This window comes from Dysgonomonas mossii, assembly GCF_004569505.1.
Lineage (GTDB): Bacteria > Bacteroidota > Bacteroidia > Bacteroidales > Dysgonomonadaceae > Dysgonomonas.
The window spans coordinates 1-46,351 of the sequence record NZ_SPPK01000008.1; the positions used below are offsets into that span (position 1 = coordinate 1).

The 46,351-nt window shown below is 36.3% G+C and carries 36 protein-coding genes and 2 pseudogenes; 35 read left to right on the plus strand and 3 right to left on the minus strand.

What is annotated here, in order from left to right:
- Positions 1-40: 40 nt before the first annotated feature.
- Positions 41-328: a putative quinol monooxygenase gene (locus tag E4T88_RS16480; protein WP_135107372.1), complete on the minus strand. Its 288-nt coding sequence runs from the start codon at positions 326-328 to the stop codon at positions 41-43.
- A gap of 296 nt (positions 329-624) precedes the next feature.
- Here E4T88_RS16480 and E4T88_RS16485 point away from each other — a divergent pair, with 296 nt between their 5' ends.
- The 7 genes from E4T88_RS16485 (at position 625) to E4T88_RS16520 (ending at position 9,357) form a co-directional block, all read left to right on the plus strand.
- Entirely contained in the window at positions 625-1,212 is a 588-nt protein-coding gene (locus E4T88_RS16485; protein WP_135107374.1) for a TetR/AcrR family transcriptional regulator, read from the plus strand.
- A 146-nt stretch (positions 1,213-1,358) separates the two neighbouring features.
- Positions 1,359-2,720, plus strand: coding sequence for an MATE family efflux transporter (locus E4T88_RS16490; RefSeq protein ID WP_135107376.1), 1,362 nt, complete (start codon positions 1,359-1,361; stop codon positions 2,718-2,720).
- Positions 2,721-2,737: 17 nt separating this feature from the next.
- Complete coding sequence (locus tag E4T88_RS16495) at positions 2,738-5,074, plus strand: TonB-dependent receptor (RefSeq protein ID WP_135107378.1); 2,337 nt, start codon at positions 2,738-2,740, stop codon at positions 5,072-5,074.
- A 284-nt stretch (positions 5,075-5,358) separates the two neighbouring features.
- Positions 5,359-6,354 carry an SDR family NAD(P)-dependent oxidoreductase gene (locus E4T88_RS16500; protein ID WP_135107380.1) on the plus strand — a complete coding sequence of 332 codons (996 nt, stop codon included), beginning with the start codon at positions 5,359-5,361 and terminating at the stop codon, positions 6,352-6,354.
- 446 nt (positions 6,355-6,800) lie between these two features.
- Complete coding sequence (locus E4T88_RS16505) at positions 6,801-7,622, plus strand: helix-turn-helix domain-containing protein (protein WP_135107382.1); 822 nt, start codon at positions 6,801-6,803, stop codon at positions 7,620-7,622.
- A 1,150-nt stretch (positions 7,623-8,772) separates the two neighbouring features.
- A complete protein-coding gene (locus E4T88_RS16515; RefSeq protein WP_135107384.1) occupies positions 8,773-9,018 on the plus strand; it encodes a hypothetical protein in 246 nt (81 codons plus the stop codon).
- Positions 9,019-9,024: 6 nt separating this feature from the next.
- Positions 9,025-9,357: an LURP-one-related/scramblase family protein gene (locus tag E4T88_RS16520; RefSeq protein WP_135107386.1), complete on the plus strand. Its 333-nt coding sequence runs from the start codon at positions 9,025-9,027 to the stop codon at positions 9,355-9,357.
- A 21-nt stretch (positions 9,358-9,378) separates the two neighbouring features.
- On the opposite strand, the gene E4T88_RS16525 is transcribed toward E4T88_RS16520, so the two are convergent.
- On the minus strand, positions 9,379-9,585 hold the full coding sequence (locus E4T88_RS16525; RefSeq protein ID WP_135107388.1) for a TOBE domain-containing protein: 207 nt from the start codon (positions 9,583-9,585) through the stop codon (positions 9,379-9,381).
- 298 nt (positions 9,586-9,883) lie between these two features.
- Between E4T88_RS16525 and E4T88_RS16530 the strand changes: the two genes are divergently transcribed.
- The 28 genes and pseudogenes from E4T88_RS16530 (at position 9,884) to E4T88_RS16665 (ending at position 45,720) form a co-directional block, all read left to right on the plus strand.
- On the plus strand, positions 9,884-10,234 hold the full coding sequence (locus E4T88_RS16530) for a winged helix-turn-helix domain-containing protein (protein ID WP_135107390.1): 351 nt from the start codon (positions 9,884-9,886) through the stop codon (positions 10,232-10,234).
- Between the two features lie 66 nt (positions 10,235-10,300).
- On the plus strand, positions 10,301-11,569 hold the full coding sequence (locus E4T88_RS16535; RefSeq protein WP_135107392.1) for an alginate export family protein: 1,269 nt from the start codon (positions 10,301-10,303) through the stop codon (positions 11,567-11,569).
- 27 nt (positions 11,570-11,596) lie between these two features.
- On the plus strand, positions 11,597-12,349 hold the full coding sequence (modA, locus tag E4T88_RS16540; protein ID WP_135107394.1) for a molybdate ABC transporter substrate-binding protein: 753 nt from the start codon (positions 11,597-11,599) through the stop codon (positions 12,347-12,349).
- A gap of 59 nt (positions 12,350-12,408) precedes the next feature.
- A complete protein-coding gene (gene modB / locus E4T88_RS16545; RefSeq protein ID WP_135107396.1) occupies positions 12,409-13,092 on the plus strand; it encodes a molybdate ABC transporter permease subunit in 684 nt (227 codons plus the stop codon).
- Between the two features lie 23 nt (positions 13,093-13,115).
- A complete protein-coding gene (locus E4T88_RS16550) occupies positions 13,116-13,781 on the plus strand; it encodes a sulfate/molybdate ABC transporter ATP-binding protein (protein WP_228093990.1) in 666 nt (221 codons plus the stop codon).
- A 210-nt stretch (positions 13,782-13,991) separates the two neighbouring features.
- On the plus strand, positions 13,992-14,816 hold the full coding sequence (gene nifH / locus E4T88_RS16555) for a nitrogenase iron protein (protein ID WP_026626156.1): 825 nt from the start codon (positions 13,992-13,994) through the stop codon (positions 14,814-14,816).
- A gap of 72 nt (positions 14,817-14,888) precedes the next feature.
- Complete coding sequence (locus tag E4T88_RS16560) at positions 14,889-15,212, plus strand: P-II family nitrogen regulator (RefSeq protein ID WP_006798145.1); 324 nt, start codon at positions 14,889-14,891, stop codon at positions 15,210-15,212.
- A gap of 18 nt (positions 15,213-15,230) precedes the next feature.
- Positions 15,231-15,626 (plus strand): P-II family nitrogen regulator, encoded by a 396-nt coding sequence (locus E4T88_RS16565; RefSeq protein WP_006798144.1) that lies wholly within the window; start codon positions 15,231-15,233, stop codon positions 15,624-15,626.
- A 44-nt stretch (positions 15,627-15,670) separates the two neighbouring features.
- On the plus strand, positions 15,671-17,314 hold the full coding sequence (nifD, locus tag E4T88_RS16570) for a nitrogenase molybdenum-iron protein alpha chain (protein WP_135107398.1): 1,644 nt from the start codon (positions 15,671-15,673) through the stop codon (positions 17,312-17,314).
- A gap of 28 nt (positions 17,315-17,342) precedes the next feature.
- Positions 17,343-18,722 carry a nitrogenase component 1 gene (locus E4T88_RS16575; RefSeq protein WP_135107400.1) on the plus strand — a complete coding sequence of 460 codons (1,380 nt, stop codon included), beginning with the start codon at positions 17,343-17,345 and terminating at the stop codon, positions 18,720-18,722.
- Between the two features lie 14 nt (positions 18,723-18,736).
- The gene (nifE, locus tag E4T88_RS16580; protein WP_135107402.1) at positions 18,737-20,074 is read left to right on the plus strand and encodes a nitrogenase iron-molybdenum cofactor biosynthesis protein NifE; all 1,338 of its coding nucleotides are present in this window, start codon (positions 18,737-18,739) and stop codon (positions 20,072-20,074) included.
- A 43-nt stretch (positions 20,075-20,117) separates the two neighbouring features.
- Positions 20,118-21,548, plus strand: coding sequence for a nitrogenase component 1 (locus E4T88_RS16585; RefSeq protein WP_135107404.1), 1,431 nt, complete (start codon positions 20,118-20,120; stop codon positions 21,546-21,548).
- A 21-nt stretch (positions 21,549-21,569) separates the two neighbouring features.
- Entirely contained in the window at positions 21,570-22,832 is a 1,263-nt protein-coding gene (nifB, locus tag E4T88_RS16590) for a nitrogenase cofactor biosynthesis protein NifB (RefSeq protein ID WP_135107406.1), read from the plus strand.
- A gap of 52 nt (positions 22,833-22,884) precedes the next feature.
- The gene (locus E4T88_RS16595; protein ID WP_135107408.1) at positions 22,885-23,190 is read left to right on the plus strand and encodes a (2Fe-2S) ferredoxin domain-containing protein; all 306 of its coding nucleotides are present in this window, start codon (positions 22,885-22,887) and stop codon (positions 23,188-23,190) included.
- Positions 23,191-23,217: 27 nt separating this feature from the next.
- Positions 23,218-24,342 (plus strand): hydroxymethylglutaryl-CoA lyase-like TIM-barrel protein, encoded by a 1,125-nt coding sequence (locus E4T88_RS16600; RefSeq protein ID WP_135107410.1) that lies wholly within the window; start codon positions 23,218-23,220, stop codon positions 24,340-24,342.
- Between the two features lie 146 nt (positions 24,343-24,488).
- Positions 24,489-26,051, plus strand: a complete 1,563-nt coding sequence (locus tag E4T88_RS16605) for a sigma-54 interaction domain-containing protein (RefSeq protein ID WP_134436243.1) — start codon at positions 24,489-24,491, stop codon at positions 26,049-26,051.
- Entirely contained in the window at positions 26,038-26,517 is a 480-nt protein-coding gene (locus E4T88_RS16610) for a GNAT family N-acetyltransferase (protein ID WP_135107412.1), read from the plus strand. Before E4T88_RS16605 ends, E4T88_RS16610 begins: the two co-directional genes overlap by 14 nt.
- A gap of 38 nt (positions 26,518-26,555) precedes the next feature.
- Positions 26,556-27,002 carry a hypothetical protein gene (locus E4T88_RS16615; RefSeq protein ID WP_135107414.1) on the plus strand — a complete coding sequence of 149 codons (447 nt, stop codon included), beginning with the start codon at positions 26,556-26,558 and terminating at the stop codon, positions 27,000-27,002.
- A gap of 789 nt (positions 27,003-27,791) precedes the next feature.
- Positions 27,792-28,740 (plus strand): annotated as a pseudogene (locus E4T88_RS16620) (ABC transporter ATP-binding protein); the annotation flags it as partial.
- Between the two features lie 366 nt (positions 28,741-29,106).
- Positions 29,107-31,710: a hypothetical protein gene (locus E4T88_RS16625; protein ID WP_135107416.1), complete on the plus strand. Its 2,604-nt coding sequence runs from the start codon at positions 29,107-29,109 to the stop codon at positions 31,708-31,710.
- A 286-nt stretch (positions 31,711-31,996) separates the two neighbouring features.
- Positions 31,997-35,128: a SusC/RagA family TonB-linked outer membrane protein gene (locus E4T88_RS16630; RefSeq protein WP_135107418.1), complete on the plus strand. Its 3,132-nt coding sequence runs from the start codon at positions 31,997-31,999 to the stop codon at positions 35,126-35,128.
- Positions 35,129-35,139: 11 nt separating this feature from the next.
- On the plus strand, positions 35,140-37,110 hold the full coding sequence (locus E4T88_RS16635) for a RagB/SusD family nutrient uptake outer membrane protein (protein ID WP_135107420.1): 1,971 nt from the start codon (positions 35,140-35,142) through the stop codon (positions 37,108-37,110).
- A 25-nt stretch (positions 37,111-37,135) separates the two neighbouring features.
- A complete protein-coding gene (locus E4T88_RS16640; RefSeq protein WP_135107422.1) occupies positions 37,136-37,825 on the plus strand; it encodes a DUF3823 domain-containing protein in 690 nt (229 codons plus the stop codon).
- Between the two features lie 31 nt (positions 37,826-37,856).
- Complete coding sequence (locus tag E4T88_RS16645) at positions 37,857-40,109, plus strand: GH92 family glycosyl hydrolase (RefSeq protein WP_135107424.1); 2,253 nt, start codon at positions 37,857-37,859, stop codon at positions 40,107-40,109.
- Positions 40,110-40,220: 111 nt separating this feature from the next.
- Positions 40,221-41,384, plus strand: a complete 1,164-nt coding sequence (locus E4T88_RS16650; RefSeq protein WP_135107426.1) for a glycoside hydrolase family 99 protein — start codon at positions 40,221-40,223, stop codon at positions 41,382-41,384.
- A gap of 41 nt (positions 41,385-41,425) precedes the next feature.
- Complete coding sequence (locus tag E4T88_RS18340; protein ID WP_228093997.1) at positions 41,426-43,342, plus strand: LamG-like jellyroll fold domain-containing protein; 1,917 nt, start codon at positions 41,426-41,428, stop codon at positions 43,340-43,342.
- 44 nt (positions 43,343-43,386) lie between these two features.
- Positions 43,387-44,481, plus strand: a complete 1,095-nt coding sequence (locus E4T88_RS16660; protein ID WP_135107428.1) for a DUF4972 domain-containing protein — start codon at positions 43,387-43,389, stop codon at positions 44,479-44,481.
- A 249-nt stretch (positions 44,482-44,730) separates the two neighbouring features.
- The gene (locus tag E4T88_RS16665; protein ID WP_135107430.1) at positions 44,731-45,720 is read left to right on the plus strand and encodes a metallophosphoesterase family protein; all 990 of its coding nucleotides are present in this window, start codon (positions 44,731-44,733) and stop codon (positions 45,718-45,720) included.
- Positions 45,721-45,783: 63 nt separating this feature from the next.
- On the opposite strand, the pseudogene E4T88_RS16670 reads toward E4T88_RS16665, so the two are convergent.
- Positions 45,784-46,143: pseudogene (locus E4T88_RS16670) on the minus strand (L-serine ammonia-lyase, iron-sulfur-dependent, subunit alpha); the annotation flags it as partial.
- Positions 46,144-46,351 lie beyond the last annotated feature (208 nt).

Here is a 46,351-nt window from a genome sequence, read left to right on the forward strand (position 1 = left end):
TAAGATGTATTTCATCTGTTTATGTTAAAACTTATTGTACTTATTGAAAAATTTCCATAATTGTAAATTCACACTCTTTGGATTGATGTTTATTAATTAGGGGTACAAGCCTTCTGAAATGTTCTGTTTGGCAATGCCTGTCCAATGCCTCATGATCCGGCCATTCTTCTATGAAGATAAAGTGAGTTTTATCATCCTGATCTATATAAAGATTATATTCAATACAATCCTTTTCCAATTTAGTCTTAGCAACTAATTCTTTATAAAGAGGTTTTACAATATCTAAATATTCTTCATTTATAAAATCCTCGGCTATAACTTTTATCATTGTCTGAACTACTATTTACAAATTCTAATTTTTTTCTACAAATATACAGAATGAGGCAGACAAAAGAGTAAATATATTCTTTGCTTTTATGTATAATAAAGTTGTTAGCTTTTTAGCAACAAAAACTGTCATTTTTTGTTGCTCCTAAACAAAAAATCTTCAAGGGGGCAATTTAGACTGGCGAACGGAGGTTCCTTTCGTTGTTATTTCAAATTATCCATTAAAAAGAAAAAAATGTAGAATATATTTATCCATTAAAATTTATTATTACATTTGCATACCAATTGGTATGTAATATGGGTGATACTAAAAATGAAATACTTATAAAATCTCTACGATTATTTCTTCGTAAAAGCTATAAAGAGGTGACAATGAGCGAAATCGTTAAAGAAATTGGGCTGACTAAAGGAGCGATCTATCATCATTTTACAAATAAAGAAGAAATTTTTGAGGAGGCAGTAAAATATTTTTATAATCATGAAATGATTACAAACTACAATAGTTTCCCTCAGACTTCACTATTTGATTTTTATAACTTTTATCTGAAACTTTTAGGGAACTCATCAGATAATGCCAATGCAATGGATGATGATAATGTATTTCTATTTATATCAGAGGCTATTCGCAGAATTCCTACTTTCTTAGAAATTAATGAGATCCAAAGAAATAAGGAGATTAATGCATGGTCTAAAATAATTGACATAGCAAAAGAAAAGAAGGAGATTAATACAGATTTATTAAGCCAAGACATTGCCCACATGTTTTTGAATCTGAGTGATGGAGTGGCATTAAATAAAATGATAGCATTAAAAACTGGAACTGTGAGTCTTAATGAAATGACGAGAGATTGGAATAATTTATATGCCCTATTAAGAATAAAATAGCATTGATATTTTTTTGAACATACACATACCGATTGGTATGTGTAGCAAATTATTCAATCTTAAGAATTGAAAGTATAATCCTTTATTACATATTTTTTTTAACAACAAACATACCAAACGTTTAGTATGTTTATATTTTAATTACAATGCATACAGAAGAAAAAAAATCTACTTACTATTTAGAATCAGCACCTATTCCTAAAGCAATCAAGCACATGGCAATCCCCATGATACTTGCTATGGTGATTAATACCATATATAATATTATTGATACCTACTTTATTGGATTGTTGAACAATACATCTATGCTGGCAGCAGTAACTCTGGCATTACCATTTACTACTATTTTGATGGCAATAGGTGATATTTTTGGGACAGGTGGTGGAACTTACATCTCAAGGCTATTGGGAGAGAAGAATATATCAGAATTAAAGAGAGTATCAGTAGTCAATTTATATTCTTCGTTTATGGCAGGCATATTATTCATTATTATATGTATCCCTTTTGTGCCTTCTATTTTATGTCTATTAGGTGCTAGTGGCGAAACTTTAGAACACACAAAAGACTTCATTTTAGTTTTCTTGATCGGAAGTCCTTTTGTTATTGCAAACTTTACATTAGGGCAGATAGTCAGAGCAGAAGGAGCAGTGAAAGAATCAATGATAGGCATGATTATCAGTGTAATAGTGAATATTATACTAGATCCGATATTCATTTTTCTTCTAAATATGGATGTAATGGGTGCGGCCATCGCAACAGTTATTTCAAATATTGTTTCGGTTGCTTACTATATGTACTTTTTGAATGAGAAGAGCGATATACAAAGTATTAATATCAAATATTTTAAACCAAGTAAAGAAATATATACTAACATTTTTAAAATAGGTATTTCGGCATTTCTATTGGCCTTCTTTCTCATTATTTCAAGTCTCTTATTTAATAATTATGCGATGAGATACGGAGATTATGTAGTTGCGGCATTCGGCATTGCCCAACGAATAATTCAACTATCTGAATTTATTGGGATGGGGTTATTCATTGGTGTAGTACCTCTCATTGCATTTGCCTATGCAGCCAAAGATTATGATCGATTAAGAGATGTAATAAAAACAACCTCTGTTTATTTAATTCGAATAACAGTGGGTATAGGTTTAATTCTTTTCTTTTTTAGAGAATACGTTATTTCTTTATTCAATATCGATCCGAATGTCATAGAAACGGGAGAAAATGTATTAATCGCTATGTTAATATCAAGCCTTTTTGCTGCTTGCTCAGGATTAATAACAAGTATCTTTCAAGCTTTAGGAGAAGGGGGCCAATCTACAATTATGTCTGTTGCAAGGGGAATTTTGTTAATTCCTATTCTTCTGATTGCAAATAATTTATTTCAACTCTCAGGTGTAATCTTGTCATTGCCCCTTTCTGAGATCATTACGTTTATTATTGGAATCATATTAGTAACAACTTTCTTTTTTAAAACAAAGAATAACAAAAAATTAAAAATTTAACGAAACAATTAAATATTATGAAATTTAAAAATAAACTACAATTTCTATTAGTACTGTTAATAACACAACAATCAGTGTTTGCTCAACAATCAGATATACTAGGTAGAATTTCGGATGCAGCAGAAAATATTCCATTGGAATTTGTAAATGTATCATTATTGAAACAAGATTCTACATTTATCACAGGAGTTGTTTCTGATGAAAAAGGATTGTTCAAGATACCCAATATTCCGATAGGAGACTATTTGATATCGGCTAGCTATATCGGTTACAAAACCGGCTATAATTCGATTAGTCATACAGCAATTGACAGTTATATTGAAATACAGCTACAGCCTTCTTCAATAATGTTACATGAGGTAGGGATTGTAGCCCAAGCTGTGATAAATAAGTCTGATCGTAAATTAATTATCCCTTCGAAACAGCAAATATCCACTTCTACAGATGGACTTGATCTAATGAGAAAACTACAATTACCTCTTATCACGGTTAACCCGATGAATAATAAAGTTTCGACATCGGGCTATGGAGAAGTACAGTTGCGTATCAATGGCATACAAGTTACCTCTACGGAGATTAGAACTTTGAAACCTGACGACATTATCCGTATAGAATACCATGACGATCCAAGTGTGCGCTATGGGAATGCCTCGGTTGTAATAAACTATATTACTCATCGCAATGAGTCAGGAGGGAGTATTGAAGCTAGTTCAGGGAATAATCTGGGAAAGAATAAAACATCATCAGACAATTTATTAGCTATGAGGTTTAACCATAAGAAATCCGAGTTCTCGGCTAATGCCTCTTATGAACACCGCAAACAGTATTGGACACGAGAATATAATGAGATATTCGTGTATCCAACAAGAGAACTACATCGTATTGAGAATGGAGAATCTACTCCTTTTGATGACAGATCGTTATCTGCAGATCTTAATTATAGTTTGGTTGAGAAAGATAAATATTTCTTTAATGTACAATTAAGATACAATGATGAGAACACGCCATTTGCATATGAAGATAGAAAAAGCACAATTATGACATCTGACCTAACATCTCCCATATCCATATATGATCACTCTACGGAGAGACGTAAATCGCCAGCCTTAGATTTATATTTTCAACATAATATGAAGGGAGAACAATCAGTAATATTCAATGTGGTTGGTACATATATTGATTCAAAAAATACGCGTATATACCAAGAACAAAAGGACAATATCCTTGAGACAGATATAGTCTCAAATATATCTGGAAACAAGTATTCTTTGATTGCAGAAGGTATTTATGAACGAAAGATCGGAGATGGAAAACTTACCGGAGGTTTGAAGTATATGCAAGTATATGCAAACAACAAATACTCAGGCTCCAATATTGCTAATGTATCAATGAAGCAATCAGAAGGTAATATTTATGCGGAATATGAGATAACAAAAGGAAAATGGGGCTATATGGTAAATCTTACGACTTCTCGATTATATTATAGCCAAGAAAGAAATAATATCGAAAAATATGCTTTACAACCGTCAGCTCGTATCACATATAATCCAACAAGTCAATTATTCTTCCGATATCGTCTGAATTTACGAAACAACATGCCATCACTCTCATACCTAAATAATGTAGAACAGATTATAGATCCTTTGCAAATAAGAAAAGGAAATCCGAATCTTAATTCGTACGAGAATTTAATGCAGAATTTTTCGGCCGGTTATAAAAAAGGGATACTGAATATCGATTTACTATTGGGCTATAATTACCAGTTCAAACCAATAATGGAATCAGTTCTCTATGACAAGAATAAAAATATTTTTATTCGAACCTATGAGAATCAAAAGTCATTCCAAAATTTAAGTGCTGAAATTACCTTTAAAGTACAACCATGGAAAGATCATATGATCCTTTCGGTAACCCCTCGCTTAAATAGATACATCAGTAAAGGGAACAGCTACACACATACTTATACGATGAAAGATCTTCAGGTAAATTTAGATCTTATGTATAAAAATTATATGCTTAGTTTCATGACATTAACACCTCCTAATAGGGATGTATATGGAGAACAATTGATGCAAGGCGATCTAATGCATATCATAATGGCTGGATATCGCCAGGCAAATTGGTCTGTTATGGCAGGAGTATTCAATCCTTTTGTAAAAACATACAAAGCTAAAAATGAAAATTGGGCAGTACTAAATCCTGTTCAATCAGAGATACATACCAAGAATATGAGTAATACCATTTTCGTAAAATTTAGTTTTAATATTGATTTCGGAAAACAGTTTAATCGTGGTAATAAACAAGTAGACAACAATGATACTGATTCAGGTATTATGTCTGGTTCCAAAAACTAAGATAAATAATATTAACAGTGCAATTAGTCTTGAAAGTTTCGATGTTTCACTGTCTGGCATAAATTTTATGCTGAAGTTTTAAATTAAAATAATAGTTTAACGATTTTGCCAAAGAACTAAGGAACCAAGGCAAATTGAAGTGTTGCGATTCGCTTATATGCTTTTTCCTGTGTTTTTCACCTTAATTGGTCTTTTAAACAAAGTAACTTCAGACGTTTGAACAAAGTCTGATTCTGATGTCCTATCTACCTTTGTTTGATCAATAACAAATACTCTTAAAAAAGATGGAACAGCACAATTATAAAGGAGCACTGCAACACCCGATAGGTTCGGGCTTCAACGCAAAATCAACAGCAGCAGACGTAATCAAAGGTATTGACCTGAGAGGAAGAATCGTCATCGTAACCGGTGGCAACACAGGTATCGGCCTTGAGACCACCAAAACATTGGCTCAGGCAGGAGCAACCGTTATTGTACCTGCAAGAGATGTAGAAAAAGCAAAACGTAACCTGGAAGGAATTGCTCTTGTAGAAATAGAACCGATGGATTTGATGGCTCCTGCTTCTATTGATGTATTTGCTCAAAAGTTTCTGGATTCCGGCAGGCCTCTTCATCTACTGATCAACAATGCGGGTATTATGTGGGTCCCGCTTCGCCATGATAGCCGAGGCATCGAGTCACAACTTGCGACTAACTATTTGGCACAATTTCAATTAACAGCGAGGCTGTGGCCCGCACTTAAACAAGCGAATGGAGCAAGGGTCATCAATGTATCTTCTCTCGGTCACCAGTTCGGAACCTTCGATTTTGATGATCCTAACTTTCAACACCGTGAATATGAAACACTACAGGCATATGGTCAATCCAAAACAGCCAGTAATTTATTTGCTCTTGAATTGGACAATCGAGCCAAAGCCTTCAATGTACGGGCATACAGCCTGCATCCTGGTTCCATTGCCGGAACGGAACTGGGAAGGGAAGCTTCATTGGAATTATTTATAAAAATGGGATTTGTGGATGAAGAGGGCAACATGCGTCCCGAAGTATTGGCATCACTCAAAACTATACCGCAGGGAGCAGCCACAACCGTATGGTGCGCTACAACTCCTTTGCTGAATAATATTGGCGGCGTATACTGTGAGGATGTAGAGGTAGCATTATTAGCATCCGATAGCCGGATGTCTGCGGGGGTTAAATGTTATTCGTTGGATGAGGCTGAAGCCAAACGTTTGTGGAAATGGACCGAAGAAACCTGCGGCATATCTTTTTCAATTATTTAATCCCAAACTAAAAAATGAAAACGTTCCAAGATAAAATCACTGTCGCTACTGGTGACAACAGGGGTGTTTACTATGCTTCAGAGAGAGAATTACATACAATTGAGCTAATGTGGTCATAATCGGCAGGAGAAAGGATGCTATTGAAAAGGTGGCATTAGAATTCAATATCACCGAAATGATGGCTGACCAATCCCGGCTACAATTTCGCCACCAATGGCTTCCGTCTATGCCTCAAGTAAAGCAGCCTTTATTACAGAGGTTATTTTTTCATCTATGGCAGACACTATGAGTATTTAGAGGAGATCCATTTCAAAAGAACGGTAGTGGATATCATTTATATTACCGTTCTTTAAAAGTTAAATTGGACTTTTAAACAAAGCAGATTAAATAATTTTTTATTTTTACAATAATATTTCCCTTAAAAGAAAGAAACAAAAATATATACCATGCAATACGAAGTAAGATACATAACAGATGATATCAAGCTTTCCTGTTACGAGGATAAGTTTTTCAAGTCGGACATCATCTTTGAGCACCATATGCTGATCTGGTTCATTTCGGGTGAAACAAAAATCGTTCAGGCAGATGCCACTTATATTTTTAAGGAGAATGATATTTTCCTGATCCCAAGAAACCAATTAGCCACCATCATCAATTATCCCAAAGATGGGCAACCGCATAAGACAGTTGTGATGCACCTTTCCACAACGAGATTAAGAGATTTTTATGCTGGTCTGGATGTTACAGCCCAAACCTTAAAATCGCCGAAAATCTATCTTTTCAACAATCATCCCTTACTGAGAAGTTGTCTGTCTTCGCTGATCCCGTATTTTGACGTGAAAGAATTGCCCGAGAATATTGCGTCGCTAAAAATTACAGAAGCTATTAGCATTCTGAGGACAATCGACAAAAGTATAGACAATATACTGGCTAATTTTGAAAAACCAGGAAAAGTGGATCTGGCCGGCTACATGGAAAAGAACTTTATGTTTAATCTTCCTCTTGAAAAATTTGGAAACCTGACTGGGAGAAGCTTAACTACTTTCAAAAGAGATTTCAGTAAAGTGTTCAACACAACCCCACAACGCTGGCTCACCAAAAAACGCCTTGAACTGGCACATTATCAGTTCACAGAAAAACAGAAACGTCCTATTGATGTCTGTTACGAAACAGGCTTTGAAAACCTATCGCACTTTTCATACGCATTTAAGAAATACTTTGGGTATTCACCAACTGAATTGCTGAACCAACTGAATCCTATGCCTTAAATTAAGATTACTAACTCTCTTATTATAAATCGTTAAGGTGGTAAAATCAATACACTAATCCTATGAAACAAAGAAAAAAGTATATGACCGAGAGTACTAAGCGAATACAGTGAAGCTAAGCTATGATTGCAGTAATAGTCAGATAATTGTTTTGTATATGGTCCTTATAACGGATTTAAAGAACTTCATCTTGAGTTTTTCCACTTTATAATATAATGGAAAGCAAGAGGTTGTAAATCGGAGCGACGTTTACTTTCAAAATCAATAAAATTCACAGATAAAAAAACAAAATAACACTATCAATACTACTTAAATATAATTGTTTTAGATATCTTACTAATACAAATTATATGAAACACATATTTAAGCTTTCATTTTTTTTCTGAAGTGAAATAAAGTAATTATAAAAAGAATCATTTTAGCGAGTCAAATACGAGAAATTTTCGGCGACTTCATTATTGACATCTGTCTCACGATCAAATATACCAAAGAGGAGCAAAACGCCGAATTATTAATCTGTTTTTCTGGAGTTGTAAGTTTGTGGATTTGCTGTGATTTACATTATAGTAGTTTGAACTTCATTTGTTAACTGGTCTTCTTAGATTTGTATCGTCATCGTTTTGTATTATACATTCTTGAGCAAATCATATCATTTTAACCTTGTTCATGAATTAACTTCTGCATTCTGCTTACTTTTAATATAAGTGGACGTTTCACGTAGCAAGACACAATGAAACACCTTATCGACTACTATCCAGCACATTACATGATGTTCGTTTTTCAATAGGTAACGATTTAGAAACCAGCTTGGTTCTTAGATCTGCTTAATTTTCTAACTACACTAAAGAGCGACTTAATATTTGCAAATATATAAAATAAGATTAAACATCAATTATATTTATAAAAATGATTTGTAATATCTCTATACGGTTTTAATCAAATAATTTTCTAGCGGTACCTAAAAATGGGTGATTTTACAAACTAAGAATTGTTTCTTTCATAATTCCATAAGTTTCTTTTTATATCCACTTTACAGAAGAATTTCCCACATTCTTGTATGTTTTAATCTGCAATAAATAGCATCAGGACTCATTATCATATATATATAAATGTTGGCTCAATATTTGTTATTACTAAAATAAAAAAACAAATGGCTCTTAGTAATGCTTTTGCTTTTATAAAGTATATTCAATCAAGTAATGATTTTAGAAAATCTTGTTACAGTTGCAAATCAAAGACTGATTTGATAACTATACTAGCATGTTATGGGATTGCATTTACAGATGAAGAGTTTCGTGAAGCAATTAGTGCATCATTATTTAAATGCCAAACGGAGAATGAAGCCTTAGAAATTAAGCAAATAGAATGGCTATATAATTTATATCCCGAAAAATGACTTATTATGGATACAAAAGAAAACAAAAACATTATCATACCCACTATAGAAAAAATTCGTTTTATAATTAAAGATGCAACCGGCTTAGACGTTATGTATGCCTATGAAGATTTGTTCTTTGCTGAACACGGTGTTTTTCTAATCAAAGTTTGTGACAATAATCAAAACCTCTTAGAATGCTTCTTTAAGCTAGATTGTGATGTACATAATAGTTTGATAATACTCGAGAAGTTAATGACTTCATCTCAACTAAATGGAATGACTCTCCTTAATAAGGGGAAATTCGATATGAAGCAAGATAAGGGAGAACAAACCTTCTCCCTCACATTTTATAAATAGACGTTTTATTTACAAAAATGTTTATTTTCCGATAAGCACTTCTGTTGACTTTATTATGGCGTGAGCAACATCTCCTACCTTTAGCTCCAATTCATCGACGCTATCCACCGTTACAACTGATACTATAGTTTGTCCATTCCCCAAATCAATAGTTACCTTAGCCATTACAGCTCCTCTCTTGATGTCTGTAATAGTTCCCTTTAAATCATTGCGAGCACTTAGTTTCATATTTTACAGTTTTAATTGATTATAATAGCATAACAGTAAACCCGTTGTCTTTGTTATTTTATATCGAATGCTTTTTCATTGAACTCACCAAAGTAGCTTCTCTAAGTTTATCAAATGTCTGAATATCCTTATTCGTAAGATTTAATCCTTCTACATTTTGGTAAAAACGATCTCGTTAGACTACATAAATGTAGGTTTACGAGAGCGATTCATTATACATACAATCATATATCGCTGTATATCTAAAACTTACATCCAATGGCATGATTTCTGATATAATACTGAAAAGAAATAGGACATGCATCAACCCTTTCGAATTATATCTAAGCTAGAAATAGAAAAAAATGGAAGTTGTTTTCTCAATGCGAAACGTATTGAACTATTGAAGCGAATTAATAGTCGGGGATCTATTTTGGGGGCCTCCAAAGATATGAAAATGTCTTATCAGCAAGCATGGGTTATAATCAAAGAGCTTAATAGTATTTCGCCATTACCTGTTGTTACACGTCAACGCGGTGGAACAAACGGAGGTGGTGCAGTAATTACAAATTTCGGATTCAAATTAATAGAAAGTTTCGAGAGAATGGTCTCAGAACAAAACAAGTATATCTCTGAAATGGAAGATGATATACTCGCATGCTTTATTTGATTTTTTTTACGAATCGTTATTCTTTTTAATTTATATCGATCTATTTCATCTTAATTTATTTAGGTTATGGACAAAAAAAAGTTTTATTCAGGAATTTGTTTTGGCTTATTATTAATTTTTCTTCAAGGACCCGTTTATTCGCAATCAGTAAAGATTGACGGAGAAATACGGACGCGGGCAGAGTATCGAAATGGTTTTCAGAGCCCATTAGCAGATACATTGCATAATGCAACTATAGGTTCTCTTCGGACGAGGCTAAATGTTACTTACAGCGATGATAAAATCAAAGCTAAGATTACATTGCAAGATTCAAGAACCTATGGTCAGACAGGTATTAATAGTACAAATAATTCTCTTGGACTCTACGAAGCATGGGGGGCATATATGTTTACTCCTGAACTTTCGGCGACCTTGGGACGCCAGTCTCTCGAATATGACGACAAACGTCTTTTCTCTGCTGCAAATTGGAGTAATACAGGTAATTCCCACGATCTGTTATTACTGAAGTATGAAACTAAAACAGGAGCTAAGGCACATCTTGGAAGCGCATGGAACAATGGAGGTGACGTCCTTTATGAATCTGCTTACAACGTAAGTAAATCATATAAAATGATGACTTATATATGGCTAGCTAAATCTTTGGGAAAATTCGATGCTACAGCCCTTTGGGTTAATGATGGTTTTCAACGAGGAGCAACAAATGATTTGATAAACAAGTTGAGTTATCGAAATACAGTAGGCGGTAACTTGGGCTTTAAGGACAAAACAATCCCATATTCATTCTACGCAACAGCTTATTATCAATTTGGACACAACCCTAAAGATAAAAGTTTAAGAGGCTATCTATTGGCTTTAAAAAATCAATATTCAGTAACAAATAAGTGGAGCATAACACTAGGAGGAGACTATTTTTCGGGATCAAAATATGATCTGGAACAAGGGAAAGACCGTACTTTTAATAAGCTGTATGGTGTGAATCACTCATTTAACGGCTCAATGGAATATTGGGCTACTTTACCAACTCAAGGGTTATCTGATTTGTATGCAGGCATTACATTTAAATCCAATTCAAAATTTAATGTTGATGCAACATTTCACACATTTTCTCTGACTAAAGAATTAAGCTCAACAGATAAAAAGAATATTGGTTCTGAATTAGATATCACGGCGAACTATACTATTTCACCTGAAATAACTTTGCAAGGTGGTTGGAGTGCTTATTTCAAAACCGATCAGACCAATACTGTAAAAAAGCAAGTGAATATTGATACTAAATTTCCGACTTGGGCATATGTTATGATTTCATTTAAGCCTACCTTTTTCTCTAAAAAATAAAATACTAATAATTAAATAATGAGAACTATGAAACGACTATTATTTACAGTAATATTACTACTATCCGTCTTTATATATACAAATGCACAGAATGTTAAAGTTGCAGCTGCTGCAAATCTCAGATATGTACTCGAAGATATAAAAAAACTATATGAAAAAGAAAATCCAAAAGCTAAAATAGATATCACATTTGGCTCGTCCGGTACGTTAACGCAACAGATAGTTAATGGAGCTGCATTTGATCTTTTTATGGCTGCAGATGTTGATTTCCCTAAAAAAGTGAAAGAGAGCGGCTTTGCAAATGGTGAAGTGAAAACATACATATATGGAAAATTAGCTCTTTGGAGTCTTACTCTCGACGTATCTAAAGGGATTAATACTGTACTTCAGTCATCAGTAAAGAAAATAGCAATAGCCAATCCCAAGGGTGCGCCATATGGAGAAGCCGCTGTTAACTTGCTCAAATCAAAGAAACTATACGATAAGATAAGCAGTCAGATTGTGTGGGGCGACAATATTGGTCAGGCAGCACAATTTGCTTTCTCCGGAAATGCCGAACTGGGTTTTGTTGCGCTGTCATTGGCTATGGCTCCGGAAATGAGAAGTAAAGGTAAATACTATGTATTCAATGAAAAGGATTGTCCTCCTATTGAACAAGCTTATGTATTAATAAAGGGATCGGAGAAAAATCCAGAAGCATCGAAGTTTATAAACTATGCGATGAGTCGAAAGTGCGATAGGCTTTGGAGTAGCTATGGATACGGCTTATTAAAGAAATAGTAACAGACCAATTCTCTATTGTTACACTAAGAACAATAGGGAACTTATTATATTGAGATATGGAAACTGATTTTATAGATACTCTCTTACTGACTGCTAAATTAGCAATAGCTACAACAGGTATACTTTTCCTTCTAGGATTACCTGTTGCATATATATTGGCCTATACCCGATATCGGATAAAAGTGATCTTTGAAGCTTTGATTTGTATGCCAATGGTATTACCTCCTACAGTATTAGGATATTATCTGCTAGTAGCGTTTAGCCCACAAAATGGATTCGGGCGATTCATTGAGCAATACTTCGATGTCCGATTAGCCTTTTCTTTTGAGGGAATATTGATCGCAAGCGTAATAGCCGGACTACCTTTTATGATACAGCCTCTTCAAAGCGGACTTGCCAGTTTGCCTGCAAGTTTAAGAGAAGCATCGTATATCTTAGGTAAATCAAGAATAACAACATTCTTCCGTGTTTTATTACCCAATATAAAACCTTCTATAATAACAGGTATTTCTCTCACATTTGCTCATTGCATAGGTGAATTTGGCATTGTACTCATGGTTGGGGGTAATATTCCGGAACAAACAAGAATAGCATCAATCGCAATTTATGATGAGGTGCAAACTTTGAATTATAGTGTAGCTAATAAATATTCTCTTATCTTGTTTGTTACTTCTTTTGTGTTGTTGACAATCATTTATAGTATTAATAAAGGATTCAGGATGAAAACCGGAGGGGAATAAACCTCCATATATATGCGAAAGGTATGATTTATATAAATGTAGAACGGAAAATGTTGACATCCGAAGGAGAACGCTCATTAAATATAGATATTAATATAGAAGATAAAGACCTTGTTGCTATTTTTGGTCATTCAGGTGCAGGAAAGACAACCTTGTTACGGATGATTGCAGGACTACAAAAGCCTGATAAAGGCGTTATCGCTATAGGAGATAACGTAGTATTCGACTCGGCAAAGAAGATCAATCTCTCTCCACAAAAAAGGAATATTGGCTTTATGTTTCAAGATTATGCCCTTTTTCCCAATATGACGGTGGAAGAAAATATACGTTTTGGACAAGATAAAGGACAAAATAAACAGTATACAGACCAATTAATAGAAACTTTTGGACTGGATATGCTGCGTAAGCGCAAGCCATCAAAATTATCAGGAGGACAAAAACAACGAGTAGCTTTGGCTCGCTCCATCGCTAGGAAACCCGATGTACTCTTGCTAGATGAACCGTTATCTTCTCTAGACGAATCGATGAGATTATCTCTTCAGTCTGAAATACTAAAAGCTCACGAGTTATTTGCCTCTACTACACTCATTGTGAGTCACAACAGAGATGAAATAAAAAGGATAGCAACACATGTACTCTGTATTGGTACAGAGAAAATAAACGAACTACTAGATCCTACATTTTTGTAGGATTCACTTTTAAATCTTACATTTTAGAACATTTTATAAAATCAGCTATTTTTTATTTTAAAACGATCAAAGATTATCAATCTATTGATCAGGATATTAAACCGTTATATGATTCGAGATATAACGGTTTAACATGTTATGGCACATGCTTTGATTATATGTTTTCGTGAAACTAAAATTTCTATTATAAATATAATAATATTCAAAGTTATGAGAAAGATTGCTATTTATGGTAAAGGTGGAATTGGCAAATCAACAACTACACAAAATACTGTAGCCGGTTTAGCTGAAATGGGAAAAAAGGTAATGGTTGTAGGCTGCGATCCCAAAGCTGATTCTACTCGTCTGCTGCTTCATGGACTAGCTCAAAAAACGGTTTTAGATACATTGCGGGACGAAGGTGAAGACGTCGAACTTGACGATGTGTTAAAAGAAGGTTTTAAAGAAACAAGTTGCGTAGAGTCAGGAGGTCCAGAACCAGGTGTAGGGTGTGCAGGTCGTGGTATCATAACATCCATAAACTTGTTAGAGCAACTTGGAGCTTATGATGATGACAAACATCTGGACTATGTGTTTTATGATGTTTTGGGAGATGTTGTATGCGGAGGTTTTGCGATGCCTATCCGCGATGGAAAAGCACAGGAAGTATACATTGTTTGTTCAGGAGAAATGATGGCTATGTATGCTGCTAATAATATATGTAAATCTATCTCAAAATTCGGTAAGGTAGGCGATGTACGTCTGGGAGGACTCATTTGTAATTCGCGTAAAGTAGACAATGAAGCCAATATGATTGAGGAATTCGCTAAAAAGCTAGGAACACAAATGATCCACTTTGTTCCTCGGGACAATATGGTTCAACATGCCGAAATCAATCGTAAAACAGTTATAGATCATGCACCGGAGCATCCTCAAGCAGATGAATACCGTACCCTTGCAAAAAAAATAGACGGAAACAAGATGCATGTGATTCCCAAACCTCTTGAAATGGAAGAACTGGAAGAATTGCTTGTCGGATTTGGTATAATGAACTAATCAGACATTTCATATATTCCTATTTTCATAAAATTATTCAATTTACAATCATTAAATATCAGGAGGATTTTTATGTTATTAATAAGAGCCATAGTGCGTCCGGAGAAATCGCCAGTAGTTATGAAAGATTTATTTAATGCCGGTTTTCCGGCTGTTACGAAGTTGTCGGTTTTCGGTCGCGGGAAACAACGCGGACTAAAAGTCGGCAACGTAACATACGATGAATTACCGAAAGACTTACTAATAATTGCAATCAACGAAAAGGACAAAGAATTTGTCGTAGAAACGATTATAGCCTCTGCCCGTTCCGGAGAAAAAGGACAGGCCGGTGACGGAAAAATATTCATTACTCCAATAGAGGAAACTTACACCATATCAAGCCGTAAGAAAGAATAAAATAAAATCGTTAAAAGCATGAAATTAATCTTAGCAATTATAAGAATCGCAAAAATGAGTGAGACTAAAGAGGCTTTAGCCGCTGCGGGCCTTCCGTCCTTTACTGCAATGCATGTTTTAGGAAGAGGACAGGGACATGGCGATTTGGAAAAGATAAAAGCAATATCTCAGCACAACGAAGCCGCACCGGAAGATCTGAAAGATGCCTTGGAATTTATCCCTGAGGTCCCTCGTTTGAAGTCAAAACGAATGATAACACTTGTAGTTACCGATGAAAAAAAAGAGTTGGCTATAGAAACCATTCTGAAAGCAAACCAAACAGGGAAATCGGGCGATGGAAAAGTCTTTGTTTTAAATGCATTGGGTTCATACAGTGTACATACAGGTGAAGCTGGTGATGCAACATTGGATTAAACAATAAATAGGATCGAAGGAAATATCTATAATCAAAAGAAATTATGGTAGACGATAAAGATAAAATCAAAGATGGTATAATTGCCGATTTACAAACTTTTAAAGATGAGGTGATAACTAAATATCCCAAAAAGGTCGGTAAAAAAAGAGCCAAGTCAATTATACTCAGTGATACTGAACAAACACCTGAAATTCAAGCAAACGTACGTACTATACCCGGTATCATAACTCAACGGGGATGTACATATGCCGGATGTAAGGGCGTAGTATTGGGACCAACCCGTGATATCGTAAACATTACACACGGCCCTATCGGATGTGGATTTTACTCATGGCTAACAAGACGTAATCAGACAAAACCGACAACGGATGAAGAAGCAAACTTTATACCCTATTGTTTTTCAACCGATATGCAAGATAAAAATATTGTATTCGGGGGAGAAGATAAGTTAAAGCAGGCTATTCGCGAAGCTTACGAATTATTTCATCCGAAAGCAATTGCTATATTTTCAACATGTCCGGTCGGATTGATTGGTGATGATGTACACCGTGTAGCACGACACATGATGGAAGAGATAGGTGGAGACATAAATATTTTCGGCTTTTCTTGTGAGGGTTATCGAGGAGTATCTCAGTCTGCCGGCCACCACATTGCGAACAATGGATTATTTAAAAACCTGATAGGTCGTGATGACGAAGTAAGAGGAAGTCTTAAATATCGCGTCAATTTGTTGGGTGAATATAACATCGGTGGCGATGCTTTCGAATTAGAAAGAGTATTTGAAAAATGTGGCATAAACTTGGTTTCTACGTTTAGTGGAAACTCGACTATAGAGAGTTTCGAAAATGCACATACAGCCGACCTGAATATGGTTATGTGTCATCGTTCTATCAACTATGTTGCAGAAATGATGGAAACAGGATTCGGTATTCCTTGGATCAAAGTTCAGCCGATAGGAGCACGATCAACAGCAAAAATGTTACGCAAAATTGCACAATATTTTGGTGATCAGGAATTAATAGATAAGGTCGAAGAGGTTGTAGCTGAAGAAATGGCTGAAGTAGAAGCTGTAAGGGAGAAGATATATGCGAAAACCAAGGGAAAATTATCCATGCTTTTTGTCGGAGGATCACGAGCACACCACTATCAAGATTTATTTGAAGAACTGGGAATGACTACAATCGCAGCCGGATATGAATTCGGACACCGTGATGATTATGAAGGACGCCGTGTAATACCAACGATACAGATCGATGCTGATAGCCGTAATATCGAAGAGATAACCGTAACAAAAGATGCCACACGTTACAATCCGCGCAAGACAGAAAGCGAATTACAAGAATTAAACAAAGAACTTGAATTCACTGAGTACAAAGGGATCATGGATCAGATGGAAAAAGGGACTCTTGTTATAGATGACCTTAGCCATTATGAGATGGAGAAACTGATTGAAATGTATCATCCGGATGTATTCTGTGCTGGTATAAAAGAAAAATTCTGTGTCCAGAAAATGGGTATTCCTTTGAAGCAACTTCACAATTATGATGTAGGTGGACCATATGCCGGATTTAAGGGTGCTATTAACTTTTATAAAGACATCGAAATGATGGTAGGTGCAAATATCTGGAAGGAAATAAAAGCACCTTGGGAGAGCGATGCATATGTTGAAGCTCAGTATGCTTGCTAAACTATTATGAACAACTAAAAAAAAAATTATGTTACTACGTCATACAACAGCAAAAGAGATAGATCGAAAGGCATTGACTATTAATCCGGCAAAAACATGCCAACCGGTTGGTGCGATGTATGCAGCTTTGGGATTGCATGGGTGCTTGCCCCATAGCCATGGATCGCAAGGATGTTGCTCTTATCACAGAAGTGCTTTAACCCGACACTTCAAAGAACCGGTTATGGCTGCAACGAGTTCTTTTTCAGAAGGTTCTTCGGTATTTGGGGGATCATCCAATCTTGTGGCTGCAATCGAAACAATATTTACAGTATATGAACCCGATGTTATTGCTGTACATACAACCTGTTTATCTGAAACTATTGGCGATGATATGACTCAGATTATATCGAAAGCGAATGAGGACGGGAAAATACCAGATGGGAAAAAAGTTATTTATTGTAATACTCCCAGTTATGTTGGAACACATGTTACAGGATATTCCAATCAATTGGCTGCATTTGTCAAATTCTATTCAACCGCTACCCCCAAGAAGAAAAATGTAGTAAATCTTATTGCTGGGTGGATGGAACCTTCTGATATGCGCGAAATAAAACGGATAGCAGCAGTTATGGAAGCCCGTACAATAATGTTTCCGGATATGTCAGGTGTTTTGGATGCGCCTCTAACAGGAAAATATGAGATGTATCCTAGCGGAGGTACGACTCAATCGGATATGATAGCGACCGGCGACAGTAAGTTTTCTATTGGTCTGGGAGCTTATTCGACAGAAGATGCCTGTATTAAATTGGAAAATAAATGCAAGGTCAAATTTGAAGCTATAGAAATTCCTATCGGATTGAAAGCGACTGACCGATTCATCACTTCCCTTAGTCGTCATGCAAATCTTCCTGTACCCGATTCTTTGACAGAGGAGCGAGGACGGCTAGTGGATCTCATCGCTGATAATTCAAAATATTTTTGGGGTAAGCGGGTTGCTCTCTTTGGAGACCCTGACACATTGATTCCTCTAGTGGAATTTTTGGTAACATTGGATATGAAACCTGTTTATATAGTAACTGGTACTCCCGGTAAACACTTTGATGAAGAGATGGCAAATATATTGAAAGATATACCCGAAGCCAAATTCAAAAGTGGCGAACGAGCCGATATGTTCCAATTACATCAATGGATCAAACAAGAACCGGTAGATCTGCTTATAGGCAACTCATATGGAAAATACATTGCTCGTGATGAGAATATTCCATTCATACGTATGGGGTTCCCGGTCGTAGATCGTCCCGGTCATAACTTCTTCCCGTACACCGGGTACATTGGGGCTACTAATATCGCAATAAATATTCTTGAGAAATTCTTAGACTATCAGGATAGAACTTGTCCCGAAGAGAAGGTTGAATTCCAAATGTAATAAAGTAGAAGAAAATGACAGGCTTTTTAAGAGATAGAGAAAAACAGATTTTCACCAAAGGTGGAAATTCACAGAGTTTGGTCGGCGGTAAGCCCAGCTTGGCCGGCTCTGTCAGCCAAAGAGCCTGCGTCTTTTGTGGTTCTCGTGTCGTATTATATCCAATAGCCGATGCTCTACATTTAGTGCATGGTCCTATCGGTTGTGCATCATACACCTGGGATATAAGAGGTGCTATGTCTTCAGGGCCAGAACTCCATCGCAGCAGTTTTTCTACAGATCTGCGAGAAAAGCATGTCATCTTTGGCGGAGAAAAGCAATTATATCAAGCCCTTCATGAGCTTATCGATAAACACCACCCTAAAGCCGCATTTGTATATTCGACATGTATTGTTGGGGTCATCGGTGACGACGTACAATCTGTGTGCAAGCGGGTAGCCAAAGAAAAAGATATCCCTGTAATAGCTGTGATGGCTGAAGGTTTTCAAGGGTCAAAAAAGGATGGTTACAAAATAGCCTGTGATGCTATGGCGAGCCTTATCGGAACTGACAATTCGAAAGAAATATCGACGATGAGTATAAATATACTTGGAGACTTTAATCTGGCCGGAGAACTTTGGATGCTAACAGAGTATTATAAAAGAATGGGGATTCAGATACTTGCCTCTATAACAGGTGATGGTCGGGTCAAAGACATTCAGAATGCTCACAGGGCATCTTTAAATGTGGTTCAATGCTCAGGGTCAATGATGCACCTTGCTAAGACGATGAAGGAAGAATATGGTATTCCATTCATGAAAGTCTCTTACTTCGGAATTGAAGATATGTCTGACGCACTTTATGAGGTTGCCAAATTCTTTAAAAGCGAAGAAACAATGGATAAAGCTCGAGATCTGGTAAAAGAAGAATTATCTAAACTTCTTCCTGCACTCGAGCCCTACCGTGTAGCTTTACAAGGCAAGAAAGCGGCTATCTACGTGGGAGGTGCATTCAAAGCTATATCTTTAGTTAAGGCATTGCGTCTTATAGGTGTAAAAACTGTAATAGCCGGCACACAAACCGGAAATACAGAGGATTACAAGTTATTAGAAGCTATCTGCGATGATGGCTGTATATTGGTCGACGACTCTAATCCCGTAGAGTTATCCGAGTTTGTAAAACAGACAGGAGCTGATCTCTTTATCGGAGGAGTGAAGGAACGTCCGATAGCCTATAAATTGGGCATAGGCTTTTGCGATCACAACCACGAGCGAAAATTGGCATTGGCTGGATACGAAGGCATGCTCAATTTTGCCAAAGAAGTATATGAAACAGTGAGCAGTCCCGTCTGGCAGTTTGTAAAGCGGTCATTCTAAAAAATTACAGCTCAAATTATTGATCAACTGAAAATATAAGAATATGAATCTTGCAGAATCAAATAGAACAAAAGATATGCCTTCCGGCGATAACTTCTCTTCCTCCTGTAATGCCTGCAAACAATGTACTCCACTGGGGGCATGTGTTGCCTTTAAAGGAATTGAGGGTGTATTGCCTATGCTTCACGGTTCGCAAGGTTGCGCGACTTATATAAGACGCTATTTGATAAGCCATTTTCGTGAACCGATGGATATTGCATCTTCCAATTTTAGTGAAGAAACAACCATTTTTGGAGGAAATAAGAACTTTAATACAGGAATTGATAATATCATCAGTCAATATCATCCGGCAGTGATAGCCATTGCAAGTACTTGTTTAAGTGAAACGATAGGAGAAGATGTTCAGCGTTTGATAAATGAATATAAAAGTATTCATAACGATACAGATAATCTTCCTGAAATGATTTTTGCCTCTACTCCCAGTTATCAGGGAACGCATTACGAAGGATTTCACGAAGCTGTATATGCAACTGTAAAAGCTCTGGCTGATGGACGGGGCACCGTAGGATCTCACATCAATTTATTTAGTAATTTCATTTCGCCCGAAGATATACGTCATTTGAAAGAAATAGTGCAGGATTTTGAACTCGAGACGATGCTGTTTCCTGATTATTCCGACACATTGGATAGTACTTCATGGGATACATACCATCGTATAGCTGAAGGAGGAACAACAATAAAAGCATTAAGGGATAGTGCTCTTGCTTCGGTTTCTATTGAATTGGGATATATTCTAAATTCGGGTGGCAAAAATGGTAAAATTAAGAATAATGCTTTAGCACAATCAGCAGGAGATTATTTACAAACACAATTCGATGTTGTTTGCCGTAAAACGGGTTTACCAATAGGAATAATTGAATCTGATAAATTCTTCAATCTCTTAGCTACTATATCCAACAAATCTATTCCGGAGAAGTATCAAAAACAACGTGGTCGATTAGTTGATTTATATATCGATGGACATAAATATGTTTCAGGCAAAAAAGCGGTCATTTATGGCGAGGAAGATCTGGTTGTAGCTCTTGCTGCCTTTGCCTCAGAAATCGGGATAAAACCGGTATTGTGTGCTACAGGTGGAGAAAGTGGAAAACTGCGCGAAACACTCAAACAAACATTAGGTAAACTGTACGATGAAGATATAATTGTAGGTCAGGGTATGAGCTTCGAAAGAATAGAAGAGGTAATGAAAGATCTACAGCCTGATTTAATATTAGGCAACAGTAAGGGATACTATATTGCCCGCAAAATGGATATCCCTATTGTTAGAGTCGGTTTTCCAATCCATGATCGTATTGGTGCTCAACATACTAAAACTTTAGGATACGAAGGAACAACAGTTTTGTTTGAGCAAATTGTAAATACATTATTAGAAGATAAACAACGAAAATCACCCGTTGGGTATAAGTATATGTAATAAATAAAAGGAGGAAACATTATGAAAGATTTATCCCAACATCCATGTTTTAATGCTGAAGCAAAACATAAATATGCAAGAGTACACTTGCCAGTAGCACCCAAGTGTAATATACAGTGTAATTATTGCAATCGAAAGTACGATTGTTGTAACGAGAGCCGTCCAGGAGTGACAAGTACAGTCCTGTCTCCATTGCAATCGGTGCATTATATGAAAGCATTATCCGAGAAAATCCCGAATATCAGTGTCGTTGGTATAGCAGGTCCGGGGGATCCGTTTGCTAATGCTGAAGAAACATTGCAAACAATGAGGTTGGCTCAAAAAGAGTTCCCCGATCTTATATTTTGTCTATCATCCAATGGGTTAGACTTAGCTCCATACATAGATGAAATAGCCGAAATAGGAGTATCTCATGTAACGATAACCGTAAACTCGCTGAACCCCGAAACACTGGCCAAAATATATCGTTGGGTACGTTACAAAAGAAGGGTATACAGAGGTGAAGAAGGAGCTAAAGTATTGTTGGAACAACAACTTTACTGCATACAAAAGTTGAAAGAAAAAAATATAACAGTAAAGATAAATACGGTTATATGCCCGGGTATTAATGATCACGAAATAGAGGACTTGGCTAAAAAGGTTGCTGAATTAGGCGCCGATACCATGAATTGCATACCAATGTATCCAACAGAAAATACTGAATTCGAAATTTTAAAGGAACCATCGAAAGAGATGATGAAGGACATAAAAGCTCGAATTTCGAAGTATATCAAACCAATGGCACATTGTGCTCGTTGCAGAGCCGATGCAGCCGGGTTGCTAGGACACGACAATACCGAAGCGATGAATATGATAGGCCAGTTTTCGTCCTTGGTAGTCAATAAGGGTAAAGGTCGTGAGCGAGTAGCCGTTGCCAGTAATGAAGGATTATTAGTAAATATGCATTTAGGTGAGGCCCGTAAGGTATACATATTCGAACAATCTAAAAACGGATATCATTTTGTAGAAACCCGAAATACTCCTCCCGAAGGAACCGGAATGAGCCGCTGGAAAGAATTAGCAGAAAAGACATTAATGGATTGCCAGGCGATACTTGTTGCAGGAATAGGCGAAACACCAATGAAAGTGATGCAGGAAAATGGAGTAAAGGTGATCCAAATGAATGGTTTGATAGATGCAGGTTTGGATGCCATTTACCTAAATCTGCCAATAAAGACGCTATGCAGAAGCGAATATACTAAATGTGGAGAAACATGCCGAGGTTCCGGTAGCGGTTGCGGATAAAGTTCTACTAATCAAAATGAAATTACAATTAAAAAACTAAAATAGAAAATATATGAAAAAACCTGATTACATGATAATGGTCTGTAATTCTTATAGAGTTGCCGGTGATGCACAAGGATTCTGCAATAAGCAAGGTGCAACATCTTTTGTCCAATACATCTCCGAAGAGTGCTCAGATAGGGGTATTAATGCAGTTGTTACCACCACGGCTTGTCTGAGTGTTTGCAGTCAGGGACCAGTAGTCGTAATTCAGCCCAATAATTTTTGGTATGGAGGTGTCACTGAAGATAAATTGGATGAAATATTAGATGCACTGGAAGAAGACAAAGCAGTGAGTGAATATTTGATTACAGATTAATTTTTAAGATTAGATAAAATACACTCTATGGAAGCGATGAAAAATATTCATATTATAGATTCTACACTTCGAGATGGAGAACAAGCCCCAGGTGTTGTATTTTCAGAAAAGGAAAAGATTCATATAGCTCAAATGTTGGATGAAATTGGCATTGATGAAATAGAAGCCGGGACACCGGCTATGGGTGAAACTGAATGCCACATAATCCGCCACATTGCAGAAATGAATTTAAGAGCTCGTATTTCGGTATGGAGCCGTGCCGTAAAACAAGATATATTGACTGCAGTCAAGACCGAAGCTCAAGGTATCCATATCGCATTTCCATTATCAGATATTCAGTTAACAAGTATGAATAAAGACTGGGAAATGATGAGAGACAGCCTTCCCGAGATGGTTGAAGTGGCTAAATACTATTTCGACTATGTCAGTGTAGGAGCTCAGGATGCTAGTCGATGTGGAATAGAGAGATTGTTTGAGTTTATAGGTATTGCCGAAGAATTAAATGTCAGTCGTATACGGCTTGCAGATACAGTTGGAATTTTCACTCCTTTGGGAATTATGGATTTGATAAAAAAAATATTGAATCTATATCCTCATCTGAATATAGACTTTCATGGACATAATGACTTAGGTATGGCAACAGCGAATGCCATTACTGCATGGCAATCCGGAGCATCGACATTGAGTGTAACTGTTAATGGATTGGGCGAACGGGCTGGTAATTCGGCTTTGGAAGAGGTTGTTATGACCATGTTATTAACAGAAAAACAAAATAAATACTCAACTTCAACATTGTACTCATTATGTGAGTACGTATCCATAGTATCAAAACGTCCAATATCTGTAGGGAAAGCTATTTCCGGTAATATGGCTTTTAGCCATGAATCAGGTATTCATGCTAAAAGCTCTTTGATCAATACAAATGCTTTTCAAGCATTCGATGGAGAACTCATCGGTAGAGAAAGTTCCAGAAATCTTTTTGGTAAACATTCAGGTAAAGGTGCTGTTATAGATTTTTTAGACAAACAGCATGTTGCAATAGATAATACTAAAATAGATAGGCTAATGGCAATAATTCATCAAATGGCACAGACTTATCGGCGAAATATATATGGTACAGAGATTATAGCAGCATATTGGGCTTTAAAATAGGATTGAAATATCAATGTGATTGAATTAACCATAAATACATATCATTAAGATATTTAAAATTGAAACAAACGATGAATATGTGTAAATAATAACTATTTTTGTTTCATAAGGTCGTTTTGTGTTTACTGTGTTAAAATGGGAAAAATATGTATTGCGATAAAATGAAACGTAGCTGCTATGCTGAAACTGATTTAACGTTTTTGGTTAATATAAGCAATGCGATTGGTCATAGTCAGGATATATATAAAGATCTGGAATTGGTATTAAATGATTTGTGCGACTTTTTAGATGCACAATACAGCATGATAACAATAGTTGATCGAAATTATGATAAAATTATGATTAGTGCAGCTCATGGCTTAACTAAAGAGGAGAAAAGCAGAGGAGTATACAAAATAGGAGAAGGTATTATCGGAGAGGTAGTTCAGACCGAAACACCTGTTGTTATAAAAGATATTTCTAAAAATTCTAAATTTTTAAATAAAACAGGAATAAAAAGAAATAACAATCAGATGATGGCATTTCTTTGTGTTCCTATCATTCTGAAGAATGAAATAACTGGAACATTGAGTATTCATAAGGCTCATCAAGGTATTGTAGATTTCTCAGCAGAAATAAAATTCCTGAATATTGTGGGTATGCTAATAGGAAAGAATGTATCAATAAGACGTAAGCACATAGAAGAATTAGAAGAGTTACGAAAAGAAAATATAAAACTCAGAAAAGAAAACTATGTAAAGCCCGATAATATTGTTGGTAATTCATCTTTGATGAATGATTTATATAACCTTATAAATAGAGTTGCACCAACCAATAGTACAGTTATGATTAGAGGTGAAAGTGGAGTTGGTAAAGAACTAATAGCCGAAGCTATACACAATGCCAGTGAAAGAGCTTCTAAGCCTTTTATCAAAGTAAATTGTTCTGCTCTTCCAGAAAACCTCATAGAAAGTGAATTGTTCGGCCACGAAAAAGGTTCTTTCACAGGAGCCAATGCGTCACATATGGGACGTTTTGAAATGGCTAACGGAGGTACAATATTTTTAGATGAAATAGGAGATGTTCCGCTTTCAATACAAGTAAAGCTATTAAGAGTAATACAGCAACGGCAAATAGAAAGAGTTGGAGGAACTAAAACAATAAATATAAATGTACGGATAATAACAGCAACAAATAGAAATCTGGAAGAAATGATCAAGCAGGATACTTTTCGGGAAGATTTTTATTATCGAATAAATGTGTTTCCGATCTACGTACCGTCATTGAGAGAAAGGCGAGCTGACATACCTATATTAACGGATCATTTTATTGCAAAATTAAACAAGATTAATAAAACAAATGTAAAACGTATAACAGGAGGCGCGTTAGATATGCTAATGATGTACTCATGGCCCGGTAATATTCGGGAACTGGAAAATGTTATAGAACGAGCTATGATATTGACTATGGATGGAGTTATACACTCGTATAATTTACCACCCACATTACAAACCGGAGTTTCCTCTGACACAGTAGATAAAGGAACATTAAACAGCATCCTAGAGCGAGTTGAAAAGCAACTAATTATAGATACTTTAATAGCTGCACGCGGAAGTATTGTTAAGGCCTCTAGCCAATTAGGAGTAACAGAGCGCATAATGGGATTAAGAATTAATAAATATAATATTCAGATACAGGACTATAAAAATCTCACGGATGAAGCCAGTTAATATAAACATAGTTAGTTGTGACTATACAAATACAGATCATCTGAATGCGTTAGGTGATTTAATGAATGCATACATTGCTGATAAAATGGGTGGCGGTGAAGCACTGAGTAAGTTAAAGCAATTGAGATTAGTTGATGGCTTAAATCAACATCCAACCTCAATTGTACTATTAGCTATGTGCGAAGATATATTTTGTGGATTATTAGTCGCATTTCAAAATTTTTCCACATTTACAGTTAGCCCTATGATTAATATTCATGATCTGATAGTATTACCGGCATATAGAGGTAAAGATATTGGATGCTTATTATTGAAGGAAATCATAAATATAGCAAACGATAAAAAATGTAGTAGAATTACATTAGAAGTTCGAAATGATAATTTGGTCGCTCAAAATTTATATAAAAAAATAGGATTTGCCGAAGCAGAGCCATCTATGTACTATTGGCGAAAGAATTTACTCTAAATCAGATCATCATCAATCAATTTAAATAAAAATAAAGAATGAGTACAGATTTAATAATTCCGGAAAAAGATTTGTACGCTGTATTATGTACAAGTTTAGAATATGCAAACTCTTATTTTTCAATGTTGGCAAAAAGCATCAATTCCCCAAAGCCCCGTTTTGATAATGATTTTTTGTATAATCTGGCTATAATGAGCACCGAAAAATATTTTGTTGCGCTTCTAGCTCGTTATGATTGGAATGCATCTCATCACATGCCATTAGCCATGTATAAAGAGGCATTAGACTTTGATTCCGAACTTCCTGAATCGATAAAACAAACAGCAATTTTTGTGGGTAAGTTTGAAGCAATTTGTTCCATTGACGGTTTTGGATATCGTACACCATCACATCAAGATCTGCAAGAAATGGTAAAGGGTATTGAAGAATTAAAGGAATGGGTTGAAAAAAGAAAAGACGAAATATCATACTTATTCAGCAAATGATCAAAAATAGTTTTTCAACACTAACTTAAAAAGTACACGATTAAAAAATAATGAAATATTTGGACTATGTTCGATAATCCTTTTTAGCCTAAAAATAAAAGAATAACTCACTTATATTTTACTAATCAAATCAATTCTTAAAAAGAGAGACTTAATTTGGTTTGGCATGTTCTTTTTTCATCTATAGATTTCTCCTTGTAACGACTCTATAATATTTACTGTGAATTAATGGTTTGGGCACAAACGAATTTGAAGTATTTGGCCATGTTTTATTCCTTTCTGTTTTAAGGAGAGGATGTAAACAAAAAACACGAATACTTATATTTCAAATTCTTCTATCCACTGTGTTTTGGACTTTTCTTATATAAAAAGATGGAAATTAAAATTCTGCAATTTTCTCAGAATTGTATCTTGTAGTATATCTCCCAAAAGGTAACGATTATTATTCTGCGTTTTTCTTTGCTTTACTTAGTTGATTTTTAGAAAATAAGGCTAAAATTGTGCGTTTTTCTGTGATTTGCTATGTTTTGAATAGTAACTTAACCATACATATCGCAAGATACACGATTTTTTTCTTTCCGACTGAAAACAAGCAAGTTGCAAAATTATTTCCGTCAACAGGTAACGATTTAGAAACGAGCAATCTTCTATATTCTACTTTATTTTACATACAAAGAGCAACTAAATTATCAGTCAAAGATAAAAAAAATATTCAACTTGTGGGGGGGACCGTTATCTATTTATTTAGGGCAAACGCATCAAAACTTTAGTAGTTGTATAAGGTATTGATTATTGAGAGCAGCTTTGAGTTGTCTTTTCTTTAAACTAATTTTATCATTTTGCACTGCAATTATTTGTAGTGCTATTTTTCTAATGGTTGACAAATTCTCTGGAGCTCTTACAAATTTTGCCGAATTCCGTTATTTCTCTATTGCGGGAGGACGGATTCTTGACCTGATGAAAGAGTCAGAGATGCAAGGCTCGGAGGCTGCTCCGGAGAGTGGTGATATCAGATTGGAACATGTTTCGTTCGGATATGGGTATAAAGAAGTCTTACGCGACATATCGGTTCCTATGAAACAAGGTTCTTTAACGGCGTTGGTAGGCCCGTCAGGAAGTGGGAAAAGTAGCCTGATGAAAATTTGTGCACGCTTTTATAATCCATAGAGAGGGAAGGCTTTTTTCAATGGAGCAGATATGGGCTGAATAGATCCGGAAGCTTTAATGAAACATATCTCAATGGTATTTCAGAATGTGTATCTATTTGAAGATACGATTAAAAACAATATTGGTTTTGGCAAATCGGGTGCTACAGAAGAGGAGATTGTTCTGGTAGCAAAGAAAGCTTGTTGCCACGATTTTATTATGCGCCTGCCGAAAGGATATGATACGATAGTGGGAGAAGGAAGGTGCACTTTATCGGGAGGTGAGAAGCAGCGTGTTTCCATTGTGCGGGCTATCCTGAAAAATGCACCGGTAGTATTGCTCGATGAGGCTACGGCTTCGCTCGATCCTGAAAATGAGATAGACGTACAGAAAGCTATTAACAGCCTGATTGCAGGACGTACAGTTATTGTAATTGCCCATCGTCTGAAAACCATCAAAAGTGCTGATACTATAATTGTAATGGAAGAAGGTCGTATTGTGGAACAGCTCACATGAGGAACTGATCTCTAAAAATGGTCTCTATTACAAGCTATGGACAATACAGGAAAAAACACTAGGGTGGAAATTGTAGCTGGAAATATTTTTTCTCTGAAAATATATTGTTATGAGAGGGTTGTTTTTGAATGCCATTACACTATCTTTCCAGGTACCACTTATATGTATTTGTTTCGTTTATATTATATATTGCTTTTTGCTTATTGAAATCCAGCTTGTGTTCGATTTTTCAAATATCTTTTCAATTAAGTTTGAAAAACTCGTTTTTTTGATGCTAAGCTAATTCCGGAGAGAAATTTGATTCATGATTTTGATTCGTGAATGTTTTTCTCTAGTCCATCCTTACCTACACAAGAAATTAAAGTTAATCTTTTGGAGACTTATATAATTATATATTCAAATTATTATCTTTACTCTTATTTTTGAATTTAATGGTTCATAAATGCGAAAGATACTTCTACTAGCACTAATACTATCTCTATTCTTGTCGAAAATAAATGTGTTTGCTCAGATAAATGATCAATCTCATTATTCGGGCCTGACATTTATTGCCCACACTAAAAATCAGGATGAACGTACAGGGTTAAATCTGACGACAAAGAGAGCTATGAAATATTCGGAAGAAGGGTTCTCTTTAGAATTTGACTTGAAGTTGAGAGAAGAACTTCATACTTATGGCTATGTTTGTCGTATTGTCTCAAATAATTCGGAAAGTTTTGATATTATCTCTCACTTGTTGGAGTCAAATCTGAGATTTTTACTGACAAAAGCAGATAAGGTCATTGAAACGTCATCTATCCGTGACTCTATCGGAATAGTTAAAGATAAGTGGCTTAAGGTAAAGTTATCTTTTAACAAGGAGAATATTAAAATTCTGATTGATAATAATGAACAAACTATAGAACAACCGTTAATTAATTTTGCCGATATAAAAATATATTTCGGGGCAAATAAGGATACTCATTTTTATACGAATGATGTACCTCCTATGACGATCCGGAATATTGTAATCAGAGATAGTAAGAATGTAGTAAAACACAAATGGGAACTCTCTACACATAATAGAAATGAAGTATATGATGAAATAACGAAAGAGCAGGCAATTGCTGATAACCCCATTTGGGAAATAGATAAACATACCCAATGGAGTAAAGTTGCATCTTTTACCTTAAATACCAACGGCACAAATGTTAATCCTCTTCCTCAGCTAGCTTATGATTCGATCCTGGGAAGAGTTTTTATTGTTACACGAGACAGAATATATACATATCATATAGATAATAACCAGACAGATACTATAAAACCTCAAAGAGGATATCCTTATTTCAGAGTAGGTTCTTCGAGTCAATTGGTGTTTGATAGTAAACATAATAAACTCATTTCTTATAACCCGGATTTACCAAAACTGAATTTTTATGATTTCGAAAAAAATGAGTGGAGCGAACAATCTATTGTAGAGATAGATACCCGGCAGCATCACAATAGATTTATAGATTGTAAGAATGATCGGTTGGTTGTTTTCGGAGGATATGGAATTCATCGATACAATGCACAATTATCCATGATAGGGATTAATGATACTGCAAAATGGCATATAGAATCCCTTGATTCTGTTGTCCAGCCCCGCTATCTGAGTGCTCTATGTAACCTTGACGAGAAGAACTTCCTGGTTTTAGGTGGATATGGAAGCGTATCTGGAAAGCAAGAAGAATCCCCGAGGAATTATTACGATCTCTATAAAATAAACATCAACACAAAAGAATATATTCGCCTGTGGTCTTTTCTTAACGATAAGAATCATTACACGTTTAGTAATTCTATGGTCGCCGACATTGACGCAAACAAAATATATGCTCTGACATATAATAATGACAGATATTATTCGGCTCTGTATTTATCTGCTTTTGATATAAATACAGAAAATCCGTCGATGCAGGTACTGAGTGATTCTATCAAATATAATTTTCTGGATATTAAGTCTTATTGTGATTTATTCTTATATAGAAAGACGTCTTCACTCTATGCATTAGTGCAACAGGAACTTGTATCAGGAGAATCTACTGTTATAGAAATATATTCATTGGCATTTCCTCCTTTATCCAAAGACTATATTCATACTTATGAAGCGTCTAAAAAAGGTAGTAATTCTCCAGTCTTTTCGCTTGTTATAGTTATTGCTATTATTTCTGTTTTATTTATAGTCATATTTTATTATAGAAAAAAGAGAATGGGAGAGGTGGCGGTACCAGAAGAGGATATAGACTATCAACATAGACCGAGAAAAGAGAGATCAAGTGTAATGTTTCAAAAATCAGCTGTTTATCTCTTGGGCGGCTTCCGCATATATGATAGAAATGGCGAGAATATTACCGGTGAATTTTCACCTACTATCAAGCAAATAATGGTTTATCTTCTTTTAAATTCCATTAAGAATGACAAAGGTACCACTTCTCAGAGATTGGATGAAACCTTTTGGTTTGGTATGGATAAAGATAGTGCGTCGAATAATAGACGTGTAAATATAAGGAAGCTCAGACTGTTGTTGCAGGACATTGGTAATATTGAGATAATTAATAAAAATAGTTATTGGTATCTGAGCATAGGAGATAATACAACTTGTGATTATAGTGAAATTTCTCTGCTTCTGGATCAGTTACAGAAGAATCCTTTTGATAAGGGTATAATTAGCCAAATTGTAGACATTGCATCTTCCGGACCTTTACTACCTAATATAAATACAGAATGGGCAGATGATTTTAAATCAGAATTCTCTACTAAATTGGTAAATGCATTACTCGAAGTAATTAATGGGCATGAGATGGCAGATAATCCTAAATTGTTACTTAAAATATCAGATGTTATACTTATCCATGATAATATAGATGAAGATGCTATCCGCATTAAATGTAAAGTCCTGTACCAGATGAAACAAAAAGGATTATCGAAGCAAAGCTATGATAAATTCTGTGAAGACTATGTACGCTTGCTGAATACAAAACCGGACTTCTCTTATGAAGATATTATAAGCAGTTTAACGAAGAATTAATGAGAGATTAATGGTGTTTCTCTTATTGTCTAATCAAAGAATCGATACATTTTTAATTATTTTTTTTCGTTGGCTATTAGCTGTTTATGAAATGTTGACAAAAAATGCTTACCATGTGTTAATGCTCGATTAACGCAGGATTAACTCCATCCATTTTATATTTGATGCAGGAATGTATAGTCCCCCTATTGCTGAATAATTCATACCCGGGAGATTGAATATTGAGCATAGTTATGGAAATCTGAACCTGAAAAAATAAAAGACTTTTTTAATTAATACTACAACTATGAAAACAAGGAAGCGTGTAAAAAAATCCCAAAAAACAATTTTGAGATTTCTTTCTTTATTGATAGGTATTACTCTTTCTATTAGCTTGGTTATGGCGCAGACCAGGCCCGCCGTATCGGGAAAAGTAACAGACGATAAAGGAGAACCTATAATAGGGGCATCGGTGACATCCCCTATAAAGAGTACAATGACCGATGTTGACGGTACATTTTCACTTGATATACCTATCGGGACAGAAATTGAAGTTACTTATCTTGGCTTTAAATCTTATAAGATAAAGGTGAGTGATGCTAATTATTTAGATATAAGATTAGAAGAAGATAATGTAAAGTTAGATGATATTGTTGTTGTCGGCTATGGAGTTCAAAAGAAAGAAAGTCTCACCGGAGCTATTTCGAACATTAAATCGGATGAAATAATTAAAACTAAATCTCCGAGTCTGGCTCAATCTATACAAGGCAAAGTATCCGGCCTTAGAATAAGGCAGCAAGATGGCGAACCGGGACAATTCAGATCTGATATCAATGTCAGGGGATTAGGAACACCATTATTTATAATTGACGGAATTGTTCGCGATGGTGCGGACGCTTTTCAGCGATTAAATCCTGAAGATATTGAAAGTATCTCTTTCCTAAAAGATGGTACAGCGGCTATATATGGTATGAACTCGGCGAATGGAGCTATTATAGTGACAACAAAAAGAGGAGCAAAAGGAAAAACAAAAATAACATTATCGTCAAATATAGGAATATCAAAGCCTACCGATATTCCCAAAATGACAAATGCCGCACAATATATGGAAATGAGAAATGATGCTGCAATATTAGGTGAGGGTAATCCCCTGGTGACCAAAGAAGAACTTGCCTTGTGGAAACAGGGAGCTCCCGGATATGAAAGTGCCAACTTATATGATGATGTTTTCAGAAAATACTCTGTGCAGCATCAGCATACTATTTCAATGCAAGGCGGATCTGATAATGTATCGTATTTCGGAAGTCTCGGATATGCCCGTGACGAAAGTTTATTGAAATCGAAAGACCTGAATTATGACAAATATACATTTCGTTCCAATGCGGATATAAAGATAACTAACGGACTGGTGGCAGGAATAAATCTTTCGGGAAGATGGGATAAAACCAGTCAGCCATGGAACTCATTCTTCGAAATATTTAAGCAAACCCGTATAAATGTGCCTACATATCCGGCTTATGCCAATAATAATCCGGATTATCTGGCTACCCAGGAAATGGGCTTTAATCCGATAGCATTGGCTGATTCCGATCTAACAGGATACCACACTTATCATAATAAGAATTTTCAATCCACATTTTCTCTGAAATATGATCTTCCTTTCGTACAAGGATTATCTATAAAAGGACAATTAGGATATGACTATAATCAACAAAAACATAAAGGTATAAGAAAGAAATACTCTACATATACTTATTCTGCAGATAATGATGAATACATGGAAAATGTATATAATAATCCATCATTGATACAAGTAGGAAATAACGAAGCAAACCGGTTGGATTTACAGGCGCAAATAAATTATGCCCGTACGTTTAATACTATACATAATGTAAGTGGGACTCTTGTGTATGAAAGAAAACAGGAGAAAAATGACTGGTCTAATATAGAACGTAAATATGATCTTTATACATATGACGAAATTGATTATGCAGGAATAAAAGATCAACTGTCGAGTGGTATGTCAAACGAATCCGCATTCATTTCTTATGTCGGACGCTTCAACTATGATTTTATGGGTAAATATCTTCTTGAACTGGCATTCAGGTATGATGGCTCTTACAGATATGCACCGGATAGCCGATGGGCATTTTTTCCAATGGGATCTATAGGATGGCGTGCTTCGGAAGAGAAATTTATAAAAGACAAGTTCGACTTTGTAGATAATCTTAAATTCAGGGCTTCTTATGGAAAATCGGGACAGGATGCCGGAGATGCTTTCCAATATATACCAGGATACAATCTGAATGTAGGTATATATGAATTTACTGACGGTACAGCCCTATCAGGAATCGGCTCACCATCTATAACCAACCCGAATCTTACATGGTACAGGGCAAAACTATTTGATATCGGTTTAGATCTATCTCTGTTCAATGGCTTGTTCTCAATGGAGTTAGACTTATACCGACGAGATAGAACCGGGCTGTTGGCCACGCGTACAGTGTCGCTTCCGAATACTTATGGTGCAAGTTTACCTCAGGAGAACTTGAATAGTGATATCACTCAAGGGATAGACTTTACATTGGGACATCGTAATAAAATCGGAGATTTCTCTTATAGTATAAAAGGAAATATGAACCTTGCCCGTACAAAAATGAATTATGTAGAAAGAGGGCCATTCGTAAGTAGTTGGGACCGTTGGCGGAACCAGACTTCTAACCGTTGGAATGATTTCGTCTGGGGGTATGAAACTATTGGCCAATTTACCAATTCTGAGCAAATAAGGAATTATGGAGTGGTTCAATCTGGAGAAATGGGAAATAGCAAAGAACTGCCAGGTGATTATATCTTTAGGGATGTGAATGGAGATGGTATTATAGACGATAATGATAAAATGCCGGCTTTCTGGTCAGGGACTCCTCTCATTCATTACGGCCTCACGTTAGAAGCGTCATGGAAAAACTTCGATATCTATGCACTATTTCAGGGTGCGGGCATGTATACAGTCCAGTTTAGTGAAGTATATGCTGAGATTCTATGGTCGAAAGGAGCCAATACTCCGGCGTATTTTTATGACAGATGGCACAAAGAAGATCCTTACGATTCGGATAGTCGCTGGATTGCAGGAGAATGGCCGGCATCCCGTCTGATACAGGATGTAGGGGCTTTGTATAAAGACAACAGTGATATATGGCGTAGAAATGCATCATATCTGAGATTAAAAACTTTGGAACTGGGATATACTTTACCAAGCTCTGTGATGAAAAAAATTGGAATTGATAATGTCCGTCTTTATGTGAATGGATATAATCTGTTTACGTTCGCTGACTCGTTCGTTAAACCTTTCGATCCGGAAAGGATAGAGGGCTCTTATAATGCAGGGATGAACTATCCGTTAATGAAAAGTTTCAATTTCGGCTTTACTGCTAACTTCTAAATATAATAACTATGAAACAGATATATAAATCAATATTATTTTTAAGCCTGATCTTTTGGATTACGGCTTGTACAGACATTCTGGATGTGGAACCAAATAATAAAGTCCCTGCAGATAAAGTGCTGGATTCGGAGGAAGGTATAGCTATGCATATGGCTAATTTATATGGACGTCTGCCTATCGAAGACTTTTCATATGCTATCGACAAAGGTTTTAGCCTGGGTATAGGCAATACAGATCCCAACAATGGAGGCCGTTCGGCTGCTCATGCCTGCGACGAAGCCATGCACTCCGAATTTAATGATGATGTAGACGAAGGTTTCGATTTTTGGGAAGGATATATAGATGATAAAGGTACATACAAATCATGGAGAGGAATTTATACATTAATACGGGATATTAACAGCTTGATTGAGACAATTCCGGCTCTGACCAAAGTTTCGGAAGATAAAAAGAGAACGTTAGAGGGTGAGGCAGCATTTCTGCGGGCATTTACTTATTATGCTTTAGCTAAACGCTATGGTGGAGTACCTCTGATTAAAGAAGTACAGGTATATGATGGTGATGTTGAGGCACTGAAAGTTCCCCGTAGCACAGAAAAAGATACATGGGACTTTATCCTGAGTGAATGTGATATGGCTGCAGCGAAGTTGACAGACTCTCCTTTCGATACCCGCCGGGCGAATAAGTGGGTTGCTTTGGCTTTAAAATCAAGAGCTGCACTCCATGCTGCTTCGGTTGCTAAATTTACCCATGCTCCCTATGTCAGTATTTCGGGCCCAGCAGTAGAACAGAAGTTAGCAGGGATTGATTCATCTGAAGCTGACAGATATTACAAAGAGTGTATTAATGCTTCTGATGAAATAATGAAAAGTGGTAATTATGAATTGTACGGAGCGAATCCGTCGACAAAAGAGAATGCTATAAATTCCTACCAACAGATGTTTGAGAATCCTAACAATGTTTTATCAGGAATAAAAGAACCTATGTTTATCAAAGGTTATACATCAGGTACTGTATTAGCCCATAATTATGATATCTGGTACCGTCCTAACCAGACAGCTAGCGGATGGCCTCATCCCGGAAGAATGAATCCGACTCTCGATTTGGTAGATGCATATGAAGATTATACTGATGACGGGCAAGGTTTGAGTAGTCTGATAAAAACACGGGTGGATGGTAATGAAAGCACTTATGGCGGTTTTGATAGAAGTGCGAGCTACTATTCTTTTCCTATAGATAAGCCATACGAAATCTTTGAAAATAAAGATGCCCGGCTATGGGCAACCATGATACTTCCGGGTACTGAATGGAAAAACAAGACTATTATCATACAAGGAGGTATTGTAAAACCCGATGGTTCGTTCATTTTCCGTACCGATGCGAGTGTAAAAGGACTTGATGGTAAGACATATTATACTTATGGGTCCGATAATGCAAATCAATATTCCGGATTTAGTCCGGTTGGTGGAAATTATACCAGATCGGGATTCTTATTAAGAAAGTTCCTTCAGGAAAAAGAAGATGTTACTCCTGAGTGGAATAAGGGTTCTAACGACTGGATAGAGTTCCGCTATGCAGAAGTCCTTCTTAATTATGCAGAGGCTGTTGCTGAACACTCTTCTCCTACATTGGAGGAGCAGACAAAAGGCAAAAAAGCATTAAATGATATCCGTAAGAGAGCTGCTCATAAAGATGAAATAGTATTGACTGTAGATAATGTCCGTAAAGAAAGATTTATTGAATTTGCTTTTGAAAACAAACGCAGATGGGATCTGACTCGATGGAGAACTTACCATAAGTTGTTTGAAAACAGGATGAAACACTCTTTAGTACCATTTCTCGACCTGAGAGAAGCTACTCCTAAATATATATTCGTAAGAATGAATCCTCCGGGATATAATAATCAGACATATAACTACTCACGGTATTACCGACAAATACCGGGCATAGGAAGTAACGGACTTGTACAGAATCCATAAAAAACACTCTTTAATATAGAATATTATGAAAAAGAATTTGACAATAATTGCCATGCTGGTGCTTTTCGGAATCTTTTCTTCCTGTGAAAAAGATAATCTCGATTACGCCCCGGATGCATCCTTTTCAGGAGAAATCAGAGACCTTGAAACCGGAGAATTAGTGCAGCAGGATATTCTGGAAGGCGCGAAAATTTATTTTATTGAACTGGGCTGGAATAATCCTCCGGTGCAATCGATGGTATTCAAAAATGACGGGACTTTTCAGAATAATCTTATGTTCTCGGGTGATTATAAGATTATAATGAATAAAGGGAACTATATTCCGCAGGATACAATAAGATATCAAATGAAAAAAGGGGCGAATACCCATACATTCGAAGTTATACCGTATATAAGAATTACTGATACTGATATTAAATTTAGAGATGGGAAGATTGTCGCGAAATTCAAAATGCAACAGACTACATCGGAGCCTGTTAAGGCGATTTCCTTATTTGCCCATCCGGATATATCTGTGGGATATCGTATACAAACGGCGAGTGTAACATACGAATTAAATACGATTGCGGAAGATGTAGAATATGAGATTGTTATGGATATAAATAATTATAATAAAATATCCACGGGCAATAGCTATTATTTCCGTATAGGTGCATTAAGTGGTGCGTCGGAGGCTAAATATAATTATGCTCCTGCGGTGAATGTTGATTTGTAATCTTTGCAGAGTGCAAGCTAATAAATAAAACATGAAAAAAATATCTCAAAATATTTTTCGGATTATATCCCTTTCTTTCATTCTGGGGATTGTAGTAAGTTGTTCAGATAAAGAGGTTATAAGTAAAGAACCGGTTGATTATGTGAATCCGTATATAGGAAATATAAGTCATCTGTTAATTCCTGCTTATCCTACCATCCATCTTCCGAACAGTATGCTAAGGGTATATCCGGAAAGGGAAGATTATACCGGAAATAAAATAAAAGGCTTGCCAGTGATAGTTACAAGTCATAGAGGAAATTCGGCATTTTCCATAAGTCCGCTTGCCGGGGACAAGCAATTATCTTCGGTTATTCCGCTGGAATACGATAATGAAGTGATTAAGCCATATTTCTATCGGGTATTTCTGAATGAGGATAATATCGATGTGGAATATGTACCATCATATCAGTCTGCAATATATAAATTTCAGTTTAGTGAGGGTGCTCCGTCCTTTGTGATAAATAGTAAGAATGGTATATTGAAAGCGAATGGAAGTTCAGTATCTGGTTATCAGCAAATAGGAGATTTTCCAACAAAAGTCTATCTGTATCTCGAAACGGATATTGATCCTGAACGGATAGATCCCTTTGATGATAAAACGGAGGATAGTTCTTGTCTTGTAATGAGATTTACAGAGAATTCACGACAAATACATATTCGTTATGGTATATCCTTTATAAGCGAAGAGCAGGCTAAAAAGAATCTTTACCGGGAAGTGAAAAATGCCAGCTTTGATGAAGTCAGAGAACAAGGGCGGGCTATATGGAATGAGACACTGAGTAAAATAAAAGTCGAAGGGAACTGTGAAGATGCTAAAGCAGTGTTTTATACATCTCTTTACCGCACTTATGAACGAATGATCTGTATCTCTGAAGATGGGATGTATTATAGTTCGTTTGATGATAAGGTGCATGGCGATAATGGCATACCATTTTATACTGATGACTGGATTTGGGATACATACCGTGCCACACATCCTCTGAGAGTTATCATAGAACCCGAAAAGGAAGTTCAGATGATTAATTCATTTGTCCGTATGGCTGAACAGATGGATAATTTTTGGATGCCAACTTTTCCTGAAATTACTGGTGATAGTCGCAGAATGAATTCAAATCATGGAGTGGCAACAGTTATCGATGCTTATGTAAAAGGGCTTAAAGGATTTAATCTCGAATTGGCTTATGATGCATGCAAGAGGGGTATTACTGAAAAAACACTTATTCCATGGTCAGGAGATAAGGCCGGAGTGTTAGATGATTTCTATAAAAAGAACGGTTATTTTCCGGCCTTAAGAGACGGTGAGATAGAATCGGTTGCCAATGTGAATAATTTTGAAAAAAGGCAACCTGTCGCAGTCACTTTAGGTACAGTGTATGACGAATGGTGCCTTTCCCAGATTGCAAAACATATAGGCAAAAAGGATGACTATTCTCATTTTCTGAAAAGAAGTCTGAACTATCATAAGTTGTTTAATCCGGATACTAAATTCTTCCATCCCAAAGATATGAATGGAAGCTATATTGAACCGTTCGATTACAGGTATTCGGGAGGGCAAGGTGCCCGTGATTATTATGGAGAAAACAATGGATGGGTATATCGGTGGGACGTGCCTCATAATATTGCTGATCTGATTAACTTAATGGGGGGAGATGCTCTATTTGTTGAAGAACTGGAGAAGATGTACGATACGCCATTGGGCAAAAGCAAATTTGAATTTTATGCACAGCTACCCGATCATACGGGGAACGTGGGTCAATTTTCGATGGCTAATGAACCTAGCCTTCATATCCCATATCTATATAATTATGCAGGACAGCCCTGGAGAACCCAGAAAAGAATCAGGAATCTGTTGGATCAGTGGTTCAGAAACGATCTTATGGGTGTTCCCGGAGATGAAGACGGAGGCGGAATGACATCTTTTGTTGTATTCTCCCAACTCGGATTTTATCCGGTAACTCCCGGCTTACCAATGTATGTCATAGGAAGTCCGACCTTCGAAAAGGCAAGTATAAAATTGGGAGAGGGTAAGACATTCGATATTATATGTAGTAATTATTCACCAGAGAATAAATATATACAATCCGCAAAGCTGAACGGTGTCGATTGGAATAAATCCTGGTTTACTCATGAAGACCTAATAAAAGGTGGAAAACTGGAGTTTGTAATGGGAAACAGACCCAATAAGCAGTGGGCTTCGGATAAGGCTTCTATTCCTCCATCCTTTGAAATGAACGGAGATTAAAAACAGATATTCACATAATCATTGTTGTTGAGATTACTGATTTGATTAATATCAGGTAGTTTTTATACTATCCGGCTAAAGTTATATCTAAAAACTAATTAACTATAAAATATGAAAGAAAAATTATTAATAATCGGTTGTTCTTTACTTGCATTATTTATGCTGATCTCTTATACGGGATGCAGTAGCGATAATGGAGAAGATATTGTAACTCCTGAATCACCGGAGGACGGAGATAATGAGACCTTGGACTATAATACTATATGTTTCTACTATGACTGGTATGGAAATGAAGAGTTTGATGGAGGAATGTCACATTGGGCTCATGCGATAGCACCCAATCCAAATGGAGGAAGTAGTCCGGGGACTATTCCAGGCACCGAGGGCAACATCGCGTCTAATTTTTATCCGGAGTTAGGAAGATATAGTAATCGTGATCCCGAGATTGTAAAAAAGCACATGGAAATGTTCAAGAAAGCACGAATCGGTGTTGCTGCTGTTAGTTGGTGGAATGAGAAAACGGCTGCAGAGGCTGATAAAAACCAACTCTTATTGGATGAGGCACAAAAGGTAGGAGTAAAGGTTTGCTTCCATCTTGAACCATACTCCGGGCGTAATCCGGAGAATCTGAAAGAAAATATGAAGAAGCTTATTGATAAATATGGTAATCATCCGGCTTTTTATAAAGTTGATGGTAAGCCGATGTTCTTTATCTATGATTCATATAATATTGAGGCAGAAGAATGGGCAAAACTGTTAAGTCCAAATGGTGCAATTACAATAAGGAATACCGCCTATGATTCTTATGTGATTGGTTTGTGGCTTGACAACGTAGATAAACAGGGCCCTGTAATCCTTAATTCTCACTTCGATGGATTTTACACCTACTTTTCTTCTCTCGGATTCAACTATGGTTCTACTCCTACAAATTGGAATACGATGCAAAAATGGGCGGAAAATAACAACAAGATCTTTATTCCAAGTGTTGGCCCGGGATATATAGATACGCGTATCCGTCCATGGAATACGCCTGCCACCCGTAACCGGAATAATGGTAGATATTATGATGTCATGTACGGAAAAGCAATAGAGTCGAAAGCATCTTTCATATCCATAACATCATTTAATGAATGGCATGAAGGATCACAGATAGAACCGGCTACACCATACACTGGCTCAGCATTTACTTATCTGGATTATGAGAGTTTAGCTCCGGATTATTATTTAACAAGAACCGCTCATTGGATCAAGGAGTTTCGAAAGAGCAGAAATTAAACTCACTTCACATACTTAATCAATATCTAAAACCGGAAACAATGAAAAAGAAAAACATGTTGACTATTCAGATTTTATTGTTTGTATCTGTCTTCTTATTCAGCTGTAACAATAATTTAGATCTGAACGAAAAAACAGAGGATAATACAAACACCTCTGTACTAAAGAACACGGCATTATCTACAGAGAATTTAGATTATAATACTTTTGGATTTTACTATAACTGGTATGGTAATGCAGAATTCGATAACGGATATTTCCATTGGGGACACGATATACTTCCGGGGCCGGGGCAAAGTACCAGTCCTGGTTATATACCGGGGACGAATGGTGATATTGCTGCTAACTTTTATCCTCAGTTAGGGACCTATAGCAGTAAAGATCCGGTCTTAATAAGAATGCACATGGAGATGTTTGTCCGTTCGCGAGTCGGTGTTGTAGCCTTGTCATGGTGGAATGAATCGGGTACCTCCGAACCGGAAAAAATATCTTCGCTTCTTAATATAGCTAATGAATACGGTCTTAAAGTATGTTTTCATATAGAACCTTATTCAGGCCGAAATGCAGCATCTATGAAAGAAAGTATTACTCACTTAATTGATACCTATGGAGGACATCCGGCTTTTTACAGGCTGAAGGGCAAACCTGTTTTCTTTATTTACGATTCTTATCTTACTTCGGCTTCCGACTGGGCTACTCTATTAAGTCCCGGAGGTAGCAGAACGATAAGGAATACTCCGTATGATTCTCATGTTATCGGATTATGGTTGAATAATATGAGTTCGCAGCCATCCGTTATTTTAGGTGCTAATTTTGATGGATTCTATACCTATTTTGCATCTGATGGCTTCACTTTTGGTTCCACATCATCTAATTGGGCTTCAATGCAAACTTGGGCAAAACAAAATAATAAGCTGTTCATTCCAAGTGTTGGTCCCGGGTATATAGATACCCGAGTTCGTCCTTGGAACGATGCTACTACCCGCAATCGTAACAATGGTCAGTATTATGACAATATGTACCGAAAAGCAATAGACACGGGTACTGAATATATTTCTATCACTTCTTTTAATGAATGGCATGAAGGGTCACAAATAGAACCGGCTGTACCATTCAGTAGTTCTTCCTTTACTTACTCAGACTATGGCAGTCTTTCTCCCGACTATTATTTGGATAGGACTGCTTATTGGGTCAGTGAGTTTGTTAAAAATAAGCAACAAGCTAGAGCAGAACTATATATTAATGGCCGAGATGGAGGATATATTGATTTTGGTCATAGCCCTGAATATTCAAATTTTGGAGAAAATGGGAAACAAGCATTTACGGTGGAATTGTGGCTTAAATTGAAATATACAGAAGCTTTTGGTAGTGTAGTATCATGCTTTAATGAGGACAGTCAGACCCAGACTCGTAAAGGATGGGTAATCAATAGTTTTCATAATTCGAGGCTTAGGATGACACTCGGCTTGGAAAATTGGGGGTTATTGGAACCGGGCTTTGATTTCTCTACGACCGGGCAATGGGTACATTTTGCTGCTGTAGTGGATGAGAATGGTATAAACGAAGAACAAATTAATGGAAAGCCTGTGGTTTTAAAAGTTTATCAGAATGGAATACTGAAAGACCAGAGTACATCCTTTGATGGAGGAAATTATTTGTCAAATTATTTACAGACACCAATGATTGCTTTTGGCCAGCCTGCGGGTGTAGGAGGAATGACCAGCGATTGGAGGCTTTCCGGTTATATAAAAGATTTTCATATCTGGAAGAGTGCAAAATCGGAAGGTACTATCAGAAAAATTATGAATAAAGATATCGATGTTACAGGCTTTGAACCTGATCTGGTATGCGGATGGAGATTCAATTCTGTTCCGGTAAATAATCAGGATATAAAAGATCTGACAGGTAGATATTCAGCACGATTAGTCGGTGATTACCAGTGGATATCACTTCAATAGACCATATTTTAAAACTTTTTATAGAATCTAATTATTCTTACATTATGAAACACATTTTTAATTTTTTGACCTTATTAGCCTTCTCTTTACTTGTATTTTCGGCTTGTTCCGATGATAACGATAATTCAGCAGTAGATGTGAGTAAATTTGTTACACAAATGGAAGGTGTCCGCGATGAAATGGTACAGTTAAGAGATAATGTCCAATATGGCGATAAGAAAGATATGTATCCGCAGGAGAGCAAATATATATTAGACGATGCTGTGATACAGATAGAAAAAACGATCCGTTATTTTAAGAATGGAACAGAAACAGATCCTACCCAGAATAAGACGGATGAGGCTATTGCCGCTGCGAATAAAGCGATTGCTGACTTTAAGGCAACACAGCGGACCGAAGATTTACCCCCTGAATTTAAAGATGCTGAATTATATGTTAATGGCAAAAATGGTGGATATATTGACTTTGGATATAGCTCTGATTATTCTAATTTTGGTGAGTCGGGTAAACAGGCTTTTACAGTAGAACTGTGGTTTAAGTTAAAATATACGGAAGGCTTTGGTAGTATAGTTTCATGCTTTAATGAAGATGGTGAAACTCAGACTCGTAAAGGCTGGGTTATCAACAATTTTGATAATTCAAGAGTGCGTATGACCATCGGGCTTGAGAACTGGGGTTTGATGGAACCCGGAGTGAATTTTGGAACTACCGGAGAATGGGCTCACTTTGCAGCCGTTATAGATGAGAATGGTATCAATGGGGAATCGGCAGTTATTAAAGTTTATCTGAATGGAGAATTGAAGGATCAGGCTACAGCACAAGTCGGGAAAAATTATCTGTCGAATTATCTTGAAACCTCGATGGTTGCATTTGGCCAGCCTGCAGGAGTAGGCGGAATGACGGATGCCTGGAGACTGTCTGGATATATCAAAGACTTCCATATCTGGAAATCTGCGAAAACAGAAGAGGAAGTAAGGAAAATAATGGATAAAGAAATTATTGTTACCGGTTCCGAATCAGATCTGGTTTGTGGATGGAAATTTACATCTACTGTAGAGAATAATGAAGATATAAAAGACCTGACCGGAAAATATTCTGCGAAGTTGGTTGGCGAGTATCAATGGATTACTGTTGACTGATATTTACCGCAATCAGTAGTTGAAATTCGGATTCATCTTTCTAATAAAAGAAATGAGTAAATTCTGTTAATTTTTTTAACTACGGATTCGTATTACTTATAAGCAAGTAAGTGTACTTTATCTTTGTATGAAGATTCGTATACTTACTTGTTAGCTTTTTGAAGGATTAAAATTCGTATATTGTAACTGATTCTTTTGATTAATACCTTTTGTAAGAATTATTCCTGAATAAAATAAAATTATTGACGTATGAAAGAGCAATCGAATAAGTGCTTTATAATTAGTGTATTCCTGATTTATTTGATAGGCTGTAAAACGAATCAGAGTATTAAAGACACTGGCTATAGAAGTTCTTTTTCCTTGGATGGGAATTCTATAAACATATATTCGGCAAGTATTGTAGATACTATAGATATAATTCTATTATCAGATACTCATTTGTCGATGAAAGATGATCGGGAGAAACCCTATGAAGAATATAGTAAACGTATGTCCGGAGCATATGCGATAACCAGACATTATCAAACAGGAGAAGAAACCAATCCTCAACAGGCATTCGTTGAAACAATTGAAATAGGCAAAAAGAAAAATATTGATCTATTGGTACTTGCAGGTGATATATTCAGTTATCCTTCGGAACGGGCTGTAGAATGGGTTGACTCCGTCCTTATCGAGTCTAAATTGAAATATGTCTACACAACAGGAAATCATGACTGGCATTATGAAGGGATGCAAGGAACCTCTCAAAAGCTGAGACAAACCTGGATAAATAACAGACTTATCTCTTTATATCAAGAACGTAATCCTTTGTTCTTTTCTGTTACGATAAAGGGTGTTAAGCTCATTGCAATAGACAATTCTACATATGAAATATCGTCCGAACAACTTACCTTTTTTCAACAAGAAGCAGCTTCTGGTCTACCTCTTATTCTGGTAATGCATATTCCTCTATATATGCCGGGACGCCCGGTTAATTATGGTTGTGCTCATCCGGACTGGAAGAAAGAGAATGATAAATTATACGAACTGGAAAGAAGAGAGCCATGGCGAGAAGAAGGACATACAAAGACCACGATGCAATTTCGGGAAGAGGTACTGAAAACCTCTAATCTTCTGGGTGTTTTTGCCGGACATATACATAAACAAAGTTTAGATGTTGTAGATGGATTACCTTTGTTTGTAGTAAAAGAAAATGCTTCAGGTAATTATTATAATATCAAAATTATTCCTTTAAAATAACTGTTTTTAATCACGTAATCTTGTTGTAAATCTATAAAGATAATTTACCGATAAAGGCAGAAATTACCTCTTGTTTGTCATTATATCAAGTATCAATCTGTCAGCTTCTTGCATACCTTGTGCTCCTATACGAACAAGATTTAATATACATTGATCAACGTCATCTTCTATGATACCTTCTATAGATGTCACTACTTTTTGTTCCATTGCCAGTGTTGCAGACAGCAAGGCTGTTGAAACGCCACTGGCTAACTTCATGGAACAACTGGGTTTTGCCCCGTCACATATCATTCCTGTCAGATTAGCAATCATATTTTTTACAGCGTAAGATACTTGCTCATATTTACCACCCATCAGATGTACAATGCCGCAACCAGAACCGGTGGCTGCAATTACACATCCGCATAGAGCAATATATTCTCCGAATCCTCCCCATGTATTCATACCCAAATCGTATCCTGTTGTCCGATCGGTAAAAGAGGCTATCGAAACTTTGAAAGGGTGTTTGGAATAAATTCTATCTTTGTATCATTATGAGAAAATCGGTTTTAGTACTACTTTCTTTTTCAAATACTTCTTCAGCAAAAGACTAAAGGGTAGGGTAGTGCGCGTTTCTGACGGCGACACGGTA

Excerpts from the sequence above, each read along its gene's own strand:
- E4T88_RS16625 (WP_135107416.1), top strand. The coding sequence starts at position 29,107 with ATGCGAAAGATACTTCTACTAGCACTAATACTATCTCTATTCTTGTCG.
- E4T88_RS16520 (WP_135107386.1), top strand. The coding sequence starts at position 9,025 with ATGGATACAAAAGAAAACAAAAACATTATCATACCCACTATAGAAAAA.
- E4T88_RS16595 (WP_135107408.1), top strand. The coding sequence starts at position 22,885 with ATGAAAAAACCTGATTACATGATAATGGTCTGTAATTCTTATAGAGTT.
- E4T88_RS16660 (WP_135107428.1), top strand. The coding sequence starts at position 43,387 with ATGAAACACATTTTTAATTTTTTGACCTTATTAGCCTTCTCTTTACTT.
- modA (WP_135107394.1), top strand. The coding sequence starts at position 11,597 with ATGAAACGACTATTATTTACAGTAATATTACTACTATCCGTCTTTATA.
- E4T88_RS16615 (WP_135107414.1), top strand. The coding sequence starts at position 26,556 with ATGAGTACAGATTTAATAATTCCGGAAAAAGATTTGTACGCTGTATTA.
- E4T88_RS16565 (WP_006798144.1), top strand. The coding sequence starts at position 15,231 with ATGAAATTAATCTTAGCAATTATAAGAATCGCAAAAATGAGTGAGACT.
- E4T88_RS16665 (WP_135107430.1), top strand. The coding sequence starts at position 44,731 with ATGAAAGAGCAATCGAATAAGTGCTTTATAATTAGTGTATTCCTGATT.
- E4T88_RS16635 (WP_135107420.1), top strand. The coding sequence starts at position 35,140 with ATGAAACAGATATATAAATCAATATTATTTTTAAGCCTGATCTTTTGG.
- E4T88_RS16505 (WP_135107382.1), top strand. The coding sequence starts at position 6,801 with ATGCAATACGAAGTAAGATACATAACAGATGATATCAAGCTTTCCTGT.
- E4T88_RS16480 (WP_135107372.1), bottom strand. The coding sequence starts at position 328 with ATGATAAAAGTTATAGCCGAGGATTTTATAAATGAAGAATATTTAGAT.
- modB (WP_135107396.1), top strand. The coding sequence starts at position 12,409 with ATGGAAACTGATTTTATAGATACTCTCTTACTGACTGCTAAATTAGCA.
- E4T88_RS16500 (WP_135107380.1), top strand. The coding sequence starts at position 5,359 with ATGGAACAGCACAATTATAAAGGAGCACTGCAACACCCGATAGGTTCG.
- nifH (WP_026626156.1), top strand. The coding sequence starts at position 13,992 with ATGAGAAAGATTGCTATTTATGGTAAAGGTGGAATTGGCAAATCAACA.
- E4T88_RS16600 (WP_135107410.1), top strand. The coding sequence starts at position 23,218 with ATGGAAGCGATGAAAAATATTCATATTATAGATTCTACACTTCGAGAT.
- E4T88_RS16550 (WP_228093990.1), top strand. The coding sequence starts at position 13,116 with ATGATTTATATAAATGTAGAACGGAAAATGTTGACATCCGAAGGAGAA.
- E4T88_RS16560 (WP_006798145.1), top strand. The coding sequence starts at position 14,889 with ATGTTATTAATAAGAGCCATAGTGCGTCCGGAGAAATCGCCAGTAGTT.
- E4T88_RS16515 (WP_135107384.1), top strand. The coding sequence starts at position 8,773 with ATGGCTCTTAGTAATGCTTTTGCTTTTATAAAGTATATTCAATCAAGT.
- E4T88_RS16525 (WP_135107388.1), bottom strand. The coding sequence starts at position 9,585 with ATGAAACTAAGTGCTCGCAATGATTTAAAGGGAACTATTACAGACATC.
- E4T88_RS16630 (WP_135107418.1), top strand. The coding sequence starts at position 31,997 with ATGAAAACAAGGAAGCGTGTAAAAAAATCCCAAAAAACAATTTTGAGA.
- E4T88_RS16495 (WP_135107378.1), top strand. The coding sequence starts at position 2,738 with ATGAAATTTAAAAATAAACTACAATTTCTATTAGTACTGTTAATAACA.
- E4T88_RS16575 (WP_135107400.1), top strand. The coding sequence starts at position 17,343 with ATGTTACTACGTCATACAACAGCAAAAGAGATAGATCGAAAGGCATTG.
- E4T88_RS16610 (WP_135107412.1), top strand. The coding sequence starts at position 26,038 with ATGAAGCCAGTTAATATAAACATAGTTAGTTGTGACTATACAAATACA.
- E4T88_RS16530 (WP_135107390.1), top strand. The coding sequence starts at position 9,884 with ATGCATCAACCCTTTCGAATTATATCTAAGCTAGAAATAGAAAAAAAT.
- E4T88_RS16485 (WP_135107374.1), top strand. The coding sequence starts at position 625 with ATGGGTGATACTAAAAATGAAATACTTATAAAATCTCTACGATTATTT.
- nifB (WP_135107406.1), top strand. The coding sequence starts at position 21,570 with ATGAAAGATTTATCCCAACATCCATGTTTTAATGCTGAAGCAAAACAT.
- E4T88_RS16640 (WP_135107422.1), top strand. The coding sequence starts at position 37,136 with ATGAAAAAGAATTTGACAATAATTGCCATGCTGGTGCTTTTCGGAATC.
- E4T88_RS16490 (WP_135107376.1), top strand. The coding sequence starts at position 1,359 with ATGCATACAGAAGAAAAAAAATCTACTTACTATTTAGAATCAGCACCT.
- nifE (WP_135107402.1), top strand. The coding sequence starts at position 18,737 with ATGACAGGCTTTTTAAGAGATAGAGAAAAACAGATTTTCACCAAAGGT.
- E4T88_RS16585 (WP_135107404.1), top strand. The coding sequence starts at position 20,118 with ATGAATCTTGCAGAATCAAATAGAACAAAAGATATGCCTTCCGGCGAT.
- nifD (WP_135107398.1), top strand. The coding sequence starts at position 15,671 with ATGGTAGACGATAAAGATAAAATCAAAGATGGTATAATTGCCGATTTA.
- E4T88_RS18340 (WP_228093997.1), top strand. The coding sequence starts at position 41,426 with ATGAAAAAGAAAAACATGTTGACTATTCAGATTTTATTGTTTGTATCT.
- E4T88_RS16605 (WP_134436243.1), top strand. The coding sequence starts at position 24,489 with ATGTATTGCGATAAAATGAAACGTAGCTGCTATGCTGAAACTGATTTA.
- E4T88_RS16650 (WP_135107426.1), top strand. The coding sequence starts at position 40,221 with ATGAAAGAAAAATTATTAATAATCGGTTGTTCTTTACTTGCATTATTT.
- E4T88_RS16535 (WP_135107392.1), top strand. The coding sequence starts at position 10,301 with ATGGACAAAAAAAAGTTTTATTCAGGAATTTGTTTTGGCTTATTATTA.
- E4T88_RS16645 (WP_135107424.1), top strand. The coding sequence starts at position 37,857 with ATGAAAAAAATATCTCAAAATATTTTTCGGATTATATCCCTTTCTTTC.